Annotated in this window: 43 protein-coding genes and 4 pseudogenes (1 of these 47 running past the window's edge); 27 read left to right on the plus strand and 20 right to left on the minus strand. The window is 70.9% G+C overall.

Annotated elements, in window-relative coordinates; genetic code table 11:
• The 4 genes from CG719_RS27915 to CG719_RS27930 all read left to right on the plus strand — a co-directional run.
• The coding region (locus CG719_RS27915; RefSeq protein ID WP_100571479.1) for a globin domain-containing protein at positions 1 to 1,162 on the plus strand (1,162 nt) is incomplete at its 5' end.
• A 212-nt stretch (positions 1,163 to 1,374) separates the two neighbouring features.
• Positions 1,375 to 2,994: a phosphodiester glycosidase family protein gene (locus tag CG719_RS27920; RefSeq protein ID WP_199836806.1), complete on the plus strand. Its 1,620-nt coding sequence runs from the start codon at positions 1,375 to 1,377 to the stop codon at positions 2,992 to 2,994.
• Positions 2,995 to 3,195: 201 nt separating this feature from the next.
• Positions 3,196 to 4,854, plus strand: coding sequence for an N-6 DNA methylase (locus CG719_RS27925; protein WP_100571481.1), 1,659 nt, complete (start codon positions 3,196 to 3,198; stop codon positions 4,852 to 4,854).
• A gap of 289 nt (positions 4,855 to 5,143) precedes the next feature.
• On the plus strand, positions 5,144 to 5,725 hold the full coding sequence (locus tag CG719_RS27930) for a DUF4352 domain-containing protein (RefSeq protein ID WP_100571482.1): 582 nt from the start codon (positions 5,144 to 5,146) through the stop codon (positions 5,723 to 5,725).
• A 149-nt stretch (positions 5,726 to 5,874) separates the two neighbouring features.
• Here the strand turns inward: CG719_RS27930 and CG719_RS27935 are convergent, their stop codons facing one another.
• From CG719_RS27935 to CG719_RS27955, 5 genes are read right to left on the minus strand one after another with little or no spacing between them, the layout of a single operon-like run.
• Positions 5,875 to 8,808, minus strand: a complete 2,934-nt coding sequence (locus CG719_RS27935; RefSeq protein ID WP_100571483.1) for a DUF5682 family protein — start codon at positions 8,806 to 8,808, stop codon at positions 5,875 to 5,877.
• Positions 8,805 to 9,926 carry an ATP-binding protein gene (locus CG719_RS27940; RefSeq protein WP_100571484.1) on the minus strand — a complete coding sequence of 374 codons (1,122 nt, stop codon included), beginning with the start codon at positions 9,924 to 9,926 and terminating at the stop codon, positions 8,805 to 8,807. The genes CG719_RS27935 and CG719_RS27940 overlap by 4 nt, the downstream gene beginning before the upstream one ends.
• A 56-nt stretch (positions 9,927 to 9,982) precedes the next feature.
• Positions 9,983 to 11,413 (minus strand): vWA domain-containing protein, encoded by a 1,431-nt coding sequence (locus CG719_RS27945; RefSeq protein ID WP_100571485.1) that lies wholly within the window; start codon positions 11,411 to 11,413, stop codon positions 9,983 to 9,985.
• The gene (locus tag CG719_RS27950) at positions 11,410 to 12,834 is read right to left on the minus strand and encodes a hypothetical protein (RefSeq protein WP_442802750.1); all 1,425 of its coding nucleotides are present in this window, start codon (positions 12,832 to 12,834) and stop codon (positions 11,410 to 11,412) included. The genes CG719_RS27945 and CG719_RS27950 overlap by 4 nt, the downstream gene beginning before the upstream one ends.
• Positions 12,804 to 13,322 carry a hypothetical protein gene (locus CG719_RS27955; RefSeq protein WP_100571486.1) on the minus strand — a complete coding sequence of 173 codons (519 nt, stop codon included), beginning with the start codon at positions 13,320 to 13,322 and terminating at the stop codon, positions 12,804 to 12,806. The genes CG719_RS27950 and CG719_RS27955 overlap by 31 nt, the downstream gene beginning before the upstream one ends.
• 377 nt (positions 13,323 to 13,699) lie before the next feature.
• Between CG719_RS27955 and CG719_RS27960 the strand changes: the two genes are divergently transcribed.
• The 6 genes and pseudogenes from CG719_RS27960 (at position 13,700) to CG719_RS27990 (ending at position 18,669) form a co-directional block, all read left to right on the plus strand.
• Positions 13,700 to 15,271: an alpha-L-arabinofuranosidase B gene (locus CG719_RS27960; RefSeq protein ID WP_100571487.1), complete on the plus strand. Its 1,572-nt coding sequence runs from the start codon at positions 13,700 to 13,702 to the stop codon at positions 15,269 to 15,271.
• 109 nt (positions 15,272 to 15,380) lie between these two features.
• Entirely contained in the window at positions 15,381 to 15,611 is a 231-nt protein-coding gene (locus CG719_RS27965; protein ID WP_100571488.1) for a FitA-like ribbon-helix-helix domain-containing protein, read from the plus strand.
• The gene (locus tag CG719_RS27970; RefSeq protein ID WP_100571489.1) at positions 15,608 to 16,027 is read left to right on the plus strand and encodes a type II toxin-antitoxin system VapC family toxin; all 420 of its coding nucleotides are present in this window, start codon (positions 15,608 to 15,610) and stop codon (positions 16,025 to 16,027) included. Before CG719_RS27965 ends, CG719_RS27970 begins: the two co-directional genes overlap by 4 nt.
• A 123-nt stretch (positions 16,028 to 16,150) precedes the next feature.
• Positions 16,151 to 16,491, plus strand: a pseudogene (locus CG719_RS27980) (CGNR zinc finger domain-containing protein); the annotation flags it as partial.
• A gap of 204 nt (positions 16,492 to 16,695) precedes the next feature.
• A complete protein-coding gene (locus CG719_RS27985) occupies positions 16,696 to 17,364 on the plus strand; it encodes a hypothetical protein (RefSeq protein WP_234375793.1) in 669 nt (222 codons plus the stop codon).
• A 69-nt stretch (positions 17,365 to 17,433) separates the two neighbouring features.
• Positions 17,434 to 18,669 (plus strand): nucleotidyl transferase AbiEii/AbiGii toxin family protein, encoded by a 1,236-nt coding sequence (locus tag CG719_RS27990; protein WP_199836807.1) that lies wholly within the window; start codon positions 17,434 to 17,436, stop codon positions 18,667 to 18,669.
• A gap of 415 nt (positions 18,670 to 19,084) precedes the next feature.
• Here the strand turns inward: CG719_RS27990 and CG719_RS27995 are convergent, their stop codons facing one another.
• Together CG719_RS27995 and CG719_RS28000 are read right to left on the minus strand one after the other, a co-directional pair.
• Positions 19,085 to 21,778: a tetratricopeptide repeat protein gene (locus CG719_RS27995; protein WP_159024969.1), complete on the minus strand. Its 2,694-nt coding sequence runs from the start codon at positions 21,776 to 21,778 to the stop codon at positions 19,085 to 19,087.
• A 306-nt stretch (positions 21,779 to 22,084) separates the two neighbouring features.
• Positions 22,085 to 22,627 (minus strand): annotated as a pseudogene (locus tag CG719_RS28000) (3'-5' exonuclease); the annotation flags it as partial.
• Positions 22,628 to 22,632: 5 nt separating this feature from the next.
• Between CG719_RS28000 and CG719_RS28005 the strand changes: the two are divergent.
• Both CG719_RS28005 and CG719_RS28010 read left to right on the plus strand, forming a co-directional pair.
• Positions 22,633 to 22,839 carry a DUF397 domain-containing protein gene (locus CG719_RS28005; protein WP_100571493.1) on the plus strand — a complete coding sequence of 69 codons (207 nt, stop codon included), beginning with the start codon at positions 22,633 to 22,635 and terminating at the stop codon, positions 22,837 to 22,839.
• A gap of 454 nt (positions 22,840 to 23,293) precedes the next feature.
• Entirely contained in the window at positions 23,294 to 24,631 is a 1,338-nt protein-coding gene (locus tag CG719_RS28010) for a PASTA domain-containing protein (protein ID WP_100571494.1), read from the plus strand.
• Between the two features lie 381 nt (positions 24,632 to 25,012).
• Here the strand turns inward: CG719_RS28010 and CG719_RS28015 are convergent.
• The 4 genes and pseudogenes from CG719_RS28015 to CG719_RS28030 form a co-directional block, all read right to left on the minus strand.
• Positions 25,013 to 26,191, minus strand: a pseudogene (locus CG719_RS28015) (glycoside hydrolase family 10 protein); the annotation flags it as partial.
• Positions 26,192 to 26,448: 257 nt separating this feature from the next.
• On the minus strand, positions 26,449 to 27,015 hold the full coding sequence (locus CG719_RS28020) for a hypothetical protein (protein ID WP_100571495.1): 567 nt from the start codon (positions 27,013 to 27,015) through the stop codon (positions 26,449 to 26,451).
• Between the two features lie 3 nt (positions 27,016 to 27,018).
• The gene (gene ctaD / locus CG719_RS28025; protein ID WP_442802751.1) at positions 27,019 to 28,776 is read right to left on the minus strand and encodes an aa3-type cytochrome oxidase subunit I; all 1,758 of its coding nucleotides are present in this window, start codon (positions 28,774 to 28,776) and stop codon (positions 27,019 to 27,021) included.
• A gap of 264 nt (positions 28,777 to 29,040) precedes the next feature.
• Positions 29,041 to 30,024, minus strand: coding sequence for a helix-turn-helix transcriptional regulator (locus tag CG719_RS28030; RefSeq protein WP_100571496.1), 984 nt, complete (start codon positions 30,022 to 30,024; stop codon positions 29,041 to 29,043).
• A 145-nt stretch (positions 30,025 to 30,169) separates the two neighbouring features.
• On the opposite strand from CG719_RS28030, the gene CG719_RS28035 reads away from it, so the two are divergent.
• From CG719_RS28035 to CG719_RS28055, 5 genes are all read left to right on the plus strand, one after another.
• Positions 30,170 to 31,582 carry an aminopeptidase P family protein gene (locus CG719_RS28035; protein WP_100571497.1) on the plus strand — a complete coding sequence of 471 codons (1,413 nt, stop codon included), beginning with the start codon at positions 30,170 to 30,172 and terminating at the stop codon, positions 31,580 to 31,582.
• Between the two features lie 547 nt (positions 31,583 to 32,129).
• Positions 32,130 to 33,446 carry an ABC transporter substrate-binding protein gene (locus tag CG719_RS28040; RefSeq protein ID WP_100571498.1) on the plus strand — a complete coding sequence of 439 codons (1,317 nt, stop codon included), beginning with the start codon at positions 32,130 to 32,132 and terminating at the stop codon, positions 33,444 to 33,446.
• A gap of 14 nt (positions 33,447 to 33,460) precedes the next feature.
• Positions 33,461 to 34,456: a carbohydrate ABC transporter permease gene (locus CG719_RS28045; protein WP_100571610.1), complete on the plus strand. Its 996-nt coding sequence runs from the start codon at positions 33,461 to 33,463 to the stop codon at positions 34,454 to 34,456.
• A complete protein-coding gene (locus CG719_RS28050) occupies positions 34,449 to 35,339 on the plus strand; it encodes a carbohydrate ABC transporter permease (protein WP_100571499.1) in 891 nt (296 codons plus the stop codon). The genes CG719_RS28045 and CG719_RS28050 overlap by 8 nt, the downstream gene beginning before the upstream one ends.
• Positions 35,340 to 35,371: 32 nt before the next feature.
• Complete coding sequence (locus CG719_RS28055; RefSeq protein ID WP_100571500.1) at positions 35,372 to 36,736, plus strand: GH1 family beta-glucosidase; 1,365 nt, start codon at positions 35,372 to 35,374, stop codon at positions 36,734 to 36,736.
• 269 nt (positions 36,737 to 37,005) lie between these two features.
• Here CG719_RS28055 and CG719_RS28060 read toward each other — a convergent pair whose 3' ends face one another.
• The gene (locus tag CG719_RS28060) at positions 37,006 to 37,797 is read right to left on the minus strand and encodes a CDP-alcohol phosphatidyltransferase family protein (protein WP_100571501.1); all 792 of its coding nucleotides are present in this window, start codon (positions 37,795 to 37,797) and stop codon (positions 37,006 to 37,008) included.
• Between the two features lie 109 nt (positions 37,798 to 37,906).
• Between CG719_RS28060 and CG719_RS28065 the strand changes: the two genes are divergently transcribed.
• The 5 genes and pseudogenes from CG719_RS28065 to CG719_RS36760 all read left to right on the plus strand — a co-directional run.
• Positions 37,907 to 38,890: a zinc-dependent alcohol dehydrogenase gene (locus CG719_RS28065; RefSeq protein ID WP_100571502.1), complete on the plus strand. Its 984-nt coding sequence runs from the start codon at positions 37,907 to 37,909 to the stop codon at positions 38,888 to 38,890.
• Between the two features lie 151 nt (positions 38,891 to 39,041).
• On the plus strand, positions 39,042 to 39,440 hold the full coding sequence (locus tag CG719_RS28070; protein WP_100571503.1) for a 6-pyruvoyl trahydropterin synthase family protein: 399 nt from the start codon (positions 39,042 to 39,044) through the stop codon (positions 39,438 to 39,440).
• Positions 39,437 to 40,621, plus strand: coding sequence for a glycosyltransferase family 4 protein (locus CG719_RS28075; protein ID WP_100571504.1), 1,185 nt, complete (start codon positions 39,437 to 39,439; stop codon positions 40,619 to 40,621). Before CG719_RS28070 ends, CG719_RS28075 begins: the two co-directional genes overlap by 4 nt.
• A gap of 149 nt (positions 40,622 to 40,770) precedes the next feature.
• Positions 40,771 to 41,739: a methyltransferase domain-containing protein gene (locus CG719_RS28080; protein WP_234375804.1), complete on the plus strand. Its 969-nt coding sequence runs from the start codon at positions 40,771 to 40,773 to the stop codon at positions 41,737 to 41,739.
• Positions 41,736 to 42,695 (plus strand): annotated as a pseudogene (locus CG719_RS36760) (lysylphosphatidylglycerol synthase transmembrane domain-containing protein); the annotation flags it as partial. The gene CG719_RS28080 and the pseudogene CG719_RS36760, both read left to right, overlap by 4 nt.
• A gap of 155 nt (positions 42,696 to 42,850) precedes the next feature.
• Here the strand turns inward: CG719_RS36760 and CG719_RS28090 are convergent.
• Positions 42,851 to 43,639 (minus strand): creatininase family protein, encoded by a 789-nt coding sequence (locus tag CG719_RS28090; protein ID WP_100571507.1) that lies wholly within the window; start codon positions 43,637 to 43,639, stop codon positions 42,851 to 42,853.
• 38 nt (positions 43,640 to 43,677) lie between these two features.
• On the opposite strand from CG719_RS28090, the gene ribA reads away from it, so the two are divergent.
• Both ribA and CG719_RS28100 read left to right on the plus strand, forming a co-directional pair.
• Positions 43,678 to 44,337: a GTP cyclohydrolase II gene (gene ribA / locus CG719_RS28095; protein WP_100571508.1), complete on the plus strand. Its 660-nt coding sequence runs from the start codon at positions 43,678 to 43,680 to the stop codon at positions 44,335 to 44,337.
• 184 nt (positions 44,338 to 44,521) lie between these two features.
• A complete protein-coding gene (locus CG719_RS28100; protein WP_100571509.1) occupies positions 44,522 to 44,983 on the plus strand; it encodes a PPOX class F420-dependent oxidoreductase in 462 nt (153 codons plus the stop codon).
• Here the strand turns inward: CG719_RS28100 and CG719_RS28105 are convergent.
• The gene (locus CG719_RS28105; RefSeq protein ID WP_107488238.1) at positions 44,950 to 46,050 is read right to left on the minus strand and encodes an NAD(P)-dependent oxidoreductase; all 1,101 of its coding nucleotides are present in this window, start codon (positions 46,048 to 46,050) and stop codon (positions 44,950 to 44,952) included. The genes CG719_RS28100 and CG719_RS28105 overlap by 34 nt on opposite strands.
• Between CG719_RS28105 and CG719_RS28110 the strand changes: the two genes are divergently transcribed.
• Positions 45,992 to 46,579 carry a TetR/AcrR family transcriptional regulator gene (locus CG719_RS28110; RefSeq protein WP_100571511.1) on the plus strand — a complete coding sequence of 196 codons (588 nt, stop codon included), beginning with the start codon at positions 45,992 to 45,994 and terminating at the stop codon, positions 46,577 to 46,579. The genes CG719_RS28105 and CG719_RS28110 overlap by 59 nt on opposite strands.
• A gap of 492 nt (positions 46,580 to 47,071) precedes the next feature.
• Here CG719_RS28110 and gnd read toward each other — a convergent pair whose 3' ends face one another.
• The 4 genes from gnd to CG719_RS28135 all read right to left on the minus strand — a co-directional run bounded on the left by gnd (position 47,072) and on the right by CG719_RS28135 (position 52,581).
• The gene (gene gnd, locus CG719_RS28115; protein WP_100571512.1) at positions 47,072 to 47,971 is read right to left on the minus strand and encodes a phosphogluconate dehydrogenase (NAD(+)-dependent, decarboxylating); all 900 of its coding nucleotides are present in this window, start codon (positions 47,969 to 47,971) and stop codon (positions 47,072 to 47,074) included.
• Between the two features lie 37 nt (positions 47,972 to 48,008).
• Complete coding sequence (gene opcA / locus CG719_RS28120) at positions 48,009 to 48,935, minus strand: glucose-6-phosphate dehydrogenase assembly protein OpcA (protein ID WP_100571513.1); 927 nt, start codon at positions 48,933 to 48,935, stop codon at positions 48,009 to 48,011.
• Complete coding sequence (gene zwf, locus CG719_RS28125; RefSeq protein ID WP_199836808.1) at positions 48,932 to 50,728, minus strand: glucose-6-phosphate dehydrogenase; 1,797 nt, start codon at positions 50,726 to 50,728, stop codon at positions 48,932 to 48,934. Before zwf ends, opcA begins: the two co-directional genes overlap by 4 nt.
• A 440-nt stretch (positions 50,729 to 51,168) precedes the next feature.
• Positions 51,169 to 52,581, minus strand: coding sequence for a glycoside hydrolase family 16 protein (locus CG719_RS28135; RefSeq protein WP_100571515.1), 1,413 nt, complete (start codon positions 52,579 to 52,581; stop codon positions 51,169 to 51,171).
• A 279-nt stretch (positions 52,582 to 52,860) separates the two neighbouring features.
• On the opposite strand from CG719_RS28135, the gene CG719_RS28140 reads away from it, so the two are divergent.
• Both CG719_RS28140 and CG719_RS28145 read left to right on the plus strand, forming a co-directional pair.
• Positions 52,861 to 54,198 (plus strand): 6-phospho-beta-glucosidase, encoded by a 1,338-nt coding sequence (locus CG719_RS28140; RefSeq protein ID WP_100571516.1) that lies wholly within the window; start codon positions 52,861 to 52,863, stop codon positions 54,196 to 54,198.
• 42 nt (positions 54,199 to 54,240) lie between these two features.
• Positions 54,241 to 54,672 (plus strand): hypothetical protein, encoded by a 432-nt coding sequence (locus tag CG719_RS28145; RefSeq protein ID WP_100571517.1) that lies wholly within the window; start codon positions 54,241 to 54,243, stop codon positions 54,670 to 54,672.
• Between the two features lie 200 nt (positions 54,673 to 54,872).
• Here CG719_RS28145 and CG719_RS28150 read toward each other — a convergent pair whose 3' ends face one another.
• Positions 54,873 to 56,561: a carbohydrate binding domain-containing protein gene (locus CG719_RS28150; RefSeq protein ID WP_100571518.1), complete on the minus strand. Its 1,689-nt coding sequence runs from the start codon at positions 56,559 to 56,561 to the stop codon at positions 54,873 to 54,875.
• A gap of 237 nt (positions 56,562 to 56,798) precedes the next feature.
• On the minus strand, positions 56,799 to 57,671 hold the 3' portion of the coding sequence (locus CG719_RS28155; protein ID WP_100571519.1) for an ATP-grasp domain-containing protein. It continues 219 nt past the right edge of the window; 873 of the gene's 1,092 nt are visible here — the last part of the coding sequence; the start codon falls outside the window, past its right edge; it ends in the stop codon at positions 56,799 to 56,801.

The raw sequence follows: 57,671 nt of genomic DNA on the forward strand, positions 1-57,671 counted from the left end.
GCTCACTTACACACACCAGAACGTGCCCAACCACTGTCGAACGACAGCAGCTCGCAACCCCTCGCTGCGATCGCTCTTCCCCGCCGAGATGGCGTTCCAGCAGGCCCACCTGGCACGTGCGTTCTGGTATCTGCTCGAACACCTGGACAGGCCCGAGGAGATCACCGCGACGTTCACCCAACTGGGCCGTGACCACCGAAAGCTCGGCGTGCGCCCGGCACAGTACGCGGCCTTCGAAACGGCGCTCTGCGAGGCGCTGCGCATACGCGCCGGCGAACACTGGACCGCGGAACTCGAGCAGGCCTGGGTCCGGATGGTGCGCTTCGGGATTACGGCCATGGTGCGGGGCGCGGAGGCGGCATTGCACGAGCCCCCCTGCTGGGAGGCCACGGTGACGGCCCACCGGCTGTGCGGCCCGGACCTCGCGGTGCTCCGAGTCAGGCCGCACGAGACCTTCCGGTACCGGGCCGGGCAGTACACCGCACTGGAGTCCGCGTGCCTGCCGCACACCTGGCGTCCGTACTACCTGGCAGGCGAGCCCGGCCGGGACGGCGATCTGGAGTTCCATGTCCGCCGCACCGGCCCCGGCGGCGTGAGTGAGGCCCTGGTGCGCCACACCACGGCCGGCGACCGGATACGGCTCGGTCCCCCCAAGGGGAACCTGGCACTCGGCGAGGAGCCGGCGGGCGAACTCCATCTGGTGGCCTGGGACACCGGCTGGGCCGCGATGAAGGCACTCCTCCAGGAGCTGGAAGGCCGCCTGCGCCCGGCGTCCGAACACCGGGCGGGCCGGGTGCGGCTCTTCCTTGGCGCCGACGGGCTGTCCAGCCTGTACGACACCGAGTACCTGACGGGGTTCGAACGGAGCCGCCCGTGGCTGACCGTGGTGCCGGTGACGGGCGGGACGCCGGGGGAGGGCGCGTACGACCACTTGGCCCGCGCGGTGACCCGGAGCCGTCCCACTGCGGCCGGCCGGGCCCTGCTCGCAGGGCCGCCTGCGATGGTGCAGACGGTGACGGCCGCGCTCACCCGCGCCGGACTGCCCGCCGAACGCGTCCGCCACGACCCGCTGCCGGCCGGCCCGCGTGACTTGCCGGGCCCCACGGGGAACTTCGGGCCCGCAGGTCCCCGGATGTTTCAGGGGCAGTCGGTCCCGGCGTGACCGACCACCGTGACGGTGGCCGCCTTCTCCCGGAGGAGACCGGCGACTGACTGAGGCACGCACACGCGAGAGCCCTGCCAACCGAAAGGAATCGGGAGGGCTTTCGTGCCGCCCGCACGGCTGGCAACATGATCCGCCGACGGGTGCGAATGTCATGTTCGAGTCAGTCGGTCCTTCGATTCGGTGGGGCCCAGGCTTCCAGGCGGTTGCGGATGAAGAAGAGACTGTGCGGTGCGGGTGTTGCCCTCGGCGTCCTCGTCACCATGGGGGCACTCCCGGCGCAGGCGTCCCCGGCCCCTCAGCCGGTTCGGCAGGCCCAGGCCCTGCCACTGGGACCGTCCGGCCTCTCCGAGACCCGTACGACGACAATCCTCCAGCCGGGTGTCACCCTCACCCGCATCGTGCGCGGTGCCCCCGACTCGGCACTGCGCTGGACGGTCGAGGTGTCCATTCCAGGCGGTGAGACCTCACCGGACCCCGACGCTCCGCCGACCGCACTCAAGGACAGGGCGAGCGCCGACGAACTGGCCGCCGGTCTGAAGCGCGACGGCTTCCGGGCCCGGGTCGAGCAGGTGACGACGTCGAGGACCGCCGACTACGCCGGCGGCACGCTCGGATGGCGGGTCCGGGTCGGTTCGTTCGACGCGCAGCCCGGCGCGGCCTCCGAACAAGCGCGGCTGAAGGCGGCCGGGTACGCGGGATCGGCGGTGTACACCGGCTGGGACGGCGACCGCACGGACCGGGGCCCCTGGCGCGTCGACGTGCTCACCGTCGACCCGCGCCGGTTCCACGGAAGCCTGGAGGCGTCGTACGGTCCCGACCTGGAGAACCGCGAGACGACCAGCGAGCTGTCGAACGCGGCCGGCGCGACCGCGGGGGTCAACGCCGGGTTCTTCGTCCTCGACCCCCTCGCGGGCGCACCGGGCGACCCGGCCGGCGTCGGTGTCTACGGCGGCCGCCTGCTGAGCGAACCGGTCAGTGGACGCCCCGGCCTCGTCACGCACACCAACGGCCGCCGGACCGAGATCACCCGCTTCACCTGGCAAGGACGCGTCACCGGCCGGGGCACCTCGCTGAGCCTGAGCGGTGTCAACCGCGTACCAGGCCTCATCAGGAACTGCGGCGGCGGCGCCCACGACATCCCGACCGCGCTCCCGCTGCACGATGTGACCTGCACCAGCACCGACGAACTCGTCGCCTTCACCTCCGACTTCGGGCAGCGCTCCCCGGCGGGCGAGGGACTCGAAGCCGTCCTGGACGCCCACGACCGGGTCGTGGAACTGCGTACGCCACGCGGTGGACCGCTGCCGGCCGGAGGCAGATCCGTGCAGGCGACCGGCAGGCGCGTCGCCGAGCTGACCGCCCTCGCACGGGTCGGTGACCACCTGAACATCAAGGCCACACTGCTGGACGGACGCGGACACCCGGTCACGCCCTCACCCGGGACCGACGTCGTGAACGGCGGCCCCGAACTGGTCCGCGACGGACGGCTCCACGTCACACCGGCCACCGACGGCATGGTGCACCCGGGCGACCCGAGCTTCTACTACGGCTGGGTGCACAAGCGAAACCCGCGCACGCTGGCCGGAGTGGACACCGCCGGACGGACCGTGCTCGTCACCGCCGACGGACGCAGCACCGGCGCGCTCGGGCTCAGCATCACCGAGAGCGCCGAGATCGCCAAGTCACTCGGACTGCGCGACGCGATCAACCTGGACGGCGGCGGATCCACCACCATGGTGATCGGCGGCAAGGTGCTCAACCAGCCGTCCGACGCGACCGGCGAACGCCCCGTCGGAGACGCCCTGCTGATCCTGCCCCGCAGGAGTTGACCCCGCCGGGTGCCGGGAGCCGCGACGACCTACTCCGGTGCGGGCCCACCCGGTGCGAGGCGAAAACGGTTGCCGCACGACAGCCCCGGCAGGGAGCGGTTGGGAGGGGTTGAGGTACACGTGGGGACATCTTTGCCCTATGTGTACCATGTCAACCGCTTTTCCGTTGATGCGAAAACTGGCGCCGTGTACGGTGGCCGCATGACGGACAACGCCGCCCCACCAGCCGGTCCTCTCGTCACCGGCTCCGAGATCGCGCGGCTCGCGGGTGTCACCCGGGCAGCGGTCTCCAACTGGCGTCGGCGCTACGACGACTTCCCCGCACCGACGGGCGGAAGCGTCAACAGTCCGCTCTTCGATCTCGCCGAGGTCAAGACCTGGCTGGACAAGCAGCGCAAGGGCCAGGACCTCTCGGAGGAAGTGCAACTCTGGCAGGTGCTGCGCGGAGCGTACGGCGACGACATGGTCACCGCGCTCGCCGACGTCGCCACGGTGCTCGCCGGCGCCCGTACGGAGCGGCCGGAAGCCCTGCCGAAGGACGCCGTCACCCTGGCCCGGCGCCTGGCGGACAGCGGCTCGCCCGGCGAGGTGATCGACGCCCTCGCCGAACGCTTCACCGACTCCGTGCGCAGGGCCGGCTCGGACCAGGTCACCTCGCCTCGCATCGTCCGCGCCGTACGGCACCTGGCCGGCGACGTGGCGGACGAGACGGCCGTCCTCGATCCGGCCTGCGGCATCGGCACCCTGCTGCTCGCCGTCGGACCCGAGCGGGGACCGCGGCGGATCGGACAGGAGGTGGACGCCCGCAGCGCCCGTTTCGCGCAACTGCGCGCCGACCTCACCGGACGGACGGGCGCCGACATCACCGCCGGGGACTCCCTGCGCGAGGACCGGTGGAGCGACATCAAAGCCGGTCTGGTCGTCTGCGACCCTCCGGTGGGCGACACCGACTGGGGGCGTGAGGAACTCCTGCTCGACCCAAGGTGGGAACTCGGCACCCCGTCCCGGGCGGAAGGCGAGCTCGCCTGGCTGCAGCACGCGTACGCGCACACCGCTCCGGGCGGCCGGGTCATCATGGTCATGCCTGCCTCGGTGGCCTACCGCAAGGCCGGCCGCCGCATCCGCGCCGAACTCGTACGCCGAGGCATCCTCACCCAGGTCACGGCCCTGCCGCCCGGCTCGGCCGTCTCGCACGCGCTCCCGGTGCACATCTGGCAACTGCACCGGCCGCTCTCCCTCGGCGACGCGGCCACCAGCGTCCGTATGGTGGACCTGGCCCGGAACGATCCGGACGGCCCCTTGGACCCACGGCCGGACCAGACGACGGACGTCTCTCTCATCGAACTGCTCGACGACGTCGTGGATCTGACCCCCGGCCGCTATGTGCGCGAGTCCCACCGCGACTACGTGGCCGAGTACCAGCAACTGCGGAGCGAGCTGGCGGAACAGGTCGGCATACTCGCCGAACTTCTCCCGGCCCTGGGCGCCGGGGGACGCCTGAGCGCGCCTGACGGCCCCTCCGTCAGCGTCACCGACCTCGCCCGGGCCGGTCTCGTCGAGTACGGCGGCGCCGAGCCTGTGTCGATCAGCGATCAGCTCGACACCGACTTCCTCCAGGGGTTCCTGCGCAGCGCGGCCAACACGCGCCGGTCCACCAGCGCCAGCGGAACGTTCCGCCTCGACGGCAAGGGTGCCCGCGTCCCCCAGATGGACATCGCGGAGCAGCGCCGGTACGGGGCCGCGTTCCGTGCCCTTCAGGAGTTCGAGGAACGGGCGAGAAGGATCGCCGAACTGAGCCGCGACGCCGCCGCCCTGGCCCGCGACGGCCTCGCCAACGGCGCCCTGGAACCCAACGGCTGAGCACCCTCGGCGCAGGCACCGCTCCCGCATCAGACAGGAGCGGTGCTTCGGCATGCCGCGAGAACGGCTCCGCACTCACCGTCGCTGACGACCCGGAGCCGATCGTACGCATGCCGGTGTTCACGGCGTTCACCACCAGCATGACTGCGCCCCGTGTACACGTTGACCCCAACTGGCCGACGTGTTGACACAATCAACGGATGACTCGTACTGTCATTCGTGAGCCTCCGCTCGCTGACAGCCGGCGGGGGCGCGCCGTGATCCACACAGCTCTGTCCTTGGGGGGACCATGCACGCCCGTACCAGAATCGCCGCCGCCCTCGTCGCCGTCGCCGTCGGCGCGCTCACCATCACCGCCTGCGACACCGGCAACACCGTCGTCGACAAGCCGAAGGAGCACGCCGCGGCCAAGGCGGACAGCGGCAAGGACGCCAAGAAGGGGAAGTCCTCCGACGCCGCCAAGGTCGGCGACACCCTCACCCTGAAGGGCTTCGAGAAGGGCAGCCAGCTCGACGTCACGGTCGTCAAGGTCGCCGACCCCGGCAAGCCGGCCGACGAGTTCACCGAGCCCGACGCCGGCAAGCGCTTCGTCGGCGTGCAGTTCCAGCTCGTCAACACCGGTAAGGCGGTCTACAGCGACAGCCCGTCCAACGGTGCCCAGGTCGCCGACGGCGAGGGCCAGCAGTTCGACTCCACCTTCGCGGACATCACGGCCGGCCCGTCCATGTCCTCCAGCCTGAGGCTTAAGCCCGGTGCCAAGGGCCTCGGCTGGATCGTCTTCGAAGTCCCCAAGGGCTCCAAGCTCGACGCCGTCCAGTTCACCATGGACTCCGGCTTCGCCGACCAGACGGGCGAGTGGAAGCTGAAGTAGCCACAACGGGAGGCCGTGTCGCCGGGCGGCTCCATCGCCTCACGGGCCACTCCCTCACTTCAGGCTGCGGACCACGATTGCCACCGGCGCGTCAGGCCGGCCGGGTCCTGGTGGGCCCAGGTCCCGGCCGGCGCCGTCGGACGTCGCTGTCATGACCTCGTGAGCAGAGACTCCAAGACCGCCGCCGTAGCCGGATGCCGAGTCGTAAGCTCTGCGCCCGAAGGCGCGGGACCGGACGCCGCCCAAGCGCCCTCGCAGCCCAGCAGTTCCGCCACCGCGTCGCACGCCGCCGGGTGGACGGAGAGCAATCCGGCACCCGACGCAGGCGGGATGTCGGTCTGCGTCCACCCCTCCGTGCAGCCCAGCAGTTCCGCCACCGCGTCGCAGGTCGCCGGGTGGGCCGGGAGCAGTGCGGCGCCCTGGCGGAGGGGCTCTCCGGGCAGCGAACGGCGGGTGGCGGGCGGGGCCGGGGGTGTCCGCCACGGGGGTATCCACTCGTCCAGGGCCGCCAGTCGGCCCGGGAAGATGCGGCCGGCCTCGCGGATCAGCAGCGGGGCCAGCTCCGCGGCGCCGGAGCGCAACGTGGTGATGAGCAGCGGCAGCCACGGCAGCAGCACCGCGTCGGGCAACCGGCCGAACGCGTTCGACACGGCCTCGACGACCACGTCCGCCAGCCCCGGCACCGGCTCCAGCGCGTGGACGAAGCCATTGAGGTAACGGGGATAGGCGGGCACCACCAGCGGATTGTCCAGCAGCGCGTCGCACCGGTCCCGCAGCTCGGCCCGGGACAGCGTGCCGAGTTGTACCTGCGCTGCCCACAGCAGGGCCGTCTTCGACGGCTCCTCGGGATGCGACTGGGCTACCGCCAGCTCCAGTTGGGCCCGGTCGCAGCCCAGTGACAGTGCGAGGCTCTCCATGCTGAACAGGAAGCCGAGCATCGCCGCGACCTGCCCGACCGTTGCGTCCTCGTCCCGGAACGCCACCGGCAGCAGCGTGCAGTAGTGGGCGTAACCGGTCTTGACGAACGACTTGATCCACGCCGGCAGCACCGGTTCGCTGGTGCGGTAGTACGCCAGCAGCCCGCGCACCCGGCGCAGCACCTCCGGCGCGCCGTCGACGCTGCGCTCGGTGGCGAGCAACTTCAGTGCCTGCGTGCCGAGTTCGTCGGCGAGGCGGCGGCTGCGCAGGTACAGGACCGCGTCCTCGACCGCGGCCAGCACGGTGGCGGTCGTGGCCTGCGGGCCGTACGCGTCGCGCCGCAGCCGTTGCTCCAGGACCTGCTCGATGCTGACACCCTCGTAACCGAGCTCGATGAGGGCCCGCTGGTGCGTGCCGAGCGCCAGGTCCCAGGACTCCTGGATGGAACGCGCACCGAGCCGCCGCTCGCCCATGATGGGTCGGGCCGCGCCGTGCGGCATCAGGCGCCGCAGCATCCACAAAACGTCGGAGCAGGCCCGGAGTTCCGGCCGGGAGGCCATGTCCAGCAGGGCCCGTTGCACGCCACGCTGCTGCAGCTTCAGCCCGAGCGGCGCCAACCGGTCGTGCACGTCCCGGGCGAGCGGTGGCAGCGCGTCGTAGCCGACCTGGCCGATCCGGTCGCCGCCCATCATGATCTCGACGAGGCGCCGCACGTCCCGCCGCCCCGGAACGGCGTCCTTCTCGATGCAGGTGACCGCCGCGTCCTGGAAGTCGTACGGCGTCGGCTTGGCCCGGTCCCGCATCCCTGCGAGCAGGACCGACGTCTCGAACACCGCGATGGCGTCCGCCGTGGAGGCGAGGTAGCCGTTGCGCCGGGCCGCGCGCACGATGTCCACCGACCAGCCGAGCAGTTCGGCCTCGTCCAGGCCGTCGAGCACGGGCGGCCTGCGCAGGAAGCCGGACAGCCGGTCCGCGGCGGCGGACTCCGGCGCCGGGACGACGGCTTGCGCTCCCCGGGCCTTCGCCGCCGGGGCCTTCTTCGCCAAGGACTTCTTCGTACCCGCCTGGCCCGCCAGCCGGTACGGCCGCACACGGGTGCGCTTCAGGCTCTTCGCCCACTCCGTCGAGGCGATCGACACCGAGCCGGCGGCCAGACCGAACTGCGCCTCGATCGCCGCATGGCTGGACGGGATCAGCCCGTACTGCCAAGTGGTGGCCGTGCGGGGGGAGATCGCGAACGTGCCGGTGCCGTGCGCGCCGAACTCCTCGACGCGGCTGACCGCGTGGAACGCCCCGCACACGTACAGGCAGTCCGCCGGATCGGTCCCGGTCGACGCGAGATGCTCGCGCATCCGGGTCCACATGTACCGTTCGCGGTCCTCGTCCACGCGGAGGCGGGCGCCGTCGCCCGGAGCGAGGCGCCGGAACAGGCTGCCGATGAGGAACATCACCTGGCGGTAGGTGTCGTGGTCGGCGGCGCTGTCGCCGAGCGGCACCTCGACGTACTGGTGCCACCACTCCGACCAGTGCCGCACCTTGCCGTGGCGCAGCAGGTGTTCCTCCAGCTCGGCGAAGCGCGGCCGGAGGTCGCCGAGTTCGACTCCCACGGCCTCGCCGTGCAGCGCGGCCTCGGCAGGAGCGTCGGAGTCCTGCGCAGCGGCCTCCTCCGTCTGTTCGCCACCGGTGTCCCACTGGAAGACGTGGTCCGCGGACCTGTCCACGAGGACCAGTTCCACACCTGGGGTGTCCAGGGCGTACGCGATGGCCTGGTACTCGGCGGACGCCTCGGTGATGGGCGCGACGACCGAGAGCGGTGCCCAGTCCTGGGGGAAGCCGTCCACGTCACCGGCGAACGCCTGCACCGCCACCGGCAGCCGGCAGTTGCGCAGCTCGGTCAGCAGAGGTGCCATGTCCTCGCACAGCTCCAGGTAGACCACCTTGGGCTGTTTCTCGCGCAGCCGGCGGGCCATGGCGGTCGCCGAGGCGGGCGAGTGATGGCAGACGGGGAAGATCTCCAGCGGCTCGCGCACCGCCCGGTCGACGTCGCCGACCATGCCGAGGAGGATGCCCTCCAGCGCGTCGGGCCCGCCCGCGAACGCGGTTGCGGCGTCCTGCAGTTGACCGCGTAGCGCGGCGAACGCGCCGTTCTCCTGGGGCCCGCTCATGACAGCGTGGCGATCGCGTCGCGGCCGCCCTCCAGGAACTCCGGCCAGGAGCCGCCCTCTTCCTTGCTGCGGGGCTCGACGACACCGTGCAGGTACTTGTTGAGGATGGCCAGGTCCTCGGGCTCGCGGCGGGTGAGGGAGCCGACGAGGGAGGAGGCGAGCGTGCGGGCGGTGAGGGCGCGTTCGCCGAAGAAGTTGCTGTGCAGGACGGCGTCCTCCAACACGCCGATCTGCTCGGCGGTCGACAGCGCCGACTCCAGCTTCTCGTCGTCGCTGCCGGCCGCGGCGGCGGACGCGCGCAGGTCGGCGAAGCTCTGCAGGAGTACGTCGAGCAGGGTCGGCGGCACGTCGAGGTCGATCGAGTGCCGGCGCAGCAGTTCCTCGGTTCGGAAGCGGACGATCTCCGCCTCGCTCCTCTTGTTCGTCACGACCGGGATGCGGACGAAGTTGAAGCGGCGCTTGAGTGCGGAGGACAGGTCGTTGACGCCCCGGTCGCGGCTGTTGGCGGTGGCGATGATGGAGAAACCGGGCTTGGCGAAGACGATGTTGTCGCTGCCGCCGCTCTCCAGTTCGGGAACGGAGATGTACTTTTCGGAGAGGATCGAGATCAACGCGTCCTGGACATCGCTCGTGGACCGGGTCAGCTCCTCGAAGCGGCCGATGGCACCGGCCTCCATCGCGGTCATGATCGGCGAGGGGATCATCGACTCACGCGACTGGCCCTTGGCGATGACCATGGACACGTTCCACGAGTACTTGATGTGGTCCTCGGTGGTGCCCGCCGTGCCCTGCACCACCAGCGTGGAGTTGCGGCTGATCGCGGCGGAGAGCAGCTCCGCCAGCCAGCTCTTGCCGGTGCCGGGGTCGCCGATGAGCAGCAGACCGCGGTCGGAGGCGAGTGTGACGATGGAACGCTCGACGAAGCTGCGGTCGCCGAACCACTTCTGCGAGATCTCCCGGTCCAGGCCGTCGGAGCGCTCGGAGCCCAGGATGAACAGGCGGACCATCTTCGGGGACAGGCGCCACGAGAACGGCTTGGGACTGTCGTCGATCGACTCCAGCCAGTCGAGCTCCTCGGCGTACTTGGTCTCGGCGGGGGCGCGCAGCAGATCGGACATGGGGAAGGGCCTTTCCAAGAGGTAAACACAACGCGACGTGGACGTACGTCCGGTGATCAGGTGAGAAACGTCTTGAGTTCGTGCACGAGCTTCTTGATGTGGCCGGAGATCACCGGCGTGCCGAGGTCCTTGAAACGCTCCCGGTACCACGGGTTGACGCTGCCGCGACCGGAGCTGGTCACCGAGCCGACCGGGATGAACTTCGCCCCCGAGCGGTGAATGGCGGCCATGCTGTCGAACAGCTCCTGCTGGCGCCACTCGTAGAAGTCGGAGATCCACACCACCACGGTGTTGCGCGGTTCGGCGATCTTCGGCTGGGCGAGCCGCATGGCGACGGTGCCGTCGGTGCCGCCGCCCAGCTTGGTGCGCAGCAGTGTCTCGAACGGGTCGTGCGCCCACGGAGTGAGGTCCAGGGCCTGGGTGTCGTAGGCGATCAGGTGGACGTCCACCTTCGGCAGCCCGGCGAAAATGGACGCCAGGATGGTGCAGTTGACCATCGAGTCGACCATGGAACCCGACTGGTCCACGACCACGATGAGCCGTTGGGGCGTCGTCTTGCGGCTGGTGTGCCGGTAGTAGAGGCGGTCGACGTAGAGCCGCTCCTCCTCCGGGCTCCAGTTGGTCAGGTTCTTCCAGATGGTGCGGTCGAGGTCGAGGTTGCGGAACACCCGCTTGGGCGGCACGGACCGGTCGAGCTCGCCGACCGTGGCCTTCTCCACCTGGGTGCGCAGCACCTCGGTGACCTCGTCGACGTAACGGCGGATCAGCGCCTTGGCGTTGGCCAGTGCCACGCCGGAGAGGTTGTTCTTGTCGCGCAGCAACTGCTCGATCAGCGACATGCTCGGCGTCAGCCGCGAGGCCAGCCGCGGGTCGGCCAGCACCTCGCGCAGGTGCATGCGCTTGACGAGGTCGCCCTCGATGGAGCCGAGTTCAGGGCCGATCGCGGGGATCAGCCGGCTGAGGTCGGGCGTGGGGCCGCCGATGCCGGTGCCGGTCGGGCTGACGCCCCCTCCGGCTCCCGTACGGTGGTTGCCGCCTCGTCCGCCGCGCAGTTCGCCGGGCCGGCAGCCCAGGGCCCGCTCCAGCCAGTCGGCGTCGGACTGCCAGCGGGCCAACTGCTCGGCGGTGACGTTGCCGGGGCGGGAGGCGAAGACGTTCAGCAGCACCTTCGACGCGAGCGCCGCCCGTCGCACCTCGGCGGCCCGGTCGCGTACGCCGTCCTCGTCCGGCGCCGGCGCCATCAGCCCGTCGAACTCGGCGGCCAGCTCCGGGTGCCGCTGCACGACGGAGTCGACCGACGCACCGGGATCGAGCAGCGCGGACGGCAGGCCGATGTCCTCGACCACGGCGAGACTCGCCGACTCCAGGGAGGCCTGCTCCTCCGGGTCGAAGAGACGGGCCAGCAGACGCCAGTAGAGGATCTGCCGCCGGTTGTCGTAAGGATCGGGGTCGGGGGCATCCGCATCCCCGCTGGTGTGGTGGGTCATTTCCGCAGCAGCCTTCCGGCACGTTCGCGCAGCACGGTGACGGCGTCGGTGGCGGCCTTCTCGGCCCGGACCCCGGCCTTGTCGGCCGTACCCCCGGCCCAGGCGCCCGCGTGCACGGCGACGGCCTTCTTCCGCACGGTCCGTTCGACGGCGAGCGGCTGGAGCAGGAACTGTCCGGCGTCCCAGCGCAGCAGCCCGACACACGCGCCGGACGCGGCGACGGCCTCGGGCGCGAGCGGACCGGCGGACGGGACGCGATCGGTGTCGACGGCCAGGCGGTACCCGGCGAGCTGGAAGACGGTCCCGTCGTCGCCTTCCTCCACGCCGTAGCCCTCCAGCAGAACGGGCACCGCGATCCGGGCCGGATGCCGGTCGAGCGGCGCGGTGGCGAAGGCGGCGGCGGTGGGCAGGGCCACCCGGGCGGTGGTGAAGACCTCGGCGGGCTCGCCCATGCGCGCACGGGAGTCGTCCCATATCAGGTCGCCCTCCGCGGTGACGGGCATCGCGTCGAGGTCCATGGCGCGGCCCTCGCTCACGGCCCCCAGCAGGGACATGTGCGGCCGCAGCAGTTGCCACAGACCGGCGCCGACGACCGTGTCGGGCTTGGGCGCGGAGACCGAGGCCCGCACCAGCCGGGGCGTGCCACCGTCCGCGGGCTCGAACACCGCGTGCACCTGGGCCTGTACGGCGGTGGCGTGCTCGTGTACGTCGACACCGAGCGGCAGCAGCCGGCCGGTCGCCTCGGCCACGGCGGAAGCGCGCGCCGCACCCGGCAGTGTGAGCAGCAGGGAACGCGACCACAGGTCGGCCCAGCGGCGTACCGGGACGCGATCCAGGGTGGCCCCCGGGCAGGAGGCGGCGAGTTCGGCGGCGAAGCCGTCGAGCAGCGTGGCCAGGCGGCGCAGCGCCGGATCGGGCAGCATCGCGGAGACGACCGGCGCGGACCCGTCGACGAGTTCGTGGCCGATGCCCTGCCAGCCGGCCCGCGCCAGCTCGCACAGCCAACTACGGGCCGCCGCGGACAGATTCGCCGCCTGTTCGTCGCTGCCGGCCGCAGGGGCGATGGCTTCCTTGGCCCGCGGCCGGCCGGTGGCCTCCTCGACCCGGGAGGTCAACGCGTCGTGCACGGCCCCGAGCAGAGCGGTGCGGGCCGCGGCGAGCGCGACGAAGTGGTCCTCGCCGGCGGCTCCGGCGACCGTCTTGTCGGCGGCCTCGGCCACCCGCGCGGCCAGCGGCGTCCCCGCGACGGCGTCGGCGAGCCCGGTGACCCCACCGGCCTGGCCGGGCTGCGGACGCAGCAGACCGGCGACGAGAGCCTCGTCGAACCCGTCCACGGCCGCGAGAGCCTCGTCAAGGCCGTCGACGGTGTCGGAGAGCAGGTCGGCGTGCATCAGGCCACCGCCCTCGTCGTGGGGAACCACTGCATCTCGGGCACCGGCGTGGTGCTCGGCGCGAGTTCGAGATAGGCCAGGTTCCGCAGGAACCGGCTGAACACCCGGGCCGCGGCCGAACCGCCCGCCGCCGAGGGGCGCGTGGCCGTCATGACGGCGGTGACGGCGTGCGCGTCCGGCTCCGCCGCGTCCACCTCGACCTTCAGGTACCGGGCCACGCGCTCGGCGCCGTACTGCAGCACGGCCTCGCCGATGAGCGCGCGTATGTGGTTGCAGAACATGCCACGGGCCCCGCCGCAGGGGCGGTTGTTGTTGGTGCTGCACGCGAACGCGTACGTCCCCGCCTCGACCGAGGACACGTACACACGCCCGATGTCCGACCCGCTGGACACCACACCCTGCAACCGCCCGTCGGCCAACTCGACGAACGGCACCTTCGCGAGCTTCCGCGGCCGCGCCGACGGCACCACCCGTGCCGAGCTCGACTTCTCCCAGACCGACAACGCACCATCTCCCATGCATGCCAAAGGGGGCGCTCACGCCATCTCGGCGGAACATGATCGAAGCTATCGGCGACCACTGACAACGCGGCCGGACGGCGGCCGGGGCGCGGAGAGCGAGGTCTCCGACCTTCGTTTTCGGTGGTCGAAGTATCGGACATGTGCGAGATGTTGACACTCTTCGGCGGCTTCCTATCATCAATGCTTGTCCGTCACTGCGACCGTTGTTCGAAATACCGTCAAATCTGGTCGTCGTTCTGACAGCTCCGGACGCGCACAGCAGCAGTCCTCGATCCACTCCGGAAGGGCGCGAGGATGTCATGTCCATGACTTATCTGAGTCCGTCCGGCCCCGGCGGTGGGACGCCGCCGACCCCCCATCCCAGGAGGCCACTCATGTCTGTGACACCGACCCGCTCAAGGCGGGTCAGACCGTTAGCTCTGCTGGCGCTCGTGCTGGCCATGGCCACGGCCATGCTCGGCGGTCGGGCCTCCGCCGGCAGCAGCGCCGCAGCCGCCGGCACGCTCCCCTGTGACCTGTACGCCTCCGGCGGCACGCCCTGCGTGGCCGCTCACAGCACGACCCGCGCACTGTACTCCGCGTACAACGGCCGCCTCTACCAGGTCAAACGCGCCTCCGACGGCGCCACCCGGGACATCGGTGTGCTCAGCGCGGGCGGTTACGCCGACACCGCCGCGCAGGACTCGTTCTGCGCGGGAACGAGCTGCCTCATCACCGTCATCCAGGACCAGTCCGGCCGCGGAAACCACCTCACCCAAGCACCGCCCGGAGGGTTCTCGGGCCCGGCCGCGGGCGGGTACGACAACCTGGCGGAAGCATCCGCCGCACCGGTCACCGTGGGCGGCCACAAGGCATACGGCGTCTTCATCGCCCCCGGCACCGGCTACCGCAACAACAACACCAACGGCATCGCGACCGGAGACCAGCCGGAAGGCATGTACGCGATCCTCGACGGCAGTCACTACAACGGCGGCTGCTGCTTCGACTACGGCAACGCCGAGACCAACAGCCGGGACACGGGCAACGGCCACATGGAGACCATCTACTTCGGCAACAGCAAGTCCTGGGGCTACGGCACCGGAAACGGCCCCTGGATCATGGCCGACCTCGAGAACGGCCTGTTCTCCGGGGTCAACCGCGGCTACAACGCGAATGACCCCAGTGTCAGTCACCGGTTCCTCACCGCCGTCGTCAAGGGCGGGCCGAACCAGTGGGCGATCCGGGGCGGCAACGCGCAGTCCGGCGGCCTGTCCACCTACTACAGCGGCCCGCGCCCCAACGTCTCGGGCTACAACCCGATGCACAAGGAAGGGGCCATCATCCTCGGCATCGGCGGCGACAACAGCAACAGTTCCGCCGGAACCTTCTACGAGGGTGTGATGACGTCCGGTTACCCCTCGGACGCCACCGAGAACGCCGTACAGGCCAACATCAACGCGGCCGGCTACGCGACGTCCGCCACGGCGGGCGGCCTGACCGCGGGCTCGCGGGTCTCGCTGCGGGCCACCACTTCCTGCTGCACCACCCAGTACCTCCGGCACAACAGCGCCGACAGCAACGCCTCCATCGCGACGGTCTCCTCCTCCAGCGCGTCCGCCGACAAGGCCGCCGCCACCTGGATCGTGCGCGCGGGCCTGGGTGACGCCTCCTGCGTCTCCTTCGAGTCCGCCGACAAACCGGGCCAGTACCTGCGGCACTACGACTTCCGGCTGCGCATCGCCGGCGACGACGGCAGCGCACTGTTCCGGCCGGACGCCACGTTCTGCCCCCAGGCAAGCCACAACGGCCAGGGCGTCTCCCTCCGGTCCGCCAACTACCCCAGCGACTTCGTACGCCATTACAACCAGGACGCCTACATCGCGAGCCACGGCGGCTCCCACACCTGGGACAACACCGCACTCTGGGCCGACGACACCAGCTGGGCCGTGGCCTCCCCCTGGGCCTGACACCCACCCAGCACCCTCCGCACCACGGCCGTGCCACCCGCCCCGGTGGCACGGCCACCTGGGTCACGTTCGTGCTGCACAACGCAGCTAACGCAGCTAAAATGCCTGCATGACTGCTTTGACGATCCGCGACGTTCCGGACGACACGCTGGCCATACTGAAGGCGCGCGCGGCCCGCACGGGCAAGTCCCTCCAGGCGTACGCGCTTGATCTGCTCGTCGGTGAGGCGGAGAGGCCCACACTGGCCGAAGCCGCCGCCCGTGCCGAAGCACAGGCAGGCGCCGTTCTGAGCCCCTCGGACGTTCTCGGGGCGATCGACGACGCGAGGTCCGGCCGTTGATTGTCACCGACTGCTCCGCGCTGGTGTTCTTCCTCACCGATGCGGGGCCGACCGGGCACCAGGTTCGGGAGCGCGTGGCGAAGGAAGACCGGCTCGCCGCCCCTCACCTGATCGACTACGAGATCATGTCCGCCCTGCTCGGCCTGGCGCGCGGTCGGCGCGGCGGCGAGCCGAAGCTGACCGAAAGGCAATTGAGCAAGGCCTTGGCCACCTACCGTGACCTCGCCATCGACCGACACGAGACGCTGATCCTCTGGGAGCGCGCCAAAGACCTCTCGAACAATCTGTCCGCGTACGACGCGCAGTACGTCGCGCTGGCCGAAACCCTGGGCGTACCGCTACTGACGTGCGATGCCAGGATCGCCCGGAGCGGTGCGGCACGCTGCGAGATCGAGGTGTTCGGAGCGGGCTCCTGAGCGTCCCGGGGTGCCGCTTGCCAGGAGCGGCTCGGCGGGCCGCTTCAGAAGGGCCGGACTGGGTCCGGCGGTGGCGACCAGGGGAAGGAGCGCCACCAGGAATCCGAGAACGATGTACGGGTGGACCAGGCGTTGGCCTGCCTCAACACGGCTGCCGCCCGTGAACCGGTCGTCCCTCAGTGGATTGGACGCCGGGAGGTGCCCCCACGGCCCGGCTGCTGTCGGCGGAGAACGACCCGAAGGTACGCCTCGTGGCGACCCTGGCGCACGCCGCCATCGACTTCCTGAGCGGCCCGCAGCGCGAGCACTTGCGCGCCTGCACCGCACCCCGCTGCGTGCGCTACTTCCTCAAGAGCCACGGACGGCGGGATTGGCGCAAGCCATCGTGCGGAAACCGCGCCCGAGCAGCTCGCCACTACCGGCGTCAGCGCAGCGCGACCGACCGCGGTTCCACGCCGTCCTGACCGCGACCTCGCACGAGTTCGGTCGGCCGGTGCGGGTGATGGCGAGCAAGTAGTAACCCCACGCGCTGAGTCGTCTTCGCCAAGCCGGCTCTCCAAGACCGGACCCATGACTCGGCCTTCCGCGCCCCTGCCCGGCGTTCGTCACCTCCCCCAAGGGACTGGCCGGCAGAGCCGTTGTCGGTAGTGATCGGTACGGTCTGTCCCGTGAGCGCAGAGCGACACGGCGACGGCCCGGTGAGGCAGTACGCGGGAGAGTTCGAGATCCATCTGACGGTCCGCCTGGAAACCGGCGAGGGCGAGGAGGTGCCGCTGCGCGTCTGGGCGGAACGCCACGGTTTCAAGTACACGCACATCGTGCTCGACCGGGGACGCACACCGGACCAGCCCATGCTGACGTGTCACGGACGCGGGAACCTGGCCGGACAGCTGGCGACGGCCCGACAGTGGGTGGAACGACTGCGCGGCGACGGATTCCGGGTCGCCCGGGTGAAGATCGAGGCCGCGCCCTGGAACACCGACGTCCCGAAGACGGACGCCGAGGCCGGCACTCTCCCCGAGGGCCTCTATTTCGAGCATCACGTCAAACTGCTCCTGTCCGGGGAGGCGGAGGTGGCCTCGGTACGGGCGCTGGCCGTGCCGTATGCGGCGCACGTCTCCCGCAACGCCCGCCGGGACCTCGCGGCGGGCCGGCACGAGCGCTTCGTCACGCAGCGTTGCCGTGGCGTCGGCAGGGACGAGGCGGGCCGCCGCCTCCGTGCACTGCTCCGTGCCCTGGACGACGCCGGACACGCGGCCGTGGAGGTGGAGAGGGAGTTCGTCGTCCACGACGACAACCCGGCCGTGGACGACGGCTGGATGGGATCCTTGGAATGACCGGGCACACGCACGCGTCCGTGGCGTCGGCCGCCGCGAAACAGGCGTCAGGGAAGGGAAGATGCGAGGATGTCCGGTTCCTGGAAGAAGTTCGGGTGGCGCAGCGACGCGGTGCCCCGGGATCCGCTGGACGACGAGACCCGGGCCCGCCTCGACCTGCCGTCGACGCTGCGCCCGGTCACGGACAAGGGCGCAGTACAGCGTCCCGTCTTCGACCCGGCGCTCAAGCAGTACTCCAACGCCTACCGGGCCGCGGACCCACGGTTCGCCGCCCCCGACACCGAACGTGCCTGGCATGCGGCTCGGCGAACCGCGACAGACCTGGTCCTCTGCGCGATCGCCGGCTCACCCTGGGCGGACTCGCTCGTGCTGCGGGGCAGTGTCCTGCTCCGGGCCTGGTTCGGCGACGCGGCACGGGAGCCGGGGGACCTGGACTTCGTCGTCGTGCCTCCGTCATGGCGGATCGAGGAGGCGCGGACCGAGGCCATGCTGACGGGCGTGGCCCGTGCTGCCGAGGACGCCGCCCGCCGCCAGGGAGGCGACGTCCGGTTCGTCGCGGCGGAAGCCGCCGCCGACGACATCTGGACGTACGACCGGGTTCCCGGCCGACGTGTCGTTCTGCCCTGGAGGTGTGACGGTCTGCCGGGCGGAGTCGTCCAGATGGACTTCGTCTTCAACGAGCACCTCCCCGTCGCCCCGGAACCAGCCCTTCTCCCGTCCGCCTCTAGCGCCCCGGACACCATGCTGAACGGGGCCACGGCCGAGCTGTCCCTGGCCTGGAAGCTCATGTGGCTGCTGACCGACATGCATCCGCAGGGCAAGGACCTCTACGACGCCGTCCTGCTCGCGGAGCATACGCCCCTGCGGTACGACCTGCTGCGGCGGGTCTTCCTCCTCCAGACCGATCCGTACGACGGCTGCCGCCCGGTGGGACCCGCCGAGATCTCGGCTCTCAGATCGCGCGTGGAATGGAATCACTTCCGCGCCGAGTACCCGGACATCCGGACGGACGCGGCCGGCTTCGTCGACCGCCTGGTCACTGCCCTCGCACCCACCTTCGCAGTGGACGAACCGGTGAGGCTGAAGGACGCCGAGTACGCGCGCCACGCACGATGGCTGGAAACCCTGACCCAGGAGTACCGGGAGCTGCTCCACCGCACGAGCATGCGCACGGTGCAGGACAGGATGCACACGCTCCCGACGGCCGCGGTCACCGTCATTACCCGCGAACTCCATGGCCTGGACGGCCCCGGCACGCGGGACACCGGCACGCGGGACGCCGGGACGGATGACTGCGGCGTCTGAGGAAGGCGCCGCCTACGGTGCCTTCCGCTGCTGCATCTCGGCTCTGGCCTGCAGGAACGCGCTCACCGTGGGGCAAGGTCCTGTGAGGGTGCCTGACCTTCGGTAGACAGGCACTGCTGCCCGGCCGGACCTACGCGCTGGCCTTCCGCGGGTCCGGCAGTTACCTGGCATACGTCCACTTCACCGCCGCCGACGTCGCCTCCCTCCGGCCGGGGTGTTACGCCGTTGGGGGTCCAGGTAGCCCACGTATTACCCGGCCCGTCTGGAGGCCGTCGCCCTGGACGGGCACCATCGAAAAGTCCAGGAGTGGGCGGGCGCTGGCGGGCGGGGTGTCACCGGAGGCCGCCAGTCTGATGGCCGAGCTCTGGTGCGATCAGACGTGGAGCGAAGCCCGGACAGATGGATTCCGTTGTCATCAGTCCTCGTCAGGCACGGCCTCCACTCCATCACGCCCGCGCATACGGAGGAAGATCGGGTTGGTTGCGGCTGTGGTTTGCTCCAGGCTGTCGGCCTCGGCCGTCCTTCCCTCGGCCCGGAGCAAGCGGACCATGTCGTGGGTGACAGCGGCCTCGTTCCACGAGTAGGAGCCCGACAGGTATACGGCGAGGGCTGCTTCGAGATCGGAGTGCGCCTCCACGTACTGGCCAAGTTCCCGGTAGGCGACGCCGCGGAGGTGTCGGGCCATGGATCCGGCGTAGGCGTCTCCTGCTCGTTCAACCACGTTGATGGCGTGGGTGAGCGGTTCGAGGGCGGCTTCTGGCTGACGGGCCTTGATGCGGAGCCAGCCGATGTCTCGCTGTGTGTGCGCTTGCCACATCTCGTCGCCGATCTCCTCGAAGAGGCGCAACGCGGCCCCGGCCGTGGCCGCGGCCTCGTCGAGGTATCCCATGCCGGCCAGGACGCGAATCCTGGCGTTGGTGACGCGCCCCATCCAGTGCCGCTCGCCCATCGGCCCGAAGATCTCCTCGGCCCGGTCGTAACGCTCACGAGCCTCCTGCCGACGGCCGAGTAGGCGATAGATCTTGCCGAGGGCGTAGAGGCTGGCGCCCTCCCACCTACGGTCATTGAGCGCCCGGAAGTCGCGGATGGCGGACTCCAGGAGGGGAGCTGCCTCCTCCGGACGGCGCAGGTAGCCGAGAGTCTCGGCCAGCGTCCGCCGCAGACGGGCCTGGGCCCTGCGGTCACCGGTGCCTTCGGCCAGCCGGAGGGCCTCCCGCTGGCTCTGCTCCGCCAGTTCAGGACTTCCTCGCCACCGCTGGAACTCACCGAGCTTCTCCAATGAGTTGAGGACATGCCATGAGTCGTCGCCAGCACGCAGCCGGTCTGCTGCCGTGGCCATGTGGTCCAGGGCTTTTCTGAAGTCCCTCTTCGCCGCGTACGCGCGGGCGACGATCATCTCGTCCCGGGCACACCCGACCGGGTCGGCGCTGACGTCCGGTTCGTTGCGGACAAGCAGCATGAGCGCGGTGTCCGGCGCACCTTCGGACACGGCGGCCGAAGCGCGGGCGCGCCGTAGGCTCGCGAGTACGCGAGACCGGGTCTCGGAAGGCGACGCATCGAACAGCCAGTCCGCAGAGCCGGTAGGAAGGTCGATATCGTCGAGGAAATAGGACAGCGCTTCACCGATATCGGCCGCTTCGGCGTTCATGTCGAGGCTCCTGGCGCGGCCGATGGCCCAGCGAAGCCGCTCCTGCTCGGCCGAAACCCAACTGGCAGCTGATGCCTGTCCCAGATCGCCGTCGCTCTCAGCGGACACCTCCGCACCGAGTTCCGGCGCACGCTGCGCGGCAAGACTGACCGCCGCGTCACGATACGCCTTGACCAGGCGGGCCTCGTATTGGCGCTGCTCTGCCGGCGGCAACTGCTCGTACTGCTCGGCTGTGAAGACACGGACCAGATCGTGGACGCGATAGCTGGGACCCGCCCCCTCACCGCCCTGTGATTCCATCAGACTGACCTCGATCAGCTCGTCGCACGTCGCAAACGCTGTCATGCGGGCGGGAACAACGTGCTCGAAATGCCAGTCGGTAACCCTCCCGACCGGGAGCGAGGTGATCAGCCCGAACGCCGCCCGAGTGGATTCTCTGAGGTCCCGATGGGTGAGCATCAAACACGCGTGCAGACTTTCGTCCTCGAATTCAAGCAACCTGAGGCGGAACTTCTCGTCCTCCAGGAGTTCCCTCATGCGGCTCAGGCTCAGGTCGGGGCGCTGCCTGAGTTTCGAGCCGACGATGCGTAGGGCCAGCGGGAGCCTGTCACAGAAACGGGTGATCTCCAAAGCGACCGCGGGGGCACTGGCGATGCGCTCGCGGCCGGCGTAGTGGGCGAGTACGTCCAACGCCTCGCTCTCGTCCGGCAGTGCGACCGGCACTGGCTTACGTCGGGTGACACCAGCGGAGAGCGCTTTTCGGCTGGTGATCAGGACCGAGCATCCCGCGCCCGTCGGCAGGAGAGGTCGCAGCTGTTCCGTGCTGTGGGCGTTGTCCAGCAAGATCAGCAACCTCTGGTCGTTGGTGAGGCTGCGGAGGAGAGAGGACCGGCCATCGACGTCGGCCGGAAGATCGTCGCGGGCCATACCCAGGCGCTCCAGGAGCTGCTCCAGCGCCTCACCACTCGTCTTGGGGGCGTCGCCGTCGCCCCGGAGGTTGATGTAGAGCTGCCCGTCGGGATACGCGTGCTTCACTCGGTGTGCCGCGGTGAGGGCGAGAGCGGTCTTGCCGATGCCCGCTGCTCCGTGCACGACGACAATCTTCGACTGGCTTTCCGAGACGTTTACCGGTAGAGCACCACGGGACGGGGTGGGAACATCCTTGAGTAAGGTCAGAAGCACGCCCAAGAGAGCCTCGCGCCCCACCAGGGGCTCCACATCTGGCAGTCGATACCGAAGGCGCCGCTCCGCCGCCCCTGCCGGCTCCTCTCGTCGCTCACTGACCGCCTGATAGGCCAGGATTCCGCCAGTCGCCGCAGCGATACCAAGGGATGCCGCTACGGCGGTCGTTCCGTCGAGCACGTCCGAAATGACGCCGCTGGCCGTACCCAGAACAGTGACGCCGAAAGTCGTACTGGCCAGGAGAACCGTGTTGCGACGTGAACGGATCTGTTCCGCCATGGACATACCCCCGAATTTGGCGTGGCCCGGTGACGCCCTGACGGCGGTCATGGATCAGCAGAGTGAGGCACGAGCCGCAACCAGGGTCCCATGTCGGGGTGCTGCCCGTACACGCCTTCTTGGGTACCGAGCCGCTCACGTAACCCCGGTCGATCCTCGAGCCGTTCTACGGGTGCAAGACATGCCGCAGCGCGACCAGGGGGGTCGCCCGTGCTGAGGAACACTTGCGGAAACAGGCCATGCGGGTACGCCGCGAAGGGGCGGTACGGCAGCCGGGTGCGCGCACCGTGACCCCGGCCTGTCCCGTCACGCCCCCGCCTCCACCAGGAACCGGCTCGGCTCGCCGGACCAGGAGACGTACAGGCTGTCGCGCGGCCTCGTGCAGGCGACGAACAGCAGGCAGCGCTCGGACATCATGTCGGTCTCGTGCTGCTGGGGATCGACCTCGGGTGGCGTGATCGCCTTCGGGAAGGGGAGTGCGCCGTCGCCCGCGCCGATCACGGCGACGCAGCGGAACTCCAGGCCCTTGAACGAGTGCATGGTCCCGACCCGCACGGCCTCCGACTCGCCCGTGGCGTCGGCGGTCCGCAGCGATGCGGCGGGGATGCCGGCGGCCTTGAGGTGGGCCACCGTCCTGGCGCAGGTCTTGTTGAACCTGGCGCTGACACCTATCTCCGCGGCGCTGACACCCGCCTCCATCCATGCCCGCACCTGAGCGACCAAAGCGTCCAGCTCCGCTTCCTCCGTCTCCGCGGCGTACGTGGTCGGGCCGTCGCCGTGCAGCGCGGAGCGGTACCCCAGCAGGGTCTCGTTCCGGTTCTCGTCCTCCAGACGGGTGATGGGCCGGGAGAAAAATGACCGTTCAGCCCACTCAGCCGACTGTGCCGGAGTCGGCCTGGTTCAAGAGCAGCTACAGCAGCGGCGGGGGCGGGGAGTGCGTTGAAGTTGCCGCAGCCACCGGAGCTGTCCTCGTTCGGGACTCAAAGCGGCCCACAGCGGCCAAGGTTGCTTTCGGAGCCGAAGCGTGGGTCGGCTTCGTGCGGATGGCCGCCGCGCACTGAGCTGACGGACGTACGACGGTTGGGGCCCGGGTGCGCACCCGGGCCCCAACGGTGTCACAGGTCGTCCAGCCCCTCCTCCTGGCCGATCATCCGCCAGGAGGAGGGGCGGGCGCTGCGGTCGAGGTTGGACGTGAGAGCTCGACGAACTCTTCGCTCACACACGGCCCTGCTGCGCGACCATCCGTCCGACGGCACGGGTCGAGGCCGCGTGCCAACGATGAGGAGGATGACTGCCGAGAATCACCGCAGGTCACCGCACTGTTCGGCGACTCCTGCTGGTGTTGGGCCTGGAGTGGCGGCCGTTAACATCTCCATATGTCGGTAACTGTCGCGCAGGGCCTCCTGCACGGCGCCCGGCGGCGTGGGATGTGTCTTTGCGAAGGGGCGGCGTACCGGCCCCCGGGGCTCACAGCTCGACATGTCCGGATAACTCATCGAAAGAGCTGGAGAACCGTTGTCCGATCTGCTGGCCAAGGACTGGCGCACCGCCGGAGCCGCCGCTGGTGAGAGCATCTCCCTGTCCGACGAACAAGCGAAGGCGCTGCTGGGGGAACTGGGGCCCGAGGAAGACGTCCGGGCCATCTACCACAATGGCTGGGGCTGTGCCGTGCTCACGAGGAACGGTCTCATTCTCCTGCGGAACCTGCTGACGCCCAGAGCGACCCGCGTCCCGGCGCCCCTGCGGATCCTCCGCTGCACCTACGGCATGTTCGGCTCCGTCGATGTCCTCGTCCACGGGCATCCGCACAAGCTGTGGGGGTCAAAACTCGACCCGAAGGGCGAGTGCCTCGTGGCCATGGGCGAAATCCTGCCCCTCGGCTCCCCCTTGCGCCCCGGCGGCGGAATACGGTTCGTCACCTGGATGAGCCGACACCCTGTTCTCGTGTCCGCGGCTGTGATCGGAGTCGTCTTCGCCGTCCTGGGCCCGGGTTCCAACGAGAAGGAGAAGGAGGTCGTGGTCCAGAAGCCCGAGCCCGCTCTGGCCGTACCCGACTTCAAAGGGACCTCTCTCGCCATAGCGGCCGCGTCGGCCGACCTGCATCCGTGGCAGATGGTGTCGGCAGCCGACGCCTCCTCCGATCGCCGGCCGGTGAAGACCACCACGACCGGCTGGCAGGTCTGCTTCCAGAGCCCGTCCCACGACGAGGTGGTCCGTCCGTCAGCCGGGACGCTGACCCTGTACGCGGTCCCGGAGCAGGAGGAGTGCCCGACTCGGCTGCACGGCCCCCGCCGGGTCGTCATGCCGGACCTCATCGGCGATCGCGCCGACGATGCTTCCCTCGCTCTCGGCGACCTCGGCCTGGAGCCCACGATCTACTTCCACGCCTATACCGGCAAGCGTATGTACGACGGGCTGCAGGAGCTGGCCGACTGGCGGGTGTGCAGGCAGCAGCCGGAACCCGGTACCGAGGTCACGACCGGGGCACAGATCGACCTGTGGCTGATCGGCCCCGGCGACCCCTGCGTCAAACCCAGCCCCAAGGCGAAGCCCAAGCCGAAGCCCGAACCAAAACCGAAGCGGAAGCCGCAGCCGCACCCCCAGCCTTCCTACGGCACCAGCTCGGGCGGCGGTTCCACCAGTGGCGGGTCGTCCACCCGCTCGGGTGGTTCCACCAGTGGTGGGTCGTCCACCGGCTCGGGCGGTGGCACCGGTGGCGGAAGTCAGGCCGGTATCCAGTTCGGGCAGTACTGCTCTCCCGTCGGTGCCATCGCGACGACCACCGACGGGCGGCCTGCGAAGTGCTTCATGGGCAAGGACGGCAATGCCCGGTGGGGGTACAACTCAGGGTGACCGGGTAACGACTCCCGGCCCCAGACGGGAACCAGGGCCGGGCCCGAAGGTGGTGATGCCGTGTCAGCGAAGTGGCACCCGAACCGTGATCGGCGAGCTTTCGCGGTTGGCGCGGTCCACCGACGTGACCGTGTACTTGGCGCCCTCCGGGGCTGCCGGGACGGTCCACTCGGTGTGGCGGGCACCCGGGAGCACCGCCACGAGGCCGTCGCCGTCGGCGGTGTGCTGCCGCAGTGCGTACAGCGCGGGGGCGTGGTTGCCGCGGGAGCGTACCTCGATCCGGAGCCCGCCGTCGGCCGTCCGGGCCGCCGACGCGAGCGGGGGCAGTGGCGCGGGCCCGCGGGCAAGTCTCGGCAGGACCGGTGGCAGCGCGGGCCGCTGCCAGTGGTCGGCGGTCAGCCGAGTGATCGCGCCGATCGGGTCGGCGGTCACATCCGTGGCGCTGAACAGGATCTCGCCGCTGATCTCCGGCAGTCCCCTGTCCATGGTCAGGTGCCGGGAGAGTTCGGCCGGGTCCTGCCAGGCGGCCGGCTGGGCGGGGTCGCCGACCTTGTACACGGCCTCGCCGATCCACAGTTGCACGTCGCTGCCGCGGACCGCCTGCGCCCACCACGGGGCGAGGACGGCGTAGTCGGCCACCGCCAAGCCGATGTTCCAGTACAGCTGCGGGGCGATGTAGTCCACCCAGCCCTTGCGCACCCAGCCCAGGCTGTCGGCGTTGAGCGCGTCGTAGGACTGGGTGCCGTTGGTGGCCGAGCCCCGTGGGTCGCTCGAGTTGTTGCGCCAGATGCCGAAGGGGCTGATGCCGAACGCCGCCTCGGGACGGACCTCGCGCACCCGGTCGCGCACCTCCCGCACCAGCAGGTCCACGTTGTGCCGGCGCCAGGCGGCCCGGTCGGTGAAGTCCGCGCCGTACGCGGCGAAGGCGTCGTCGTCCGGGAAGTTCAGGCCGCCCACCGGGTAGGGGTAGAAGTAGTCGTCGAAGTGGACGCCGTCGATCTCGTAGCGCTCCACCGCGTCCATGATGGCGTTCTCGACGAAGGCGCGGGCGGCCGGGATGCCAGGGTTGTAGTACAGCTGGCCGCCGTAGGAGACGATCCATTCCGGGTGCAGCCGCGCCGGGTGGCCGGGCACGAGCTTGGTGACGTCGGACTGCAGCGAGACGCGGTACGGGTTGAACCACGCGTGCAGGGCCAGCCCTCGGTCGTGCGCTGCCTGGACCATGAAGCCCAGCGGGTCGTAGCCGGGGTCCTGGCCCTGAGCGCCGGTCAGGTACTGGGACCACGGCTCGTAGCGTGACGGCCAGAAGGCGTCGGCCGCCGGACGGATCTGCGCGAAGATCGCGTTGAGCCCGATCGATACGGCGTGGTCGAGCAGCGCGATGAACTCCGCCTGCTGTGCGGCGGGGCTCAGTCCGGTCCGCGAGGGCCAGTCGATGTTGGCGACGGTGGCGATCCACTCGCCACGCAGCTCGCGGTCGCGGTACGCGGTCGGGGTTCTGTCGGCGGCGGCCGCCGCGGCAGCGGGGACGGGCAACCCTGTGGCGGCCAGCCCGGCCATCAGTCCGGCGGCACGCAGCAGCACGCGGCGCGTGGGGCGACGTGCGGCCGAGTCGTGGTTCGCGGTGTCGGTCACGCGGACTCCTTGAAGAGAGACGGGAGCGTCTTGATCGGCTCACCGTTCCCAGCGCGGCCGTGCCTGGTCAACGAGCGGAGTGAAAGTTGTTACCAAATCGCTGGTGTTCGATGTAAGAAACTTCCATCGACGCCGAGTTGAACCGCTCCTGACGGGCCTCGACCAGAGCCCGTCAGTCGCCGCTAGCGCCGTTGTCGTGCCCGAACGACCGCCATGGTGGGGCGAGTCGCGCGGGCGTACACCCCCGCCGCCGTGAGGAACACCCCCATCACCGCGGCGGAAGCGGCGACCGTTACCCAGCGCGGGTCGTCGGCCGGGTCCGAGGCGGAGTGCCAAGTCCAGGCCGCCACGGTCACCGCCGCGACCAGGCCGCAGACGAGGACGGTGGCGACGACGTTCCGGGGGTGTGACGGGCCGGTCGGGGACGGGACGTGGCCCAAGTGGCTCCAGTGGTGGACCATTTCGCGGGCCTCGTGTCTGCGCCGGGCGGCTGCGTGCAGGCGCAGGGCGGTGGCGGCCGCGGTGCCGGCCGCCACCGCGGCGACCGGCGTCCACCATGCCTCGGCGATGAGTAGCAGCACGGCGAGGGCGCCCGCGCCGGCCCAGCCGGTCACGCAGGCCGCGGCGGCGATGCGGCGGGACTCCGGCCGGTCCGCGCCGGCCCGCAGGTCGGCGAGGGCCGGCACGTACCAGACGGAGCCCGCGGTGGTGAGCGCCGCGGCTCCCAGGGCGGCGACGGCGTGCGGCACGGCCTACCTCGCCGCCTCTCCCACCGCGGCCCGCCCCGCGGTCCCATCGACACCCGCAACCCCCGTGACCCCCGTGACCCCCGAGATCTCCGGATGGTGCAGGTCGAACGCCGGGGACTCGGTCCGGATGCGGGGCAGGGAGGCGAAGTTGTGCCGGGGCGGTGGGCAGGAGGTGGCCCATTCCAGGGAGCGGCCGTAGCCCCACGGGTCGTCGACGCCGACCGGCTTGCCGTACTTGGCCGTCTTCCAGACGTTGTAGAAGAACGGCAGGATCGACAGGCCGAGCAGGAACGACCCGATCGTGGAAAGGGTGTTGAGCGTGGTGAAGCCGTCGGCCGCCAGGTAGTCGGCGTACCGGCGCGGCATGCCCTCGACGCCCAGCCAGTGCTGGATCAGGAACGTGAGGTGGAAGCCCACCGTGAGCGTCCAGAACGTGATCTTGCCGAGCCGTTCGTCGAGCATCTTGCCCGTGAACTTCGGCCACCAGAAGTGGAATCCGGCGAACATCGCGTACACGACCGTGCCGAAGATCGTGTAGTGGAAGTGCGCCACCACGAAGTACGAGTCGGACAGATGGAAGTCCAGCGGCGGGGAGGCCAGGATCACTCCGGTCAGACCGCCGAAGAGGAATGTGACCAGGAAGCCCACCGTCCACAGCATCGGTGTCTCGAAGCTCAGGGAACCGTTCCACATCGTGCCGATCCAGTTGAAGAACTTCACACCGGTCGGGACCGCGATCAGGAAGGTCATGAACGAGAAGAACGGCAGCAGCACACCACCGGTGACGTACATGTGGTGCGCCCACACGGTCAGCGACAGGCCCGCGATCGAGATGGTCGCGCCGATCAGGCCCATGTAGCCGAACATCGGCTTGCGGGCGAAGACCGGGATGACCTCGCTGACGATGCCGAAGAACGGCAACGCCAGGATGTACACCTCGGGATGGCCGAAGAACCAGAACAGGTGCTGCCACAGCAGTGCCCCGCCGTTGGCCGAGTCGAAGACGTGGCTGCCGAACTTGCGGTCCATCTCCAGCGCGAACAGCGCCGCCGCGAGCACCGGGAAGACCATCAGGACGAGGAGCGCGGTCAGCAGCACGTTCCAGGTGAAGATCGGCATGCGGAACATGGTCATGCCCGGCGCGCGCATGCAGATGATCGTGGTGATGAAGTTGACCGAGCCGAGGATGCTGCCGAACCCGGACAGTGCCACGCCCATGATCCACATGTCGGAGCCGATACCCGGTGAGTGGACCGCGTCCGACAACGGCGCGTAAAGGAACCAGCCGAAGTCGGCCGCGCCCTGCGGGGTGAGGAAGCCGGCCGCGGCGATGAGGGAGCCGAACAGGAACAGCCAGTAGGCGAGCATGTTCAGCCGCGGGAAGGCGACGTCCGGGGCGCCGATCTGCAGCGGCATGATCCAGTTCGCGAAGCCGGTGAAGAGCGGCATCGCGAACATCAGCAGCATGATCGAGCCGTGCATCGTGAACGCCTGGTTGAACTGCTCGTTCGACATGATCTGCAGTCCGGGCCGGGCGAGTTCGGCCCGCATCGCCAGCGCCATCACGCCACCGAGCACGAAGAACGCGAAGGCGGTGACGAGGTACAGCGTCCCGATCTTCTTGTGGTCGGTGGTGGTCAGCCACTCCACCCACGAGGGCCGGCTGAGGCCGCGCCTCGGGACCGCGCTTGCGGGCGCCGGCGTCTCGTCCCTGTCCTCCGGCCGCACTGCCGCCGCCTGTTGTATGCGCACCTCGTCCACCGGACGGTGCCTCCCGATCTGCTCTCTGCATCGCTGGAACGACGACCCCGGAGGTACTCCGGTCGAGAAATCGAACCCGGACCTCCCGGCCGCCGCCCCATGATCGCCGCAGCGGTACGGGGTCCGGATAGGGCCGAACAGTCCCTCCGCGTCCCTCAGCGCAGGGCCCAACAGCCCTGCGCTGAGCTCCACGGTGGTGGCAACTTGCAGGTCAGCGTGAAGGCGCGCGCGATGGTGCGTGTGGGCTCGGGCCGGGCCCGGCCGTCACAACCATCCGTTGCGCTGGGCCTGCAGGGCCAGCTGGAATCGGTTCGCGGCGCCCAGCCGGGCCATCATGACCTGCAGCCGGCGGAACAATGTGCGGCGGCTGATTCCCAGTTCGCGGGCGATGACGTCGTCGCTCGCGCCGCCGGCCAGGAGCCACAGCAGACGGCGGTCGACGGGGGGCAGACCGCCTGGGAGGGCCGTGCCGCCGTGGAAGGGCAGAGCGTGCTGCCACGACTGCTCGAACAGCGCGATGAGGGCGGAGAGCAGACCGCACGGCTGTACGACCAGCATCCTGTTGTGTACGTCGGCCTCCTTGATCGACAGTGACACCAAGGCGTACGCGTCGTCGATGATCAGGAGTTTGACGGGGACGGACGGCAGAACTCTGGCCTGCTCACCGGCGTTGACGCACGGTTCGATGATTTGTTCGAGGTGGCCCGGGCGTTCCAGCGACTCGCGGGAGTACACGACGCGTTGCGTGACACCGCGGGCCAGCGTGGCCAGTGCGTCGTCGGTGGCACTGGCCACAGGGAAGTAGGGGGGTGACTCGAACTGCCGGATCTGGTGGCGGGCGCCGGCCCAGGCCTGGCGCATCCTCGGGCCGATCGCGTCGCCGGTGACGATCTCGACGACGGGGTCGGCGTGGGCTGTGAGCCGTCGGCGCCGGAACGAGTCGAAGGCGCCCGCGACCGCGATGCGGGATTTCTCGAGCTCGGCCGCACGGTGCCGGGCGAGGACCTCGAGAGCTGCCGCCGGTGCCACCGGCATCACCACGTCCTCGTCCCTGTCGACGGCACCGGCCAGGCCTGCGTCCACGAGCTCGGCGTACGCCGTGGCCAGGCCGGGGCCGTCCAGTCCGGCCGCGGCGGCGATCTCGCTCCGCGGCGCGGGGGCCAGCTCCAGCAGGGTGAGGTACGCCTGGGCCGCCGCCCGACCGACGCCCAGGAGCCGTAGTGCCTCGCCGAGGTTCGCGTTCGTCATGAGTCGCATTATCGACGGCCGCGGCCGGCCGGGCATGGCCGATCTGTGCCAGTGGCACCAGTGGGCGCCGCACGTGGGCGGCGGGGGATAACCTCGCCGAGCCGTCGGCACGTGGCGGCGCTCGACTCCCAGGAAGGCGGACGCAGTGGCGAAAGGCCGTAAGAACGGTTTGTACTCAGAGATCTCCGAGGAACTGTCCGCGTTGATGCGGACGGGGTGGGCGGACACCGAGAGGCGCGAGCTGACGCTCGAGGAACAGGCCCCGTACGCGGCCGCGCGCCGGGCCGCGCTCTCCGCGCGCTTCCCGGGTGAACGGCTCGTGATCCCCTCGGGGAACCTCAAGGTCCGTTCGAACGACGACACCTACCCGTTCCGGCCGTACTCGGGCTATGTGCACATGACCGGCGACCAGGCCCGGGACGGTGCCCTTGTCCTCGAACCCCGTGCGGACGGTGGCCATGACGCCTACTGCTACCAACTCCCGCGGGACAGCAGGGACAACAACGAGTTCTGGACCGGTGCCACAGCGGAACTGTGGATGGGCCGGCGCCGCTCTCTCGCCGAGGCGGAGCGCGTGCTCGGCCTGCCGTGCCGGGACGTCCGCACGGCGGCCGACGATCTGGCAGCCGACTCCGGCACACCGACCCGCATCGTCCGCGGCGTCGACCCGTCCCTGGAGGCCGCCGTCGCCACCGAGGCGGAGCGCGACGCGGTGCTGGAAGAGGCCCTCAGCGATCTGCGCCTCGTGAAGGACGAGTGGGAGATCAAGGAGATCCGCTCGGCCGTCGACTCCACGGTGCGCGGGTTCACGGACGTCGTCGGTGAGCTGTCGCGGGCGATCGCGTCGTCCGAGCGGTGGATCGAGGGCACCTTCTTCCGCCGCGCCCGCCTCGAGGGCAACGCCGTGGGCTATGGCACGATCTGCGCCGCGGGCGAGCACGCCACGATCATGCACTGGACCGACAACGACGGACCGGTGCGCCCCGGGGAGCTGCTCCTGCTCGACGCGGGCGTGGAGTCGCGCACCTTGTACACCGCCGACGTCACACGCACTCTGCCGATCAGCGGCACCTTCACCCCCGTCCAGCGCAGGGTCTACGACGCGGTGTACGAGGCCCAGGAGGCGGGCATGGCGGCCGTCAAGCCGGGCGCCGCGTACCGGGACTTTCATGAGGCGGCCCAGCGTTCCCTGGCGGCGCGGCTGGTCGAGTGGGGTTTCATCGAGGGGCCTGCCGACCGCGCGTACGAGCTGGGTCTCCAGCGCCGTTTCACGATGGCCGGTACCGGTCACATGCTCGGCCTGGACGTCCACGACTGCGCGCAGGCCCGGACCGAGGAGTACGTCGGCGGCGTACTGGAGCCGGGCATGGTGCTCACTGTCGAGCCCGGCCTGTACTTCCAGCCGGACGATCTGACCGTGCCGCAGGAGTGGCGCGGCATCGGCGTACGCATCGAGGACGACTTGCTCGTCACCGCCGATGGTCACGAGAATCTGTCGGGCGGCCTGCCGCGGTCGGCGGACGAGGTCGAGGCGTGGATGGCCCGGTTCGCGGGCTGAGCACATCGAGAACCGTCCCGAGGGCAGGGCTCGCCGTCCGGCGAGCCCTGCCCTCGCGTGAACCGTGAACTCGCAACCTCAAGAGGTGAACGGTGTGGGTTCGAGAGAAGCGCCGAGAGGTGCGACGGAGTTCGGCCAAACTTCAAGTGACATCACGTCAAATTCCGTTGCTCGCAGTCGAGATGATCCCCTCCCCGCTGGGCCGTCCGCGCCGGGCGTCGAGACCCAACCGTTGTACTGTTCCTTCCCTGCTCCGCCCCCGCCCTCCTGTCGCAGGTCAGGCGGTGCGTGCCGGCCGAATCGGGCCGAAGGTGCCGTCTCCGTCGCCGCCGACCGCCGATTCGTCCTTGCCGGATCCCTTGACGACGCCTCGCCCGGAGGTTTAACTCACGTCCTAAATTAAGCCATGAGGCGCCTTCGGAAGTCGAACCGAGCGAACCGGACCCGATCGCACGAGAACGAGCGACGGGACACGGAAGCGAGAGCGGTGTCGGCGTCCGGAGGACTCCTCGCGGTTCTCGACTCCCGGAAAGGGACACCCGGAGCCATGCGCAGCATCCGAGCCGCGGCCGTAGGCGCCGTCACCATGTCTCTCGCCCTTGCCGCCTCGGCCTGCGGAGGCGGTTCGTCGACGGGTGGCGGGTCCAACGACTCGCCGAAGACGCTCACCTACTGGGCCTCCAACCAGGGCGCCAGCATCGAGATCGACAAGAAGGTCCTCCAGCCCGAACTCGACAAGTTCCAGAAGCAGACGGGCATCAAGGTGAAGCTGGAGGTCGTGCCCTGGTCCGACCTGCTGAACCGGATCCTCGCCGCGACCACCTCCGGCCAGGGCCCCGACGTCCTCAACATCGGCAACACCTGGAGCGCCTCCCTCCAGGCCACCGGGGGGCTGCTGCCCTGGGACGCCAAGAACTTCGACAAGATCGGCGGCAAGGACCGCTTCGTCGACTCCGCGCTCGGCTCCACCGGCGCCGAGGGCAAGGACCCGTCCTCCGTACCGCTGTACTCGATGGCGTACGCGCTCTACTACAACAAGCAGATCTTCGCCGACGCGGGCATCTCCAAGCCCCCGGCCACCTGGGACGAACTCGTCGCCGACGGCAAGAAGATCCGGGCCAAGGGCAAGCAGGTCCTCGGCGCCGAGGGCGCGAACGTCTCGGAGAACATCCACCACGTCTTCGTCTTCGCCAAGCAGCACGGTGCCGACTTCTTCACCGCCGACGGCAAGCCCGACTTCACGAGTGACGGCACGGTCGCCGCGGTCAAGCAGTACGTCGACCTGATGGCCAAGGACAAGGCCATCCCGCAGGGCAACGCCGAGTACGCGCAGAACCAGTCGGTCAGCGACTTCGCCAAGGGCAAGACGGCGATGCTGCTGTGGCAGTCCGCCTCCTCCAACCTCAAGTCCCAGGGCATGAGCGCGGACGCCTACGGCATCGCCCCGGTCCCCGTGCGGTCCGGCACCCCCGGCACCGACGCCCAGGTCAACTCGATGGTCGCCGGCATCAACCTCGCCGTCTTCAGGAACACCCACAACCTCGACGGCGCCACGAAGTTCGTGAAGTTCATGACCAGCGACGAGGAGCAGAAGATCCTCAACACGGCCTACACCTCCATCCCGCCGGTCAAGGCCGCCCAGGAGGACCCCGCCTTCAACACCCCGGACAACGCCGTCCTGAAGGAGACCCTCGCCACGAGCGCCGCCGCGCTGCCGCAGGTCGCCGACGAGTCCCAGTTCGAGACGACCGTCGGCACGGCCGTCAAGGAGCTGTTCGCCGACGCGGCCGCCGGACGCACGATCACCACGGAGTCGGTGAAGGCCAAGCTGCTGAAGGCCCAGCAGCAGATGCCGGCGAAGTGAGCGCGGACACCCACATGACGACCACCGCTCCCGCGCACACCGGCGGGACGACGGCGCCCGTGAAGTCACCCGGGGCGGCGCGCGGACCGCGCCGCCCCGGGTGGCTCGGACGTGTCTCGCTGCCGTACCTGCTGCTCCTGCCCGCTCTGCTGCTCGAACTCCTGGTCCACATCGTGCCGATGGTGATCGGCATCGTGATGAGCTTCAAGGAGCTCACCCAGTTCTACATCCGCGACTGGGGCACGGCTCCCTGGTCCGGCCTCGACAACTACCGCATGTCGGTGGACTTCAACGCCCCCGTCGGCGAGGCGCTGCTGCACTCCTTCCTCGTCACCATCGCGTTCACCCTGCTGTCGGTCGGCCTGTGCTGGCTCATCGGCACCGCGGCCGCGATCTGCATGCAGGACACCTTCCGCGGACGCGGCCTGCTGCGCGCCGTGTTCCTGGTGCCGTACGCGCTGCCGGTCTACGCTGCCGTCATCACCTGGGTGTTCATGTTCCAGCACGACAACGGCCTCGTGAACCACGTGCTGCACGACCAGCTGCACCTCACCGACAAGCCCTCGTTCTGGCTCATCGGCGACAACAGCTTCGTCGCGCTGCTGACGGTGTCGGTGTGGAAGGGCTGGCCGTTCGCCTTCCTCATCGTCATGGCCGGACTCCAGAACATCCCGCGCGAACTGTACGAGGCCGCCGCGCTGGACGGCGCCGGTGTCTGGCAGCAGATCCGCCGCATCACCCTGCCGTCCCTGCGGCCCGTCAACCAGGTGCTGGTCCTGGTGCTGTTCCTGTGGACGTTCAACGACTTCAACACGCCGTACGTGCTGTTCGGCAAGGCCGCCCCCGAGGCCGCGGACCTCATCTCGGTCCACATCTACCAGGCCTCGTTCGTCACCTGGAACTTCGGCACCGGCTCCGCCATGTCCGTCCTGCTGCTTCTCTTCCTGCTGGTCGTCACCGGCGGCTACCTCGCGCTCACCTCACGCGGACGGAGGTCCGCCGATGTCTGACACCACCCTCAAGTCCGCGACCACTACGGTCCACCGGTCCCCGATGGCGCCGCCGCGCACCTTCATGTGGACCCGGCGGATCTTCCTCACCCTGCTGACCGGGTTCGTCCTGGTGCCCGTCTACGTGATGGTCTCCAGCTCGCTGAAGCCGCTCGCGGACGTCACCGGCAAGTTCCGGTGGCTGCCGAGCGGCCTGACCTTCCGCCCCTACATCGACATCTGGTCGACGGTCCCGCTCGCCAGGTACTTCGTCAACTCGCTGATCGTGGCTGGCGCCGCGACGGTCTGCTCCGTGGTGATCGCGGTCTTCTCGGCGTACGCCGTCAGCCGCTACAGCTTCCACGGCAAGCGCGTCTTCACGGTCACCGTCCTGTCGACGCAGATGTTCCCGGGCATCCTCTTCCTCCTCCCGCTGTTCCTGCTCTACGTCAACATCGGCAACGCCACCGGCATCGCCCTGTTCGGCTCGCGCGGCGGCCTCATCCTGACGTACCTCACCTTCTCGCTGCCGTTCTCGATCTGGATGCTCATCGGGTACTTCGACTCGGTGCCGCGTGACCTGGACGAGGCGGCGCTGGTGGACGGCTGCGGGCCGCTCGGCGCGCTGTTCCGGGTCGTCGTGCCGGCCGCGATCCCCGGCATCGTCGCCGTCGCCGTGTACGCCTTCATGACCGCCTGGGGCGAGGTGCTCTTCGCGTCCGTCATGACCAACGACACCACCCGCACGCTCGCGGTGGGCCTCCAGGGCTACTCCACGCAGTACGACGTGTACTGGAACCAGATCATGGCCGCCTCGCTCGTCGTCAGCGTGCCCGTGGTCGCCGGGTTCCTGCTGCTCCAGCGCTACCTCGTCGCCGGGCTCACCGCGGGAGCGGTGAAGTGACCGCCAACCTCCCCAGTCTCGAAAGGACTTCCGTGTCCCACGCCATCGACCTCGCCGCACTCCCGCAGGACTTCCGGTGGGGCACGGCCACATCCGCGTACCAGATCGAGGGGGCCGTCGCCGAGGACGGCCGCTCGCCGTCCATCTGGGACACCTTCTCCCACACCCCCGGCAAGATCGACAACGACGACCACGGCGACACCGCCTGCGACCACTACCACCGCTGGCGAGAAGACGTCGCGCTGATGGGCCGACTGGGCGTGAACTCCTACCGGTTGTCGATCGCCTGGCCGCGCGTGATGCCGGACGGCGACGGTCCGGTGAACCCCAAGGGCCTCGACTTCTACGACGAGTTGATCGACGGGCTGCTGGCAGCGGGCATCACCCCCTCCGTCACCCTCTACCACTGGGACCTGCCGCAGGCCCTCCAGGACCGCGGCGGCTGGCCCGAGCGCGAGACCGCCGAGCACTTCGCCGCCTACGCCTCCGTCGTCGCCGAGCGCCTCGGCGACCGGGTGTCCCACTGGACCACCCTCAACGAGCCCCTGTGCTCGGCCTGGATCGGCCACCTCGAGGGCAAGATGGCCCCCGGCCTGACCGATCTGACCGCCGCGGTCCGCGCCTCCTACCACCTTCTTCTCGGCCACGGCCTGGCCGCCCAGGCGATCCGCGCCGTGACGTCCGGCGCCGAGGTGGGCATCGTCAACAACCTCTCCACCGTCTTCCCCGCGAGCGACAGCCCCGAGGACCAGGCCGCCGCCCGCCGCCACGACGGCCACGTCAACCGCTGGTGGCTCGACCCCGTCCACGGCCGCGGATTCCCCGCCGACATGCGCGAGGTCTACGGCGTCGACCTCCCCGAACGCCCCGGCGACCTCGACATCATCGCCGCCCCGCTGGACTGGCTCGGCCTCAACTACTACTTCCCGGCGACGGTGGCCGACGACCCCGACGGGCCGGTGCCCCACGCCCGTTCCGTACGCCGCCCGGACGTGCCCCGCACCGGCATGGACTGGGAGATCGACGCGTCCGGCATCGAGACGCTGCTGCTGCGCCTCACCCAGGAGTACGGCGCGCGCAAGCTCTACGTCACAGAGAACGGCTCCGCCTTCCCGGACACCGTGGGCCCCGACGGCACGGTCGACGACCCCGAGCGCCGGGACTACCTGGTGGGACACCTGGCCGCCTGCGCCTCCGCCGCCCGCAAGGGCGCCCCGCTGGCCGGTTACTTCGCCTGGTCGCTGCTGGACAACTTCGAGTGGGCGTACGGCTACGCCAAGCGCTTCGGCCTCGTCCACGTCGACTACGCCACCCAGGCCCGCACCATCAAGACCAGCGGCCACAGCTACGCGGAGATCGTGCGCGCACACGGGGAGCTGGGACACGGGACCGCCTGACCTCAGCGCGGCCGACTGACGGGCGCGGCCCCTCGCGAGGAGGTGATCCTCCGCGAGGGGCGCGGCCCGCGTAACGGGGCCGGACGGGGGCGAGTGCGGCGGACGGGCTTGGTGCCCCACGACTCGTCCTGGCCGATGGTGTCGAGGGCGCGGGAGATTCGCTCCGCCGTCGATCGGCCGCCGAGGTCGTGCTTCCGGCAGCGGCGGGCACGGTAACGGGCCCGGATCACATCCCCCGTGATCCGGGCCCGTCGGCGTCGTGCGGTTCGCTACGCGGCCCGCGCCGGCTCCAGTACCTCCTCGACCGTGGCGGCCCGCAGCACCCCGCCGGCCTCGGCGGCCGTCCGCAGCCGCGACGTCCGCCACAGCCACAGCACGTCCCGGCCGAACGACCACACCAGCAGGCCCAGCGCCAGCAGCACCACGCCGGCGGTGGCCGGCAGGGGCAGCAGGTCCGATCCGGCGAGCAGCAGGAAGACGCCCTGGAGCGCGGCGACCGTCTTGCGGGCGGTGCTCGGCGGCAGGGGCGCGTTCAGCCAGGGCAGCACGCGGGCGGCGGCGACGAAGACGTAGCGCATACCGCCGATCAGCAGCACCCACGGGCCGAGCATCGTCGAGACGTACACGCTGAGCACCAGGATCAGGAACGCGTCCACCTCCATGTCGAAGCGGGCGCCGAGCGCCGTGGAGGTGCCCGTGCGGCGGGCCACTTTGCCGTCGACGCCGTCCAGGATCAGGGCCACCGCTGTCAGCGCGACCAGCAGCGACACCGGCGGCGCGCTCTCGAAGGAGTCCGCGACCAGGGCCGTCACCCCACCGACGAGAACGGCCCGGCCCAGGGTCACCCGGTTGGCCGGTCCGAAGGAGCGCGGCCGTGACCGGTGCAGGGCCCGGGAGAGCACCGCCCAGGTGGCGACCGCGAAGACCAGGCCGGTCACCCAGCCCGCGGGACCCATGCCGATCGCCGGGCCGAGCAGGGCCAGCAACAGGATCTGAGCGCCCGCTCCCACTACGGTCTCCTGCTGGACCAGCCGTGCGTCGTAAGTGTTGTTCAGGGCCACCGAACACCCTCCGGCGAGTGACAGAGTCGATCAACGCCGCGTACGTTGTCCGCGGCCTGTGCACACCTCGGTACGTGAACAACTTCCCGATCGTTCAGGAGGATTCTTGATGAACCGCTCCGCGCGTTCCTTCTGGCTGACCTCGCCCGGCCGCGGCGAGATACGCCCGACGGACCTTCCGGAGCCCGCTCCGGGCGAGGTGGTCGTCCGCGCGCTGTACTCCGGGATCAGCCGCGGCACGGAGACGCTCGTGTTCCGCGGCCAGGTGCCCGAGAGCCAGTACGACGCCATGCGGGCGCCGTTCCAGGAGGGCGACTTCCCGGGTCCGGTGAAGTACGGCTACCTCAGCGTGGGCGTCGTGGAGGAGGGCCCGCCGGAGCTGGCCGGGCGTACCGTCTTCTGCCTCCACCCGCACCAGAGCCGCTACGTCGTCCCGGCGAGCGCGGTCACCTGCGTGCCGGAGAACGTGCCGGCCGGGCGGGCGGTGCTCGCGGGCACGATCGAGACCGCCGTGAACGCGCTGTGGGACGCCGCGCCCCTGGTGGGCGACCGCATCGCCGTCGTCGGCGGCGGCATGGTCGGCTGCTCGGTGGCCGCCCTGCTGGCCCGGTTCCCCGGCGTGCGCGTGCAACTGGTGGACGCGGACCCGGCCCGCGCCGAGGTCGCCGAGGCCCTCGGCGTGGGCTTCGCGTCGCCCGGGGACGCGCTCGGCGACTGCGACCTCGTGGTGCACGCCAGCGCCACCGAGCAGGGCCTCGCCCGCGCGCTGGAACTGCTCACCCCCGAGGGCACCGTCCTCGAACTGAGCTGGTACGGAGACCGGCGCGTCGCCCTCCCGCTCGGCGAGGCCTTCCACTCCCGTCGGCTCGTCATCCGCAGCAGCCAGGTCGGCACCGTCTCCCCGGCCCGCCGCTCCAGCCGCACGTACGCCGACCGGCTGGCCCTCGCGCTCGACCTGCTCGCCGACCCGGCGCTCGACGCCCTCGTCACCGGGGAGAGCGCGTTCGAGGAACTGCCTCAGGTGATGCCGAGGCTCGCCTCCGGGGAGATCCCGGCGCTGTGCCACCGGGTCAGGTACGGCGACCGATCATGACGGATCGTCCGGTCGGGGACGGCAAGAGCGCCTGACCTTGAGAAAAGAGTGAGAAGTCACTGAACAACGGGAAGCGGTCAGCCGTACTACACGGCATCCCCCGGCAGGCACCGGCCGGGGACCAGACGCGCCGCACCTGGAGGGTCGTCCGTTGTTCAGCATCACCGTCCGCGATCACATCATGATCGCCCACAGCTTCCGCGGCGAGGTCTTCGGGCCCGCGCAGCGTCTGCACGGCGCCACGTTCCTCGTGGACGCCACCTTCCGGCGCGAGCAGCTGGACGACGACAACATCGTCGTCGACATCGGACTGGCCACGCAGGAACTGGGCGCCGTGGTGGCGGAGTTGAACTACCGCAACCTCGACCACGAGCCCGACTTCGCCGGCATCAACACCTCCACGGAGTTCCTGGCCAAGGTCATCGCCGACCGGCTCGCCGAACGCATCCACAAGGGCGCCCTGGGCGAGGGTGCCAAGGGCCTGGCCGGCCTCACCGTCACCCTCCACGAGTCGCACGTCGCCTGGGCGAGTTACGAGCGTGCGCTGTGACCGAGACGACTGTCCATCGCCCCTCGCCCCTGACCTACCTGCCCGCGCAGCGCGCCGGCTCGGAGAACGTCGGGATCATCCCCATGTCCCTGCGCACCGTGCACTTCGTCCTGCCGGGCGGCGTCGACGACCCGGCCACCCCGAGCGGCGGCAACGCCTACGACCGCCGGGTGAGCCTGGACCTGCCCGGCTTCGGCTGGCAGGTCCAGGCCCATCCCGTGAACGGCGACTGGCCCCGCCCCGACGCCGAGGCCCGAGCGGAACTTACCCGCGTCCTGCGCGAGTTGCCGGACGGCGCCGTCGTCCTCCTCGACGGGCTGGTCGCCTGCGGCGTGCCCGAGACCGTCGTGCCCGAGGCCGAGCGGCTGCGCCTGGCCGTCCTCGTCCACCTGCCGCTCGGCGACGAGACGGGACTCGACCCGGCCGTGGCCGCGGAACTCGACGCCAGGGAACGCCAGGTGCTGCGCGCGGTGGCCGCCGTCGTCGCCACCAGCGACTGGGCGGTACGCCGCCTCGTCTCCCACCACGGCCTCGCCCCCGAGCGGGTCCACGCCGCCGCCCCCGGCGCCGACATCGCGCCCCTCGCCCCCGGCACCGACGGGGTCTCGCAGCTGCTGTGCGTCGCCTCGGTCACCCCGCGCAAAGGGCAGCACCGGCTGGTGGAGGCACTGGCCGCGGTCACCGACCTGCCGTGGAGCTGCACCTGCGTCGGCGCGCTCACCCAGGACCCCGCCTACGTCGACCGGCTGCGCGGCCTGATCGCGGAGCACGGTCTGCAGGACCGTTTCCACCTGGCCGGACCTCGCGCCGGAGCCGAGCTCGACGCCAGCTACGCCGCCGCCGACCTGATGGTCCTCGCCTCCTACGCGGAGACGTACGGCATGGCCGTCACCGAGGCCCTCGCGCGGGGCATCCCGGTGCTCGCCACCGACGTCGGCGGGGTGGGCGAGGCGGTCGGCCGCGCCCCCGACGGCGGGGTGCCCGGCATCCTCGTACCGCCGGAGGACCCCGCGGCCCTCGCCGCCGAACTGCGCGGCTGGTTCGGCGAGGCCGACGTGCGGCGCCGGCTGAAGTCCGCCGCACGCGGCCGGCGCGCCGCCCTCGACGGCTGGGCCAACACCGCCCGCAGCCTGGCCGGAGTGCTCGGCCGGCTGCCGAAGGAACCCCGGAGGGCGGCATGACCACACCGGACACGTCCACGGAGACCGCCGGGCTCACCGGCACCATCCCGGTCCAGCCCGGCCCGCGGGAGCGGTCCGCCCCCGCCACGGGCGTGGCAGGGCGGTCGCTCCCGGACGCGGCGCGGCTCGCAGGAAAGGAACTCTCGGACATGGCGGATTCCGGCGCTCTCTCCCCACTTGCGGCTCAGGACACCGTGTCCCCGGAGGTGATTCCGGGGGCCGGGCCCGCTCAGCGGCCCGGTGAGCGGGCCACCGTGAGGCTTCGGGAGGACGAGGCGCACGAGGAGCCGCCCCGGTACGCGCCCGAGTGGCTGCAGCTCCGCGAGGCTGCGGACGCCACCGCGCGGGCCACCGAGCTGCTCGATCCGCTGCGGATCCGGCTGGCGAACCTGCCGATCCGGCACGGTGGGCTCGTCGTGCACGACCTGGGGTGCGGCACCGGCTCGATGGGCCGCTGGCTCGCCCCCCGGCTGGACGGCGCCCAGCACTGGGTCCTGCACGACCGCGACCCCTACCTGCTGCACTTCGCGGCCGTGGCCTCCCCGCGCGCCGCCGCCGACGGCAGCCGGGTCACCGTGGAGACTCGGCGCGGCGACGTGGCCCGGCTCACCCCGGACGCCCTGTCCGGGGCGTCCCTGGTCACGGCCTCGGCGCTGCTGGACGTCCTGACCCGCGAGGAGATGGACACCCTCGCCGCGGCCTGTGCCGGAGCGGGCTGCCCGGCGCTGCTGACGCTCTCGGTGGCCGGCCGGGTCGAACTGACCCCGGCCGATCCGCTGGACGCCGAGATCACCGAGGCGTTCAACGCCCACCAGCGGCGTACGGGACTGCTCGGTCCCGACGCGGTCGAGGTGGCCTGCGAGGCCTTCGCCGCACACGGCGCCACCGTACGGGTGCACCCGAGCCCCTGGCGGCTCGGACCCGACCAGCGCGAACTGACCGCGCAGTGGCTGCGCGGCTGGGTCGGCGCGGCCGTCGAACAGCGTCCCGAGCTGAAGCCGCGCGCCGACCGCTACCTCGCCGACCGTCTGGAGGCCTGCGCGGCGGGGGAGTTGCAGGTGGTCGTGCACCACAACGACCTCCTGGCGCTGTCCCGGCCGACGGACCGTGCCGCATGAGCGCCCAGACGGTGGACGCACCTCGCGTGCGCGACAGGGAGGCGGGTGCGGGGGAGGGGGCGTCCAACGCGTCCCGTGCGCACGGCACATCCGCCGACGACCGCGCTCGCACCCCTCTCGCCGCCGCGCTCTCCCGCCTCAACACCCGGGCCGCGCGCACCCACTTCGGCACCGTCGCCGGAGTCGCCATCCTCGCCGTCCTGCTGTGGCGGCTGGGCACCGGTGTCTTCCTCGACGGGCTGCGGCGGATCGACACGCCGACGCTCCTCGTGGCGCTCGGCATCGGGCTGGTTACCACCGTGTTCAGCGCCTGGCGCTGGCAGTTGGTGGCCCGCGGACTGCGCATCCGGCTGCCGCTCGGCCCTGCGGTGGCGGACTACTACCGTGCGCTGTTCCTGAACGCGGCGCTGCCCGGCGGTGTCCTGGGCGACGTGCACCGGGCGGTGCGGCACGGGCAGAGCGCCGGCGACCTGGGGCGCGGCGTGCGGGCCGTCGTCCTCGAACGGGTCGCCGGGCAGATCGCGCTCGCCGTCACCGGCGCGGCCGTCCTGCTCGCCCTGCCGTCCCCCGTGCGCGACCAGACGCGGCACTTCGTGGCGCTGCTCGCGTTCGCCGCCGCCGGCGCGTTCGCCATCGTCCTCGCCCTGCGGATGAACCGCGCGCCCTCGCGGCGTGGACAGGCCCTGCGCCGCGCCCTCGCCGAGGCCCGCGAGGGGCTGCTGTCCCGCCGCAACGGGCCGGGCGTCGCGCTGTCCTCGGCCGTCGTCCTGGCCGGGCACATCGTGATGTTCGTGGTCGCCGCGCACGTCGCCGGCCCCGCGGCCCCGGTGCTCGTGCTGCTGCCCCTGGCGGTCCTCGCGCTGGTCGCCATGGGACTGCCGCTGAACGTCGGCGGGTTCGGGCCCCGCGAGGGCGTGGCCGCCTGGGCGTTCGGCGCGGCCGGACTCGGCGCGAGCACCGGAGTGACCGTGGCCGTGGTGTACGGGGTGCTCAGCTTCGTCGCCAGCCTGCCGGGGGCGCTCGTCCTCGTCGTCCGCTGGTACACCGCGATGCGCGCAGGGTCCCGCCCCGCCGAACCCGCCCCGGAACCCGGCCGCGCGTCCGACGGGGACTATCCGCGTCCGCTCTCCGGCAATCCGGGGTCCTCGGAAGTGAGCAGCGAGAAATACGGACCGAAGGCGGCCGCAAGGCCGTTCAGCAGTTCCTCGCCCTTTTCCGCGGAACCCAGGGAGGGACGCCCGATGACACCCGATTCGGTATAGGCGGACATTCCGGTGGTGAGCAGATGCCGCCGGTCGTCCGCGACGAAATCGGCGGACTCGTGACCGGCCCGGACCATTTCCGGATGAGCGTGCAGAAGAATGGAGGTCTCGATTTCCCCCGCGTGCATGTCGGTGAGCGGCGAGGTGCGCACCCCGGCCGCGTCGAGGGCCGTCTGCCAGTCCTCCGCCGCGGGGAACAGCGCGAGGCGCTCACCGCGCGCGGAGCCCTCCTGAACGACGTTGCCCAGCACGTAGTTTCCGCCGTGACCGTTGACGACCACCAGGGCCTCGACGCCGGAGCGGCGCAGTGAGTCCGCGATGTCCCGCACCACCGCATGAAGGGTCACGGAGGAGATGCTGACGGTTCCCGGCCAGGCGGCGTGCTCGTGCGAGCAGGAGATCGTCACCGGTGGAAGGAGGTGCACCGGGTACGCGTCGGCGATCCGGCGTGCGATGGCGCAGGCGACCAGTGTGTCGGTCGCCAACGGGAGGTACGGTCCGTGCTGTTCGAAACTGCCCACCGGCAGGACGGCCACCTGCCGTGAGAGGTCCGCCCCCCGCGCCCGTGCGTCTTGCGTGGTGTCCGCCGGCAACGGACCATGTGCCGTCGGCCTCGGCCGCGTTTCCGAACCACTCATTGTTTTCCGGCCCTTCGTCTCTGCTTAGGAATCAGATCATGACAGAAGACCTCGCCGTACTCGGCAAGAAGTCGTCCCGGCGCACTGGTGTGGAGCGCGTCGTGAATGCCCCGCTGCCCACCGTGTACGGGCAATTCCAGGCGGTCGGCTACCTGGACCACGACCGCGGCGACGAACAAGTCGCCCTGGTGCACGGTGACATCGGAACCGACCGGGTCCTGGTGCGGCTGCACTCGGAGTGCCTCACCGGGGACGCGTTCGGCTCCCAGCACTGCGAGTGCGGCGACCAGCTCGCCGCCGCGCTGCGCGCCGTCGTCGCCGAAGGCAGCGGCATCGTCGTCTACTTGCGAGGCCACGAGGGCCGCGGCATCGGGCTGCTCGCCAAGCTGCGGGCGATGGCCCTGCAGGCGGAGGGCCTGGACACGGTCGAGGCCAACCTCGCGCTCGGCCTGCCCGTCGACGCCCGCGACTACGGCGTGGCCGCCGGGATGCTGCACGACCTGGGTGTGCGCTCGGTGCGCCTGATGTCCAACAACCCGCGCAAGCGTGAGGCGTTGGTCCAGCACGGCATCCAAGTCGCCGAGACGGTACCGCTGCTGATCCCGCCGTGCGAGAGCAACATCACCTACCTGCGCACCAAGCGGGAGCGGCTCGACCACCACCTGCCCCACCTGGACGCGGTGGCGCACCTGTCCTGAGCCGCGCGGCCCGGCACCGCACGACGGCCCCACCCGGGCCGGGACGCACCCGGCCGGCAGCCGGCGACGAAGCGGGAAACCCGGCGGGCGACCGCCGGGATCCCCCGCCCACTTCGCCCCGGACCCGGGGGTGGGGAAGCGGCCACGGGGAATGCGCGGCCCGGCCCCGCTGGTTGACCGGAGTATGACTCAGGACACGCCGTACGACGCCGCACAGGAAGCCCTGCTCGCGCTGCTCTCGGAAAGCCGCGGCGGGGTACTGGTCACGCTCAAGCGGGACGGCCGGCCCCAGCTTTCGAACGTCGCGCACGCCTACGACCCGGACGGGCGGGTCATCCGCGTCTCGCTCACCGACGACCGCGCCAAGACCCGCAATCTGCGCCGGGACCCGCGGGCGTCCTACCACGTCACCAGCCCGGACCGGTGGGCCTACACGGTCGCCGAGGGCACCGCGGACCTGTCACCGGTCGCCGCGGACCCGTACGACGAGACCGTCGAGGAACTGGTACGCCTCTACCGGGAGATCCTCGGCGAGCACCCCGACTGGGACGACTACCGCGCCACCATGGTCCGCGACCGCCGCCTGGTGCTCCGCCTGCGGGTGGACCGGGCCTACGGCATCCCCAAGCGCGCCGCCGACGGGTGAGACGGGAGCGGGGCCGGGGCGGCACCCGTACCCGTACGGCTCTCGATCGCCCGCAGGACCGCCACCATGTCCTGGCCGCCGTGGCCGAGCGACACGGTCTCCTCGAACAGGGCGTGGCACACGTCGAGCAGCGGTGAGGCGGTGCCGGACGCGCGTGCGGCCTCGGCGATCAGCCGGTTGTTCTTCAGCACGTCGAGGGCGGCGGCCTGGACGTCGAAGTCCCCGGACAGCAGCTTGGGCGCCTTCATCCGCGAGACCGGGCTGGCCATCGGGCCCGCGTCGAGGACGTCGAGGAACAGGCGCGGGTCGAGCCCCTGCCGCTCGGCGAAGTGGAACGCCTCGGTGAGTCCGGTCACCAGCGTGATCAGGAACAGGTTCACCGACAGCTTCGTCAGCAGCGCGCCCGGTGCGGGGCCGCACACGAACGTCTCCCGGCACAGCGGAGCGAGCAGCGGCCGTACGGTCCGTACCGCTCGCTCGTCACCGGCCAGCATCGCCACCAGCGCGCCGTTCTCCGCCGGTACGCGGGAGCCGGAGACGGGCGCCTCGACATAGCTTCCGCCCGCTTCTCGTACGTCGGCCTCCAGGGCGCGTGAGTACGCGGGCGAGGTGGTGCCCATGTGGACGACCACCCGTCCCGCGACGCGTGCGGCGAAGTCCGGCGCGCCGCGGCCGAGGGTCGCGTCGACGGCGGCGTCGTCCGCCAGCATCAGGAGCACCACGTCCGAGCGGGCGAACAGCTCGCCGGGGTCCGCCGCGACCTGGGCGCCGGCCGCGCGCAGCGGAGCGGTACGGGAGGCCGTGCGGTTCCACACGGTGAGGGGACTGCCGGAGCGGGCCAGCCGGAGTGCCATGGGCTGCCCCATGACTCCGAGACCGATGAAGCCGACGTTCACGAGGACCGCCCTGAGGTTCGGGACCGTTCTATGACGGCGGTCATAGTAGCGCCGCTCATGACGGCGGTCATAGGGTGGGGCGCGAGACGCGTACGGAGCCGGGAGGCCGACGATGACGGGCACCGAGCGGGGGCCGCGTGAGCGGATGGTGTTCAGCGCGGCCCAGCTCATCCGGCGCGACGGTGTGGGCGCGACCGGGATGCGGGAGGTGGCCGCCCACGCCGGGGCGCCCCGCGGATCCCTCCAGCACTACTTCCCGGGCGGCAAGGAACAGCTGGTCAACGAGGCGGTGGCGTGGGCCGGCCGGTACGCGGGCCGGCGCGTCGCGCGCTTCATGGCGGGCATGGCCGAGCCGACGCCGGGCGGGCTGTTCGCCGCGATGGTCGGGCAGTGGACCGACGAGTACGAGACGGCCGGCTCCCTCGCGGGGTGCCCGGTCGCCGCGGCGACGGTGGACTGCGCCTCGACCCGCGCGTCCACCCGGGAGGCGACCGCCGCCGCGTTCACGGCCTGGCGGTCGCCGGTCGCCGAGGCCCTGACGAGCATGGGCGTACCACCCGAACGGGCCGAGCCCCTGGCCACCCTGATGATCAGCTCCCTGGAAGGCGCGATCATCCTCTCCCGCGCCGAAGGAAACGTGGACCCCCTGAAAACGGTGTCCCACGAACTGGCCCCGCTCCTGAACGCGGCCGTGCCCTAGCCGCGCCTGCTCCCGCCCGTGCCGTGGTACGGCGTAGCCGGTGCCCGTGCGGCCGGTGGTGCGGTGCTCCGAGCGCTGCCCGCGCGTCGCCTCCGAGCCAGGCGCACGGACGCCTGGGCCGGCGAGTCGAACGCGGGCGGCGGAACCAGAACCCGGCGCCCGGTGGCGGTGGGGAGGCGCCACAGCGCCCCGGACGCGCCTCTGCGCTCGGCGGGACCCCCGAAAGACACCTGCGCGTTGCGCGCGCGACGGTGTGGCGCCTGAACGTGGCCTTGCGCTCGGCAGGGCCGTGCCTGCGCCCGGCGGTGCGTCTTCGTCGAACACGCCTGCGCGCCCGGCGGTGCGGTGGCCCGGACGCGGTTCTGCGTTCGGCGGGGTACTCCCGTGGTACTCGCGCCCGGCGGGGAGGCGCCCCGGACACGCCCGTGCGTGCGGCAGCGCGGCCCCCGCCGCCTCGCTCGCCGCGGGCACGTCCTGGGCGGCGGGCCGGGGTCAGGGCTTCTTCGGCTCGTCCGTCTGCGTCGCCTCCACCGCGTGGCCGCCGAACTGGTTGCGCAGGGCCGCGACCATCTTCATCTGGGGGGAGTCGTCCTGGCGGGAGGCGAAGCGGGCGAAGAGGGCGGCGGTGATCGCCGGCATCGGCACGGCGTGGTCGATGCCCGCCTCCACCGTCCAGCGGCCCTCGCCGGAGTCCTCCGCGTAGCCGCGCAGCTTCTTCAGGTGCTCGTCGTCGTCCAGGGCGTCGACGGCGAGGTCCAGGAGCCAGGAGCGGATGACGGTGCCCTGCGTCCAGGAGCGGAACACCTCGCGCACGTCGGTGACCGAGTCCACGGTCTCAAGGAGCTCCCAGCCCTCGGCGTAGGCCTGCATCATCGCGTACTCGATGCCGTTGTGGACCATCTTCGCGAAGTGCCCCGCGCCCACCTTGCCCGCGTGCACGAAGCCGTACGGGCCCTCCGGCTTGAGCGCGTCGAAGATCGGCTTCAGCCACCGGACGTGCTCCTCGTCGCCGCCCACCATCAGCGCGTAGCCGTTCTTCAGGCCCCACACGCCCCCGGAGACGCCCGCGTCGACGAAGCCGACGCCCCGCGCGTGCAACTGCTTGGCGTGCTTCTCGTCGTCCGTCCACCGGGAGTTGCCGCCGTCGACGACGATGTCGCCGGGTTTGAGCAGCGTCGCCAGCTGGTCGATGGCCCCCTGGGTGGCCCCGCCGGCCGGCACCATCACCCAGACCACGCGCGGTGCCTCCAGCCGGTCCACGAGATCGACCAGGCCGTCCACGTCGGACAGCTCCGGATTGCGGTCGTAGCCCACCACGGTGAGGCCGGCGTTGCGGAGACGTTCCCGCATGTTGCCGCCCATCTTGCCGAGGCCGACGAGACCCAACTGCATCGATGCCATCTCAGCTCACTTCCTGGATGTCGGACATTCAGACGGTCTCCTTGGCGCCCTCGCCGCGCAGCGCGACGGCGTACATCTCGTCGGCGTCGAGGCGGCGCAGCTCCTCGGCGATGAGCTCGGAGAGAGGACGGACCTTCAGCGCGAGGGTGCGCGGCGGCTGGCCCGGCAGGGTCAGCGTGGCCAGCGGGCCCTCGGGCCGGTCGATGACGATCTCCCCGTTGTCGGTGCCCAGCCGTACGGCCGTGACGACCGGTCCGCCGGACACCACACGGTCCGTCCGCACGCCCAGCCGGGCCTCCAGCCAGCGGGCCAGCAGCTCCGCGCTCGGGTTCTCCGCCTCTGCCTCCACGGCCGCCGAGGTCACCCGCACCCGGGCCTGGTCCAGGGCCGCGGCCAACATCGAGCGCCAGGGGGTGAGCCGGGTCCAGGCGAGGTCGGTGTCGCCGGGAGCGTAGGTGCGCACGCGCGCCTGGAGAATCTCCAGCGGGCGTTCCACGGCATACAGGTCGGTGATCCTGCGCTGCGCCAGCCTGCCCAGCGGATCCTGCGCCGGGTTCTCGGGCGCGTCCACCGGCCACCAGACGACGACCGGCGCGTCCGGCAGCAGCAGCGGCAGCACCACCGAGTCGGCGTGCTCGGACACCTCGCCGTAGGTGCGCAGCACGGCCGTCTCGCCCGTGCCCGCCTCGGAGCCCACCCGTACCTCCGCGTCCAGCCGGGAGTGCGTGCGGTCGCGCAGGGTGCGGGCGTGCCGCCTGACGACGAGCAGGGTGCGCGAGGGGTGCTCGCGCGAGGCCTCCTCGGCGGCCTTCAGTGAGTCGTAGGCGTTCTCCTCGTCCGTGACGATGACCATCGTCAGGACCATGCCCACGGCGGGTGTGCCGATGGCTCGGCGGCCCCGTACCAGCGCGTTGTTGATCTCTCCTGCGGTGGTGTCGGTCAGGTCGATCTTCATGGCCTGCGCCAGCTCCGTCCGTCTCGTGCGAGCATCTCGTCGGCTTGCGGCGGACCCCATGTGCCCGCCGGGTACTGCGCCGGCCTGCCGTGGTCGTCCCAGTACGCCTCCACCGGGTCGAGGATCTTCCACGACTCCTCGACCTCCTGGGGCCGCGGGAACAGGTTGGCGTCGCCGAGCAGTACGTCCAGGATGAGGCGTTCGTAGGCCTCCGGGCTGGACTCCGTGAAGGACTCGCCGTAGGCGAAGTCCATCGTCACGTCCCGGATCTCCATGGAGGTGCCCGGCACCTTCGAACCGAACCTGACCGTCATGCCCTCGTCCGGCTGGACGCGGATCACGATCGCGTTCTCGCCCAGCTCCTCGGTGGCGGTGGAGTCGAAGGGGGAGTGCGGGGCCCGCTGGAAGACCACCGCGATCTCGGTCACCCGGCGGCCCAGGCGCTTTCCGGCGCGCAGGTAGAACGGGACTCCGGCCCAGCGGCGGTTGGCGATCTCCAGGCGCAGCGCCGCGTACGTGTCGGTCTTCGACCGCGGGTCGATGCCGTCCTCCTGGAGGTAGCCGACGACCTGCCCGCCGCCCTGCCAGCCGTTCGTGTACTGGGCGCGCACGGTGTGGTGGCCCAGGTCCTCGGGCAGCCGCACCGATTTCAGCACCTTCAGTTTCTCGGTGAGCAGCGCCTCGGCGTCGAAGGCGATGGGTTCCTCCATCGCGGTGAGCGCCATGAGCTGCAGCAGGTGGTTCTGGATGACGTCGCGGGCGGCGCCGATGCCGTCGTAGTAGCCGGCGCGGCCGCCGATGCCTATGTCCTCGGCCATGGTGATCTGCACATGGTCGACGTAGGACCGGTTCCAGACCGGCTCGTACATCTGGTTGGCGAAGCGCAGGGCCAGGATGTTCTGGACGGTCTCCTTGCCCAGGTAGTGGTCGATGCGGAAGACCTGCTCCGGATCGAACACCTCGTGCACGATCCGGTTCAGCTCCCGGGCGCTGGCGAGATCGTGACCGAACGGCTTTTCGATGACCGCCCGCCGCCAGGAGCCCTTCGGACCCTCCGCCAGCCCGTGCTTCTTCAGCTGCTGGACGACCTTGGGGAAGAACCTCGGCGGTACGGAGAGATAGAAGGCGAAGTTGCCGCCCGTGCCGCGGGAGGAGTCCAGGTCCTCCACCGCCGCGCGCAGGTGCTTGAACGCCGTGTCGTCGTCGAAGTCGCCGGGGACGAACCGCATGCCCTCGGAGAGCTGCTGCCAGACCTCCTCGCGGAACGGCGTGCGCGCGTGCTGCTTGACGGCCTCGTGCACCACCTCGGCGAAGTCCTGGTCCTCCCAGTCCCGCCGGGAGAATCCGACCAGGGAGAAGCCCGGGGGCAGCAGTCCGCGGTTGGCCAGGTCGTAGATGGCCGGCATCAGCTTCTTGCGGGACAAGTCCCCGGTGACGCCGAAGATCACCAGCCCGGACGGCCCCGCGATCCGCGGCAGCCGCCGGTCCCTGGTGTCACGCAGTGGATTCCCCCAATCGGCCGCGGCCCCCACCGGCACCCGGACGTCGGACGCCTGGTCCTTCCTGGGGCCGGAGGCCGCGGTCGGGCCGGAGGCCGCGGTCCCAGTGGGGGCTGCGGCCACCGACCCCTGCGCCCGGGTGTGCGTCGCCGTCGGTGCCTTGCTGTCCGTGGGGCCGGCGCTCGGGGTCGTGGGCTTCGCGGCCGCGGTCGGTGCCCGGCCGCGGGCGGCCGGTGGGCCGGAGGCCGCCGCCCGGGAGGCATGCGCCGCCGCCTCGGTGGGCTTCTTGCTCATTCCGAGTCAACTCCCTTGCTGTCGAGGGGCCTGGCCACCGCCTCCGGCGGGTTGCCCTGCGGCTGGTGATCACCGTGCCGGGCGTGACCGGTTCGTGCGTCTGCGGAGTGTCCTCGTAATACAGGGTGTCCTCGTACGGGGGATCCCTCACCTCGATCCGCGGATCCGCCCGCGCCCGCGGCCGACCGGCACTCCGGGGCTGTCACGGTCAGGGCTGCTTCGGTCACAGTGAGCGTCTTCCATGCAGCGTTCGGATCATGCACGCGACGTGCGGGCACCGATGACGCACGGGCCCGCGACATGCGGGCCCGCGACATGCGGGCCCGCGACATGCGGGCCCGCGACATGCGGGCCCGCCCCACGCCGGCGCCCCCGCCACTACACGCCACCGGGGCCCCACGCGTGTGCGTGGAGCCCCGGTGTCCGGACCTGCGTGCCGGTCAGTGACCGAAGTCGAACCAGTTGACGTTCACGAAGTCCGCCGGCTGGCCGCTGCTGAAGGTGAGGTACACGTCGTGGGTGCCGGTCACCGGGCTGATGTTCGCCGGGACCGTCCTCCAGGACTGCCAGCCTCCGGTGTTGGCCAGCGCGAAGCTGCCGACGGGCGCGTTGCCGCGGTTGTCCAGGCGTACCTCGACCAGTCCGCTGACTCCCGGCGCGGCGCCGCTGGCGACCCGCGCGTAGAACTGCCGGGCCGCGGTGGAGCCGAAGTTCACGCCCTTGTAGAGGGTCCAGTCGCCGTTCGAGACGGCGCCGATGTTCTGGCCGCCGCCCGTGTCGGTGGTCGTCTCGGTGATGACGCCGCTCTGGCTGTCGTAGGACTCGGCCTGGATGGGGCTGTAGGCGTCCCGGTTGCCGGTCGGAGGAGGTGTGGTACCGCTCCCACCGCCGGAGGACTGGAGCACCTGCACATAGTCCACGGTCATCGGGTGGCCGGGTTCGGTGCCGCCGTCCGGGCCGCCGCCGAACGCGCCGGGGAAGCCGCCGCCCATCGCCACGTTCAGGATGACGAAGTACCCGTGGTTGGTGGCGTTGGCCCACGTCGCCGCGTCCACGTCGTTGGACCGCACGGTGTGGAAGTTGACGCCGTCGACGTAGAAGCGGATCTGCTCGGGGCTGGTCGACCTGTCCCACTCCATGGCGTACGTGTGGAAGCCGGCCTGGCAGGTGCTGCCCGTGCACGAGGTCGAACCGCCGAGGCCCGTCGTCTCCTTGCACGGCCCGTCCGGGTTGGTGCCGCAGTGCATGGTCGCCCAGTTGGTGTTGAGTCCCTGGACGTTCTCCATGATGTCCAGTTCGCCGACGCCGGGCCAGTTCCAGTAGTTGCCGCGGAAGGGCGCGCCCAGCATCCAGAAGGCGGGCCAGTACCCCTTGGCGGCGGCGCCGGTGACGTTGGGCATCTGGACGCGGGCCTGCACGCGCAGCTTGCCGCCGGCCGGGGGCTGGAAGTCGGTGCGCTTGGTCTCGATGCGGCCCGAGGTCCAGTTGCCGGCGGCGTCCCGGCGCGGCGTGATGAGCAGGTTTCCGTTGCCGTCGAGGGAGACGTTGCTGGTGCTGGACGTCATCGTCTCGATCTCGCCGGTTCCCCAGTTGGCGGCGCCGCCCGGGTAGGAAGTACCGGTGTCGTACTGCCAGTTGGCCGTGTTGACGCCGGTGCCGGCCGGGCCGTCGAACTCGTCGAGGAAGACCTGGGTCCAGCCCGACGGGGGCGTGGGGGCGGAGGCGTTCGCGGGCAGGATGCCGGCGGTGGCGGCGGCCGCCGCCAGGCCGAGCGTGCCGAGGGCGGCGACGAGCGCGCGCCGCACGGAACGTCTGCGGCGCGTGGCGGCGGGCGCGACGGGGGGTTCACTCATGAGGGGTGCCTCTCGGGTACGGAGTGGGGGTGCTCGATGCCGTGCTCGAACATGTACGGGGAGGTCTTGAGAGCGCTTTGCGGGGAGTGCCTTGAGAGCGCTCTCATCATGTGGTGCGCGGCCAATGTGCCCCCGGGCTCCGCCACCGTCAAGAGTTAAAACGAAGAAAGTCCTTGCGCGGATTGGGAGTTCAAGGCTTCACCCAACAGAAGGGACGTCCGACGTGTCCCCGCCCGGCCTCGCCGCCTCCGGGGGCGGGCGTGGACGTAGGGTGCAGGCGTGAGGCTGACGATTCTGGGCGGCGGCGGATTCCGTGTGCCGCTGGTGTACGGGGCGCTGCTCGCCGACCGCGCCGAGGGCCGGGTCACCGAGGTCGTCCTGCACGACCTGGACGCCGGGCGGCTGTCCGCGGTCAGCAGGGTGCTGACCGAACAGGCCGCCGGAGTGCCCGACGCGCCCGTGGTGCGGGCCACCACCGACCTGGACGAGGCCCTGCGCGGCGCGGACTTCGTGTTCTCCGCCATCCGGGTCGGCGGCCTGGAGGGGCGCGCGGAGGACGAACGGGTGGCGCTCGCCGAGGGGGTGCTCGGCCAGGAGACGGTGGGCGCGGGCGGCATCGCCTACGGACTGCGCACCGTGCCCGTCGCCGTCGGGATCGCCCGTCGGGTGGCCCGGCTGGCGCCCGACGCCTGGGTCATCAACTTCACCAACCCGGCCGGACTGGTCACCGAGGCCATGTCACGGCATCTCGGCGACCGGGTGATCGGCATCTGCGACTCGCCCGTCGGTCTCGGCCGGCGCGTCGCCCGCGTGCTCGGCGCGGACCCGGGACGGGCGTGGATCGACTACGTCGGCCTCAACCACCTCGGCTGGCTGCGCGGACTGCGCGTGGCCGGCCGCGACGAACTCCCGCGCCTGCTCGCCGACCCCGAACTGCTCGGCTCCTTCGAGGAGGGCAGGCTCTTCGGCGCCGACTGGCTCCGGTCGCTGGGCGCGATCCCCAACGAGTACCTGCACTACTACTACTTCAACCGCGAGGCCGTACAGGCTCACCAGGAGCCCGGGAAGACCCGCGGCGCCTTCCTGCGCGACCAGCAGGCCGGGTTCTACGAGGAGTTGCGGGACCCGAAGGCCGCCGCCCTCCCGGCCTGGAACCGCACCCGCGCCGAGCGCGAGGCCACCTACATGGCGGAGAACCGCGAGGCGGCGGGGGCGGGGGAGCGGGAGGCCGACGACCTCTCCGGCGGCTACGAGAAGGTCGCCCTCGCCCTGATGCGGGCCATCGCACGCGACGAGCGCACCACGCTGATCCTCAACGTCCGCAACCGGGGCACCCTTTCGGTGCTGGACGCCGAGGCCGTCGTGGAGGTGCCCTGCCTGGTCGACGCGAACGGCGCGCACCCGGTCTCGGTCGACCCGCTGCCCGGGCACGCGACCGGGCTGGTCTGCGCGGTCAAGGCGGTCGAGCGCGAGGTGCTCGCCGCGGCCGGGTCGGGCTCCCGCGCGACGGCCGTGAAGGCCTTCGCGCTGCACCCGCTGATCGACTCCGTGAACGTGGCCCGCCGCCTCGTCGACGGCTACCTCGCCGTCCACCCGGGCCTGGCGTATCTGCGATGAAGCGGGCCGCCGCGCGGCGGCCCGTGACCAAGGGGGAATGACGTGACCGTCACATGGCGAAGCGCCGTGTCCTACGCGCTCGTCGTTGTGGTGCTGTCCTGGCTGACCGGGGCGGCCGTGGACCTGGCGTGGACAGCCGCTTTCGCCGGCGGCCTCGGGGGATGGGTCTCCCTCTGGGCGACGGACCCGTGGAACGCGGTCTTCGTCGTGGCCGCCACCGCGTCCCTGACGCTGACCAGGGGGCTGCTGTCCGCGCTGCCGCGCGTGCGCGCGGTCCTGGTCGACGGGTTCGTCTACCTGGCGACGCTGCTGGCCTGTTCGGGGCTGTCGGCCTGGGCCGGCGGCGAGGACGCCCCGGCGGACACCGCGTCCATGATGGCGGTCTACTCGCTGTTCACGCTGCAACTCCCGGCGGCGTGGCTGCTGTGCGTGTGGCGGACGGGGCGACTGGAGGTCGTTCTCAGCCGGGCCTGAGAGCCCGGCTTGCCGGGCCGGTCGGTCGCTCCCCCGTAGTGCGACCGACCGTCCCGTCCCCCGTTCCCCCGTGGTCCCCCGTCTTCCCCGTTGCCCCCCACCTTTGAGAGTCGCTGGTCGGGGCCCTGATACACCCCGGGCGGAAAATTTCCGGAAGAAGTTCCGGAGGAAGTCCCGCACGGGGCGTCAGGAACGGGCGCTCAGCCCTTGAAGCCCGCGGTGATGGACGTGAACTGCCAGTTGTTCTGGCTGATGCCGGAGCAGTTCTCCGCCACACCGCCGCCCGGGCACGGCCGGTCACGGTTGACCGACCAGAAGGCGAGCCGGGCGATGTGGTGGCTGTTGGCCCAGTCGCGGATATTCGTCCAGATCGCCGTGGTCGTGTTCTCCTGCTGGTCGGACAGGCCGTTCATGCCGGAGATGCCGATGTGGGAGTAGGCGGTGGCGTCGTCCCAGCCGAAGGTCGACTTCAGCTTGGCCTTCAGGCCCTCGGCGGCGTTCACCGTGTTGCCGTACATGTCCGCACCGCCGCCGAAGTCGAACGGCATGATGGTGAAGACGTCGATGTCCGCGTTCAGCGACTTGGCCTGCTCGATGAGCCGGTTGCCGTAGTAGGTGGGTCCGGTCGTCGAGGTGCCGAAGGTCACGATCGTCTTCAGACCGGGGTTGTTGGCCTTGACGGTCTTCAACGCGGTGAGGATCTTGGCCTGCACGGCCTCGTTCTCGAACTCGTCCGAGTTCTCGATGTCCATGTCGATGGCCTTCAGGCCGTAGGCGCTGATCACCTTCTGGATCGCCCCGGCGAGCGCGCTCGCGGAGGAGCAGTTGGCGCCGAGCTTGCTGCCGCTCCAGCCGCCGAACGAGGGGACGATGTCACCGCCCGCCGAGCGGATCTGGTTGATGGCGGTCTGGTCGACGCCGCCGGTCAGCGGCCGCTGGCTGTCCCAGGACGGTGTGCAGCCGCCCGAGTCGAGCACGAACGCCATCGTGAACCACTTGATGCCGGTCGCGCTCATCACCGAGGTGGGGCTGGGCGGGCTGCCCCAGCCCTCGTACAGATACGGAGCCGCCTGCTTGAAGCCGCTGCTGCCGCCGCCGCTGCCGGCGTCCGTGGTGACCGTGACGGCGTTCGAGGCCCCCGAGACGTTCCCGGCGGCGTCGCGCGCCTTGACCGTGAAGGTGTAGGAGGTGCTGGGCGACAGGCCGTTCACCGTGGCGGTCGTACCGGAGACGCTCAGCACCTGGCCGGCGCCGCTGTAGACGTCGTACGCCGTCACGCCCACGTTGTCCGTGGCGGCGTTCCACTTGAGCGACACGCTGGAGGACGTCTTGCCGGTGGAGGTCAGACCCGTCGGCGCGGTCGGCGCCTGGGTGTCGCCGCCACCGCCGCCGCCGGGACCGTCCAGGCTGATGTCGTCGGCGTAGTAGGTGCCTTGCGCGTACCAGCCGTGGACGTAGACGGTCGCGCTGGTCTGGCCGGCGCCGGTGGTGAAGGAGACCGACAGCTGGCTGTACGCCGACGGGGACGAGGTCCAGGTCGAGGCGCCGCCGTCGACGCCGAGGTAGACGTAGGAGCCGCGCACCCAGCCGCTGAGCTTGTACGTCGTGTTCGGCTGGACCGGGACGGTCTGGCTGCACTGGGCGGTGTCGCTCGACGTCACCGCGCCGGCCAGGGCCTTGGAACCGCCGTGCACGGGGGAGGAGACGACTGAACCGAGGTTGCCGGTGCAGGTCCAGGGGGAGAGGCCGCCCGACTCGAAGCCGGGGTTGTTCAGGATGTTGGCCGCGTATGCCGTGCCGGGCAGCGCGATGGCTCCGGCGAGCGCCAGGGCCGCGGAGCCGAGCAGGGCGAGGAGCCGACGTCCGGGACGTCTCAGTGTGTCGCGCACGCTATCTCCCTGAAGATATGGGGGCGTTCGGGAGGTGCAGAGGTGCAGTGAGGCGCACGGCGGGCCGTGCGGGAGGTGCGCAACCAAGTTGGTATGGACCAATCCGGGTGTCAAGACATGACGCCGTGATTGGTCCCTACCAGTCCGGGACGGGACCTTGTGCCGGGGCCTTCGGCGCGGACGGCTGTCCCGGAGCCACCCGTGCGGGCCGCCATGCCGGATCCCCCGTGCGTGCCGCTACGCCGGAGCGCCCGTGGGGGCCGCCGCGGCCTGTGCGGGCATCCCGGTCCGCGGCCGGACCATCGCCTCCGGCCGCAGCGGACGCGGTCCCGACACCACCGTGTAGTCCTGTCCGAGGAACGGCGGCGCCACCACCCCCGGATCCTCGCCGAGCGCCAGCCGCACGGCGGCCCAGGGGGCGTTGACCCCGCACTGCGCGAGCTGGTGCAGTCCGCCCGCCGGGCGCGGGTTCACGTCGAGGAGCACCGGACGGTCGCCGTACATCCGGAACTGGATGTTGGACAGATAGTGCAGCCCGAAACCCTCCGCGATCCGCCGGGCGGGCTCCAGCCACTGCTCGTGCAGCGTGAAACCGCGGCGGCGGCCGTTCTTGGTGCGCCCCACGGCCAGCCGGATCCGGTTGTCCGGCCCGGTCAGGCAGTCGACCGACACCTCCGGCTGCTCCAGCCGGGGCATCACCAGCCAGTCCACCGGACCGTCCGCCTGTTCCAGGGCCCGCAGGACCAGGTCGAGCGGGACGTGCGGGCCGGGGAAGCCGCTCAACTGCCGCAGTGAGAAAGGCGCGCGCGTGATGACACGGAAGCCCACGCCGCCCGCGCCGGCCGCGGGCTTGAAGCACGCCAGATGCCCGGACTCCTCCAACTCCGTGACCGCCGCTATGAGTTCGCAGGCCGTCCGGACCCGCCACCACGGCGGCACCGCAACGCCGATCGACCGGGCCGCCTCGTACGCCGTCGCCTTGTCCGCGAAGACGGCCACCGCCTCCGGCGTCGGCGCGAGCAGCGCGGTGCCCACCGCCGCGAAGTCGGCGCGGTGCGCCACGATCGCGGCCTGGTTCAGCCGCGGCACGAACACGTCGATGTCGCGCCG

Source organism: Streptomyces sp. CB01373 (assembly GCF_002803075.1).
In the GTDB taxonomy this organism is placed as follows: Bacteria; Actinomycetota; Actinomycetes; order Streptomycetales; family Streptomycetaceae; genus Streptomyces.

Bases quoted from the DNA above. Each gene is read 5' to 3' on its own strand.
- CG719_RS27920 (WP_199836806.1), top strand. From the start codon at position 1,375: ATGAAGAAGAGACTGTGCGGTGCGGGTGTTGCCCTCGGCGTCCTCGTC.
- CG719_RS27925 (WP_100571481.1), top strand. From the start codon at position 3,196: ATGACGGACAACGCCGCCCCACCAGCCGGTCCTCTCGTCACCGGCTCC.
- CG719_RS27930 (WP_100571482.1), top strand. From the start codon at position 5,144: ATGCACGCCCGTACCAGAATCGCCGCCGCCCTCGTCGCCGTCGCCGTC.
- CG719_RS27935 (WP_100571483.1), bottom strand. From the start codon at position 8,808: ATGAGCGGGCCCCAGGAGAACGGCGCGTTCGCCGCGCTACGCGGTCAA.
- CG719_RS27940 (WP_100571484.1), bottom strand. From the start codon at position 9,926: ATGTCCGATCTGCTGCGCGCCCCCGCCGAGACCAAGTACGCCGAGGAG.
- CG719_RS27945 (WP_100571485.1), bottom strand. From the start codon at position 11,413: ATGACCCACCACACCAGCGGGGATGCGGATGCCCCCGACCCCGATCCT.
- CG719_RS27955 (WP_100571486.1), bottom strand. From the start codon at position 13,322: ATGGGAGATGGTGCGTTGTCGGTCTGGGAGAAGTCGAGCTCGGCACGG.
- CG719_RS27960 (WP_100571487.1), top strand. From the start codon at position 13,700: ATGTCTGTGACACCGACCCGCTCAAGGCGGGTCAGACCGTTAGCTCTG.
- CG719_RS27965 (WP_100571488.1), top strand. From the start codon at position 15,381: ATGACTGCTTTGACGATCCGCGACGTTCCGGACGACACGCTGGCCATA.
- CG719_RS27990 (WP_199836807.1), top strand. From the start codon at position 17,434: ATGTCCGGTTCCTGGAAGAAGTTCGGGTGGCGCAGCGACGCGGTGCCC.
- CG719_RS27995 (WP_159024969.1), bottom strand. From the start codon at position 21,778: ATGGCGGAACAGATCCGTTCACGTCGCAACACGGTTCTCCTGGCCAGT.
- CG719_RS28005 (WP_100571493.1), top strand. From the start codon at position 22,633: ATGACCGTTCAGCCCACTCAGCCGACTGTGCCGGAGTCGGCCTGGTTC.
- CG719_RS28030 (WP_100571496.1), bottom strand. From the start codon at position 30,024: ATGACGAACGCGAACCTCGGCGAGGCACTACGGCTCCTGGGCGTCGGT.
- CG719_RS28040 (WP_100571498.1), top strand. From the start codon at position 32,130: ATGCGCAGCATCCGAGCCGCGGCCGTAGGCGCCGTCACCATGTCTCTC.
- CG719_RS28045 (WP_100571610.1), top strand. From the start codon at position 33,461: ATGACGACCACCGCTCCCGCGCACACCGGCGGGACGACGGCGCCCGTG.
- CG719_RS28050 (WP_100571499.1), top strand. From the start codon at position 34,449: ATGTCTGACACCACCCTCAAGTCCGCGACCACTACGGTCCACCGGTCC.
- CG719_RS28065 (WP_100571502.1), top strand. From the start codon at position 37,907: ATGAACCGCTCCGCGCGTTCCTTCTGGCTGACCTCGCCCGGCCGCGGC.
- CG719_RS28080 (WP_234375804.1), top strand. From the start codon at position 40,771: ATGGCGGATTCCGGCGCTCTCTCCCCACTTGCGGCTCAGGACACCGTG.
- CG719_RS28090 (WP_100571507.1), bottom strand. From the start codon at position 43,639: ATGAGTGGTTCGGAAACGCGGCCGAGGCCGACGGCACATGGTCCGTTG.
- ribA (WP_100571508.1), top strand. From the start codon at position 43,678: ATGACAGAAGACCTCGCCGTACTCGGCAAGAAGTCGTCCCGGCGCACT.
- CG719_RS28100 (WP_100571509.1), top strand. From the start codon at position 44,522: ATGACTCAGGACACGCCGTACGACGCCGCACAGGAAGCCCTGCTCGCG.
- CG719_RS28110 (WP_100571511.1), top strand. From the start codon at position 45,992: ATGACGGGCACCGAGCGGGGGCCGCGTGAGCGGATGGTGTTCAGCGCG.
- CG719_RS28105 (WP_107488238.1), bottom strand. From the start codon at position 46,050: ATGAGCTGGGCCGCGCTGAACACCATCCGCTCACGCGGCCCCCGCTCG.
- gnd (WP_100571512.1), bottom strand. From the start codon at position 47,971: ATGCAGTTGGGTCTCGTCGGCCTCGGCAAGATGGGCGGCAACATGCGG.
- opcA (WP_100571513.1), bottom strand. From the start codon at position 48,935: ATGAAGATCGACCTGACCGACACCACCGCAGGAGAGATCAACAACGCG.
- zwf (WP_199836808.1), bottom strand. From the start codon at position 50,728: ATGAGCAAGAAGCCCACCGAGGCGGCGGCGCATGCCTCCCGGGCGGCG.
- CG719_RS28135 (WP_100571515.1), bottom strand. From the start codon at position 52,581: ATGAGTGAACCCCCCGTCGCGCCCGCCGCCACGCGCCGCAGACGTTCC.